The 54,260-nt window shown below is 59.1% G+C and carries 65 protein-coding genes and 1 pseudogene (2 of these 66 cut by a window edge); 9 read left to right on the top strand and 57 right to left on the bottom strand.

All coding sequences use genetic code 11. The features are described from left to right. The 4 genes in view from ACIGJB_RS33270 to ACIGJB_RS33255 are tightly spaced (at most 52 nt apart) and all read right to left on the bottom strand, a layout consistent with a single transcriptional unit that may run on beyond the window. Positions 1–573, bottom strand: partial view of a hypothetical protein gene (locus tag ACIGJB_RS33270; RefSeq protein WP_232292905.1) — the 5' portion only. It extends 24 nt beyond the left edge of the window; only the first 573 of its 597 coding nucleotides appear in the window; its start codon is at positions 571–573; its stop codon lies beyond the left edge, outside the window. 52 nt (positions 574–625) lie between these two features. Further along, on the bottom strand, positions 626–889 hold the full coding sequence (locus tag ACIGJB_RS33265) for a hypothetical protein (protein ID WP_007180432.1): 264 nt from the start codon (positions 887–889) through the stop codon (positions 626–628). After that, a complete protein-coding gene (locus ACIGJB_RS33260; RefSeq protein ID WP_156903410.1) occupies positions 886–1,248 on the bottom strand; it encodes a hypothetical protein in 363 nt (120 codons plus the stop codon). The genes ACIGJB_RS33265 and ACIGJB_RS33260 overlap by 4 nt, the downstream gene beginning before the upstream one ends. Continuing rightward, a complete protein-coding gene (locus ACIGJB_RS33255) occupies positions 1,245–4,271 on the bottom strand; it encodes a Tn3 family transposase (RefSeq protein ID WP_007181927.1) in 3,027 nt (1,008 codons plus the stop codon). The genes ACIGJB_RS33260 and ACIGJB_RS33255 overlap by 4 nt, the downstream gene beginning before the upstream one ends. Positions 4,272–4,414: 143 nt before the next feature. On the opposite strand from ACIGJB_RS33255, the gene ACIGJB_RS33250 reads away from it, so the two are divergent. Next, positions 4,415–6,106 (top strand): site-specific integrase, encoded by a 1,692-nt coding sequence (locus ACIGJB_RS33250; RefSeq protein WP_007180429.1) that lies wholly within the window; start codon positions 4,415–4,417, stop codon positions 6,104–6,106. Positions 6,107–6,188: 82 nt separating this feature from the next. Here the strand turns inward: ACIGJB_RS33250 and ACIGJB_RS33245 are convergent. The 8 genes and pseudogenes from ACIGJB_RS33245 to ACIGJB_RS33210 all read right to left on the bottom strand — a co-directional run. Further along, positions 6,189–6,926 (bottom strand): annotated as a pseudogene (locus ACIGJB_RS33245) (ArsB/NhaD family transporter); the annotation flags it as partial. Further along, positions 6,926–7,183, bottom strand: coding sequence for a CBS domain-containing protein (locus ACIGJB_RS33240; RefSeq protein ID WP_483735226.1), 258 nt, complete (start codon positions 7,181–7,183; stop codon positions 6,926–6,928). The gene ACIGJB_RS33240 and the pseudogene ACIGJB_RS33245, both read right to left, overlap by 1 nt. 18 nt (positions 7,184–7,201) lie before the next feature. Next, positions 7,202–7,411: a CBS domain-containing protein gene (locus ACIGJB_RS33235; protein WP_483735225.1), complete on the bottom strand. Its 210-nt coding sequence runs from the start codon at positions 7,409–7,411 to the stop codon at positions 7,202–7,204. Then, positions 7,408–8,820, bottom strand: coding sequence for an FAD-dependent oxidoreductase (locus ACIGJB_RS33230; RefSeq protein ID WP_483735224.1), 1,413 nt, complete (start codon positions 8,818–8,820; stop codon positions 7,408–7,410). The genes ACIGJB_RS33235 and ACIGJB_RS33230 overlap by 4 nt, the downstream gene beginning before the upstream one ends. After that, on the bottom strand, positions 8,817–10,619 hold the full coding sequence (arsA, locus tag ACIGJB_RS33225; RefSeq protein WP_003799986.1) for an arsenical pump-driving ATPase: 1,803 nt from the start codon (positions 10,617–10,619) through the stop codon (positions 8,817–8,819). Before arsA ends, ACIGJB_RS33230 begins: the two co-directional genes overlap by 4 nt. Before the next feature lie 40 nt (positions 10,620–10,659). Beyond that, complete coding sequence (arsD, locus tag ACIGJB_RS33220) at positions 10,660–11,025, bottom strand: arsenite efflux transporter metallochaperone ArsD (RefSeq protein ID WP_003799984.1); 366 nt, start codon at positions 11,023–11,025, stop codon at positions 10,660–10,662. A gap of 40 nt (positions 11,026–11,065) precedes the next feature. Further along, on the bottom strand, positions 11,066–11,545 hold the full coding sequence (locus ACIGJB_RS33215) for an arsenate reductase ArsC (protein ID WP_012387025.1): 480 nt from the start codon (positions 11,543–11,545) through the stop codon (positions 11,066–11,068). After that, positions 11,542–11,919: an ArsR/SmtB family transcription factor gene (locus ACIGJB_RS33210; RefSeq protein ID WP_003799982.1), complete on the bottom strand. Its 378-nt coding sequence runs from the start codon at positions 11,917–11,919 to the stop codon at positions 11,542–11,544. The genes ACIGJB_RS33215 and ACIGJB_RS33210 overlap by 4 nt, the downstream gene beginning before the upstream one ends. A 186-nt stretch (positions 11,920–12,105) precedes the next feature. On the opposite strand from ACIGJB_RS33210, the gene ACIGJB_RS33205 reads away from it, so the two are divergent. Beyond that, complete coding sequence (locus ACIGJB_RS33205) at positions 12,106–12,669, top strand: recombinase family protein (RefSeq protein ID WP_003799980.1); 564 nt, start codon at positions 12,106–12,108, stop codon at positions 12,667–12,669. 55 nt (positions 12,670–12,724) lie between these two features. Here ACIGJB_RS33205 and ACIGJB_RS33200 read toward each other — a convergent pair whose 3' ends face one another. The 6 genes from ACIGJB_RS33200 to ACIGJB_RS33175 all read right to left on the bottom strand — a co-directional run bounded on the left by ACIGJB_RS33200 (position 12,725) and on the right by ACIGJB_RS33175 (position 18,041). Beyond that, on the bottom strand, positions 12,725–12,940 hold the full coding sequence (locus ACIGJB_RS33200; RefSeq protein WP_483735223.1) for a hypothetical protein: 216 nt from the start codon (positions 12,938–12,940) through the stop codon (positions 12,725–12,727). Between the two features lie 174 nt (positions 12,941–13,114). Continuing rightward, positions 13,115–13,816, bottom strand: a complete 702-nt coding sequence (locus ACIGJB_RS33195) for an ankyrin repeat domain-containing protein (protein WP_483735222.1) — start codon at positions 13,814–13,816, stop codon at positions 13,115–13,117. An 83-nt stretch (positions 13,817–13,899) separates the two neighbouring features. Further along, entirely contained in the window at positions 13,900–15,204 is a 1,305-nt protein-coding gene (locus ACIGJB_RS33190; RefSeq protein WP_483735221.1) for a hypothetical protein, read from the bottom strand. An 11-nt stretch (positions 15,205–15,215) separates the two neighbouring features. Then, positions 15,216–15,728, bottom strand: a complete 513-nt coding sequence (locus ACIGJB_RS33185; RefSeq protein WP_483735220.1) for a hypothetical protein — start codon at positions 15,726–15,728, stop codon at positions 15,216–15,218. A gap of 36 nt (positions 15,729–15,764) precedes the next feature. Further along, positions 15,765–17,540: a DNA cytosine methyltransferase gene (locus tag ACIGJB_RS33180; RefSeq protein ID WP_483735219.1), complete on the bottom strand. Its 1,776-nt coding sequence runs from the start codon at positions 17,538–17,540 to the stop codon at positions 15,765–15,767. A gap of 12 nt (positions 17,541–17,552) precedes the next feature. Next, complete coding sequence (locus ACIGJB_RS33175) at positions 17,553–18,041, bottom strand: hypothetical protein (protein ID WP_483735218.1); 489 nt, start codon at positions 18,039–18,041, stop codon at positions 17,553–17,555. A gap of 1,074 nt (positions 18,042–19,115) precedes the next feature. On the opposite strand from ACIGJB_RS33175, the gene ACIGJB_RS33170 reads away from it, so the two are divergent. Genes ACIGJB_RS33170 through ACIGJB_RS33155 form a run of 4 tightly spaced genes read left to right on the top strand, consistent with a single transcriptional unit; the run spans position 19,116 to position 21,099 of the window. After that, positions 19,116–19,517, top strand: a complete 402-nt coding sequence (locus tag ACIGJB_RS33170; RefSeq protein WP_483735217.1) for a hypothetical protein — start codon at positions 19,116–19,118, stop codon at positions 19,515–19,517. A gap of 11 nt (positions 19,518–19,528) precedes the next feature. After that, complete coding sequence (locus ACIGJB_RS33165) at positions 19,529–20,026, top strand: hypothetical protein (RefSeq protein ID WP_483735216.1); 498 nt, start codon at positions 19,529–19,531, stop codon at positions 20,024–20,026. A 3-nt stretch (positions 20,027–20,029) separates the two neighbouring features. Beyond that, a complete protein-coding gene (locus ACIGJB_RS33160; RefSeq protein WP_483735215.1) occupies positions 20,030–20,764 on the top strand; it encodes a hypothetical protein in 735 nt (244 codons plus the stop codon). A gap of 2 nt (positions 20,765–20,766) precedes the next feature. Then, positions 20,767–21,099, top strand: coding sequence for a hypothetical protein (locus tag ACIGJB_RS33155; RefSeq protein WP_483735214.1), 333 nt, complete (start codon positions 20,767–20,769; stop codon positions 21,097–21,099). Positions 21,100–21,237: 138 nt separating this feature from the next. Here the strand turns inward: ACIGJB_RS33155 and ACIGJB_RS33150 are convergent, their stop codons facing one another. From ACIGJB_RS33150 to ACIGJB_RS33040, 23 genes are all read right to left on the bottom strand, one after another. Further along, positions 21,238–21,798 (bottom strand): hypothetical protein, encoded by a 561-nt coding sequence (locus tag ACIGJB_RS33150; protein ID WP_483735213.1) that lies wholly within the window; start codon positions 21,796–21,798, stop codon positions 21,238–21,240. An 18-nt stretch (positions 21,799–21,816) separates the two neighbouring features. Next, positions 21,817–22,134, bottom strand: coding sequence for a hypothetical protein (locus ACIGJB_RS33145; RefSeq protein ID WP_483735212.1), 318 nt, complete (start codon positions 22,132–22,134; stop codon positions 21,817–21,819). 16 nt (positions 22,135–22,150) lie between these two features. After that, entirely contained in the window at positions 22,151–22,465 is a 315-nt protein-coding gene (locus ACIGJB_RS33140) for a hypothetical protein (RefSeq protein ID WP_483735211.1), read from the bottom strand. Between the two features lie 13 nt (positions 22,466–22,478). Continuing rightward, entirely contained in the window at positions 22,479–23,006 is a 528-nt protein-coding gene (locus ACIGJB_RS33135; protein WP_483735210.1) for a DNA-deoxyinosine glycosylase, read from the bottom strand. Between the two features lie 233 nt (positions 23,007–23,239). After that, positions 23,240–23,473, bottom strand: coding sequence for a hypothetical protein (locus tag ACIGJB_RS33130; RefSeq protein ID WP_483735209.1), 234 nt, complete (start codon positions 23,471–23,473; stop codon positions 23,240–23,242). A 15-nt stretch (positions 23,474–23,488) separates the two neighbouring features. Further along, positions 23,489–23,716 (bottom strand): hypothetical protein, encoded by a 228-nt coding sequence (locus ACIGJB_RS33125; protein ID WP_483735208.1) that lies wholly within the window; start codon positions 23,714–23,716, stop codon positions 23,489–23,491. A gap of 649 nt (positions 23,717–24,365) precedes the next feature. Continuing rightward, complete coding sequence (locus tag ACIGJB_RS33120; RefSeq protein ID WP_483735207.1) at positions 24,366–24,851, bottom strand: hypothetical protein; 486 nt, start codon at positions 24,849–24,851, stop codon at positions 24,366–24,368. Positions 24,852–24,863: 12 nt separating this feature from the next. Next, entirely contained in the window at positions 24,864–25,040 is a 177-nt protein-coding gene (locus tag ACIGJB_RS33115; RefSeq protein ID WP_483735206.1) for a hypothetical protein, read from the bottom strand. Positions 25,041–25,050: 10 nt separating this feature from the next. Then, positions 25,051–25,281, bottom strand: a complete 231-nt coding sequence (locus ACIGJB_RS33110; RefSeq protein WP_483735205.1) for a hypothetical protein — start codon at positions 25,279–25,281, stop codon at positions 25,051–25,053. A gap of 21 nt (positions 25,282–25,302) precedes the next feature. Beyond that, on the bottom strand, positions 25,303–25,449 hold the full coding sequence (locus ACIGJB_RS33105; RefSeq protein ID WP_483735204.1) for a hypothetical protein: 147 nt from the start codon (positions 25,447–25,449) through the stop codon (positions 25,303–25,305). A gap of 283 nt (positions 25,450–25,732) precedes the next feature. Continuing rightward, positions 25,733–26,035, bottom strand: coding sequence for a hypothetical protein (locus tag ACIGJB_RS33100; protein WP_483735203.1), 303 nt, complete (start codon positions 26,033–26,035; stop codon positions 25,733–25,735). Positions 26,036–26,192: 157 nt separating this feature from the next. After that, positions 26,193–26,648, bottom strand: coding sequence for a hypothetical protein (locus tag ACIGJB_RS33095; protein ID WP_483735202.1), 456 nt, complete (start codon positions 26,646–26,648; stop codon positions 26,193–26,195). A 3-nt stretch (positions 26,649–26,651) separates the two neighbouring features. Next, the gene (traW, locus tag ACIGJB_RS33090) at positions 26,652–27,863 is read right to left on the bottom strand and encodes a conjugal transfer protein TraW (protein WP_483735201.1); all 1,212 of its coding nucleotides are present in this window, start codon (positions 27,861–27,863) and stop codon (positions 26,652–26,654) included. Continuing rightward, positions 27,860–28,351, bottom strand: a complete 492-nt coding sequence (locus tag ACIGJB_RS33085; RefSeq protein WP_483735200.1) for a hypothetical protein — start codon at positions 28,349–28,351, stop codon at positions 27,860–27,862. Before ACIGJB_RS33085 ends, traW begins: the two co-directional genes overlap by 4 nt. A gap of 1 nt (position 28,352) precedes the next feature. Then, positions 28,353–28,844: a hypothetical protein gene (locus ACIGJB_RS33080; protein ID WP_483735199.1), complete on the bottom strand. Its 492-nt coding sequence runs from the start codon at positions 28,842–28,844 to the stop codon at positions 28,353–28,355. 24 nt (positions 28,845–28,868) lie between these two features. Beyond that, positions 28,869–29,279 carry a hypothetical protein gene (locus ACIGJB_RS33075; RefSeq protein WP_483735198.1) on the bottom strand — a complete coding sequence of 137 codons (411 nt, stop codon included), beginning with the start codon at positions 29,277–29,279 and terminating at the stop codon, positions 28,869–28,871. 48 nt (positions 29,280–29,327) lie between these two features. Next, complete coding sequence (locus tag ACIGJB_RS33070; RefSeq protein WP_483735197.1) at positions 29,328–30,095, bottom strand: hypothetical protein; 768 nt, start codon at positions 30,093–30,095, stop codon at positions 29,328–29,330. Next, positions 30,082–30,264: a hypothetical protein gene (locus tag ACIGJB_RS33065; protein WP_483735196.1), complete on the bottom strand. Its 183-nt coding sequence runs from the start codon at positions 30,262–30,264 to the stop codon at positions 30,082–30,084. The genes ACIGJB_RS33070 and ACIGJB_RS33065 overlap by 14 nt, the downstream gene beginning before the upstream one ends. Before the next feature lie 13 nt (positions 30,265–30,277). Then, positions 30,278–35,011, bottom strand: coding sequence for an LPD1 domain-containing protein (locus ACIGJB_RS33060; protein ID WP_483735329.1), 4,734 nt, complete (start codon positions 35,009–35,011; stop codon positions 30,278–30,280). 3 nt (positions 35,012–35,014) lie between these two features. After that, entirely contained in the window at positions 35,015–35,242 is a 228-nt protein-coding gene (locus tag ACIGJB_RS33055; protein WP_483735328.1) for a hypothetical protein, read from the bottom strand. Between the two features lie 14 nt (positions 35,243–35,256). After that, the gene (locus tag ACIGJB_RS33050) at positions 35,257–35,685 is read right to left on the bottom strand and encodes a hypothetical protein (protein ID WP_483735327.1); all 429 of its coding nucleotides are present in this window, start codon (positions 35,683–35,685) and stop codon (positions 35,257–35,259) included. Beyond that, positions 35,673–36,308 (bottom strand): DNA topoisomerase, encoded by a 636-nt coding sequence (locus ACIGJB_RS33045; protein WP_483735326.1) that lies wholly within the window; start codon positions 36,306–36,308, stop codon positions 35,673–35,675. The genes ACIGJB_RS33050 and ACIGJB_RS33045 overlap by 13 nt, the downstream gene beginning before the upstream one ends. Positions 36,309–36,320: 12 nt before the next feature. After that, a complete protein-coding gene (locus ACIGJB_RS33040; RefSeq protein ID WP_483735325.1) occupies positions 36,321–36,839 on the bottom strand; it encodes a hypothetical protein in 519 nt (172 codons plus the stop codon). Between the two features lie 554 nt (positions 36,840–37,393). Between ACIGJB_RS33040 and ACIGJB_RS33035 the strand changes: the two genes are divergently transcribed. Next, positions 37,394–37,834: a hypothetical protein gene (locus tag ACIGJB_RS33035; RefSeq protein WP_483735324.1), complete on the top strand. Its 441-nt coding sequence runs from the start codon at positions 37,394–37,396 to the stop codon at positions 37,832–37,834. A gap of 245 nt (positions 37,835–38,079) precedes the next feature. On the opposite strand, the gene ACIGJB_RS33030 is transcribed toward ACIGJB_RS33035, so the two are convergent. Then, a complete protein-coding gene (locus ACIGJB_RS33030; protein ID WP_483735323.1) occupies positions 38,080–38,766 on the bottom strand; it encodes a hypothetical protein in 687 nt (228 codons plus the stop codon). An 11-nt stretch (positions 38,767–38,777) separates the two neighbouring features. Then, positions 38,778–39,092, bottom strand: coding sequence for a hypothetical protein (locus ACIGJB_RS33025; RefSeq protein ID WP_483735322.1), 315 nt, complete (start codon positions 39,090–39,092; stop codon positions 38,778–38,780). Between the two features lie 206 nt (positions 39,093–39,298). Between ACIGJB_RS33025 and ACIGJB_RS33020 the strand changes: the two genes are divergently transcribed. Both ACIGJB_RS33020 and ACIGJB_RS33015 read left to right on the top strand, forming a co-directional pair. After that, on the top strand, positions 39,299–39,943 hold the full coding sequence (locus ACIGJB_RS33020; RefSeq protein ID WP_483735321.1) for an ATP-dependent DNA ligase: 645 nt from the start codon (positions 39,299–39,301) through the stop codon (positions 39,941–39,943). Between the two features lie 86 nt (positions 39,944–40,029). Then, entirely contained in the window at positions 40,030–41,160 is a 1,131-nt protein-coding gene (locus ACIGJB_RS33015; RefSeq protein ID WP_483735320.1) for a DUF3800 domain-containing protein, read from the top strand. A 798-nt stretch (positions 41,161–41,958) separates the two neighbouring features. Here the strand turns inward: ACIGJB_RS33015 and ACIGJB_RS33010 are convergent. The 14 genes from ACIGJB_RS33010 to ACIGJB_RS32945 all read right to left on the bottom strand — a co-directional run. Then, positions 41,959–42,177 carry a hypothetical protein gene (locus ACIGJB_RS33010; RefSeq protein ID WP_483735319.1) on the bottom strand — a complete coding sequence of 73 codons (219 nt, stop codon included), beginning with the start codon at positions 42,175–42,177 and terminating at the stop codon, positions 41,959–41,961. A gap of 41 nt (positions 42,178–42,218) precedes the next feature. Continuing rightward, positions 42,219–43,616, bottom strand: a complete 1,398-nt coding sequence (locus ACIGJB_RS33005) for a helicase HerA-like domain-containing protein (RefSeq protein WP_483735318.1) — start codon at positions 43,614–43,616, stop codon at positions 42,219–42,221. A 9-nt stretch (positions 43,617–43,625) separates the two neighbouring features. After that, entirely contained in the window at positions 43,626–43,868 is a 243-nt protein-coding gene (locus tag ACIGJB_RS33000; protein ID WP_483735317.1) for a hypothetical protein, read from the bottom strand. 26 nt (positions 43,869–43,894) lie between these two features. Next, the gene (locus ACIGJB_RS32995) at positions 43,895–44,566 is read right to left on the bottom strand and encodes a bactofilin family protein (RefSeq protein ID WP_483735316.1); all 672 of its coding nucleotides are present in this window, start codon (positions 44,564–44,566) and stop codon (positions 43,895–43,897) included. Positions 44,567–44,576: 10 nt separating this feature from the next. Continuing rightward, positions 44,577–45,272, bottom strand: a complete 696-nt coding sequence (locus tag ACIGJB_RS32990) for a hypothetical protein (RefSeq protein WP_483735315.1) — start codon at positions 45,270–45,272, stop codon at positions 44,577–44,579. A gap of 18 nt (positions 45,273–45,290) precedes the next feature. Further along, positions 45,291–45,581 (bottom strand): HU family DNA-binding protein, encoded by a 291-nt coding sequence (locus ACIGJB_RS32985; protein ID WP_483735314.1) that lies wholly within the window; start codon positions 45,579–45,581, stop codon positions 45,291–45,293. A gap of 126 nt (positions 45,582–45,707) precedes the next feature. Then, entirely contained in the window at positions 45,708–46,316 is a 609-nt protein-coding gene (locus ACIGJB_RS32980) for a hypothetical protein (protein WP_483735313.1), read from the bottom strand. Positions 46,317–46,336: 20 nt separating this feature from the next. Next, positions 46,337–46,852, bottom strand: a complete 516-nt coding sequence (locus ACIGJB_RS32975) for a hypothetical protein (protein ID WP_483735312.1) — start codon at positions 46,850–46,852, stop codon at positions 46,337–46,339. 4 nt (positions 46,853–46,856) lie between these two features. Further along, entirely contained in the window at positions 46,857–48,041 is a 1,185-nt protein-coding gene (locus ACIGJB_RS32970; RefSeq protein ID WP_483735311.1) for a hypothetical protein, read from the bottom strand. 197 nt (positions 48,042–48,238) lie between these two features. Next, positions 48,239–48,646: a YcbK family protein gene (locus ACIGJB_RS32965; RefSeq protein WP_483735310.1), complete on the bottom strand. Its 408-nt coding sequence runs from the start codon at positions 48,644–48,646 to the stop codon at positions 48,239–48,241. Positions 48,647–48,783: 137 nt separating this feature from the next. Next, positions 48,784–51,648, bottom strand: coding sequence for a type IV secretory system conjugative DNA transfer family protein (locus tag ACIGJB_RS32960; RefSeq protein WP_483735309.1), 2,865 nt, complete (start codon positions 51,646–51,648; stop codon positions 48,784–48,786). Between the two features lie 42 nt (positions 51,649–51,690). Further along, positions 51,691–52,695, bottom strand: a complete 1,005-nt coding sequence (locus ACIGJB_RS32955) for a thioredoxin fold domain-containing protein (RefSeq protein WP_483735308.1) — start codon at positions 52,693–52,695, stop codon at positions 51,691–51,693. Between the two features lie 9 nt (positions 52,696–52,704). Then, complete coding sequence (locus ACIGJB_RS32950; RefSeq protein WP_483735307.1) at positions 52,705–53,817, bottom strand: secretion/conjugation apparatus DotM-related subunit; 1,113 nt, start codon at positions 53,815–53,817, stop codon at positions 52,705–52,707. Continuing rightward, on the bottom strand, positions 53,799–54,260 hold the 3' portion of the coding sequence (locus ACIGJB_RS32945; protein WP_483735306.1) for a lytic transglycosylase domain-containing protein. The gene runs 24 nt beyond the window's last position; the window shows 462 of its 486 coding nt (coding positions 25–486); its start codon lies off the right edge, out of view; the stop codon is at positions 53,799–53,801. The genes ACIGJB_RS32950 and ACIGJB_RS32945 overlap by 19 nt, the downstream gene beginning before the upstream one ends.

Here is a 54,260-nt window from a genome sequence, read left to right as displayed (position 1 = left end):
ATTGTGGGACAGGTCGAGACAATCTTCGCAGTCCCGGCAAACCCAGTGCAGCATCGGCCCGACCGGATCTGGATGGTCGCTGAACGTTGTCAGCGCCGCGTCGTACTGAGCATCGGACGTGCTCGAGCGCAGTATCCGCTCGAGATTAGACTCGATGCTGTCCAGGCTGCATTCACCGATGCCGGACTTGAACACCGTCACACCGCCTGACGGGTTGACCGCGAAGAAGAAAAACGCCTTCGTGTCGACCATGTGCGACAGGATTGTCCTGGCGATGAAGTTGCTCGGATTGATCAGCGCATTGAAGATGCGGTAGCCGTAAAACTCTAAGCCGAAGTGTACGACCTCGAAGTCGTCGGTGCCGCGTATCGAGTGGCCAAAGTTGAAACCGCTGCGTGTTACGTCGTTCGGAATGTCATCCACCGGCCGCAGTGCCAGGCAAGCATAGTGCGTCTGGCCCTCGGCCACGAGTCCCATCGCAAAGCAGGGCGCGCGCTCGGCCAGCAAGGCCTCGACAAAATTCCGGTTCATGCGGAGCGTTGGCAGCATCGGGCATCCTTCATCGTGAATCAAATCAACATTTGCCGACCTGGCTGTGCGGTGCGTCGACGTCGAACATCAAAGGCTATACATCGTCGAGCTCGAACAGCGCGCGATCGGCGGGCCGCGACAGATAATCGTCCATCATCGCGCGGAAATCGGCTTCATCCCACTCGCCGCGATCGACACGCCGCAGCAACGCCTCGCCGGCCAGCATGATCTTTCGCTCGCGATCCGCGCGCGTTTGCTTGACCTGCTGGCGCTGCGCCTTAGCTGCCGCTTTGCGGGCTGTTTTCAGCTCCTGCAGCTTTTCGTCTGTCGCATCGAGACGACGTTTCAGCATGTTCATTCTGGCGTCCTGTTCGAAGAAGCGGTTTGCGCGGGAAACCGGCGCGCCGGCGTGCGCCGGTTCGTTACATTCGCGCCGTACTGTCGCGCCCAGGTGCGTACCGAGGGAGCGATATCGACTAACGTCGGCGGCATGTTCGGCAACACATCCATCGTCCAGCCACCCAGCCGCTTTGGCGCAATATACGCCGGTCGCCAGCTGCCGTCGGCCAGGATATCGATCACGAACAGCGACGTGCCGACGCTCAGTCGCCAGGTGTTGACCACGGCTGGGGGTAAAGGATTACCTGGTTGTGGCATCGTATTCCACCGTAACAGGAATAAGGGATTCCAAGCCAGAACCGCCGAAAATTCGATCACTCCAATTCGAGCCCTGCAATGAGCGCGTCCAGGTCGATTTTGTTGTCGCTTTGAAAAGTGTAGTGCCCGTTCAAAAGGATATGCCGCCAGGCTGCCGGTGATATCTGCGTAAGCCGCGCCAGCGCCTTGGCGTTGCCACTGGCCTCCCATTTCGTCAGTAGATGCGACAGAATCGCCGAGTTGTAAAAAATGATGACGTTGGCGATCAGCCGGGCGCACTGGTTGCTGATCTCGATTTCGATGTCGGTGCGGCCGGTCAATTCCTTCTTGCCGCCGACCTGGGCGATGGTCGAACGAAGCTGATGGTAAGACTCGAGGCGGTTTTGGGAGCGATGCACGTTTCGCTCGAGCTGCGGGTCGCGCAGGTAACGCAACGTGTAGATGGTACGAATGAGCTTATCGAACTCAAAAATCGCGCGACGTGTCGGGTTTTCCTGCGAGTACGTACATAGTTTGCGGATCAGCGAGCCCTGCGTGATCTCTTTGAGGCCCAGCGTGGCGACGATCTGATCGATATTTGTCTTCTCACTGGTGATGAGCTGCCGATCGATTTGTCCGATCGGCTGAATCAGGCATTTCTCGTACAGCGCCGGGTCGTCGATACAATACAATTCCTGCAACTGGTCATCGAGGTTTGTGAAGCGAGGCTCGAAGCGCAACCCGAACCAATACAGGATAGCGAAGTTGGCTTTGTTGATGCTGTGCATGTCGCCGGTGATCGCAGTCGGCACTATATCCGACGTGTTGCGATACCAGATGTCGAACACGTGATGCGCCTCGTACTCGTGCGCGCCGATTAGGTAGCCGTTCAACGGGACATGATTGCACAGCAGCGTGTAGGCGACGACGCCTTTGCCTCGTCCGAAGTATTTGCGCGAGTAACGCGCCTTCACGGTCGGTCGCTCGACGCCGAATTTCTGCCCATCGACGGCGCTGTACAGCGCATCGAGATCGAACGAGTAGTACGGGAAGATCGGCAGCGCGGCGATGGCGTTGCTGATGCAGTCGTTGGCCGCATGCAGCGTCGCCTGACGCAGATACTGCTGGTAGGTGCTATCCAGAACGTGGTACGGAATGTCGCTGGTGCGCGCCATGACATGGTTGCCATGGTTCATTGCCTGAGCGATGATAACCGCCATCAGGCTATCGGCGTCCGCTACCTTCTTCGCGTAGCGCGGCTGCAATGGCGTCAGCGCCGACAGGAACTGGCACTGGCCGTTGACGAAGCGGAACACGTCGGCAACATCGCAGAATGGCAGTTGCTCGTAGAATGCCTGCTCACGCACCTTCTGGTTCTCGGTTTTCGGTTTGCGCCAAATCAGCTTCTGCGTATCCTTGTCGTATTCCAGGTGCGTAAGCTTGCCCTGTTTCAGCTCTCGGTTGAAGGCCAGCCATTGTGCATGCAACTCGGCCGCTAACGCATCGAGTTGGGCATCGATTGGCTGCTGCAGGAACGGGATCTCCATCTGCGCCAGCGCGTCGGCCTTCTCGTTCATCGAAACAAGCTCGTCGGAGAAGTGACGATGTTGCAGACTGTCGTCGAGATAGATCTCTCCCGACTGGAAGCGCTTCCGGATCTGGCGGTACAACCAGAATTCGTAGCGATCGGCGTGCAAACCGGTCGGCTGACCATCAGCGCCGAAGATCAGCAGGTACGGTCGCAGGCGCTTCGGCAGCGTGGCCGCGGGACATTCGGCGAGCGGTCGTTGTGACAGGCGCTGCTGTTTGGCGAAGGCCCCCTTGACCCAAGCCAGCGCCGCGAGCCACGGGTTGTCTGGGGAGGTGCCGACGAAGTCGAGCTCGACGTACAAGGGGCGCAGGTGACGGCGAATACGTTTGGCTAGGCCGTCCACCGCCAACCAGTGTAGTGCCAGTTGACTCAGCGGCTTGACCGTCATGCGTTGCGCCGTGTTTTGTAGCACATCTTTGGCCATGATTTTATAGGCGCGCTGACGCACCTCGCCGAACGGCGTCGGATCGGCTACGCTGTCGTCCACATAGAGCGACAACAGGCGGCCGATCTGCGGCGTTTCCCGATGGCGTTTTACTTGCTCGGCGATGAGTGACTGTTTCGCGCCCGCGCTGCTTTCTTCCTCGAGCTGCTTCATGTGGAAGGCCATCGCATCGACCAGGTTGTCGGTGAGCTGTCGGAAGCGCACCCAGGCGTAACACAGCAGGTAGAGCTGCGCCTGATCCGCCTTCAGGTTGCGCAGGTCGTGGACGGTATAGAAGTTCGCCAGGCTTGCGTAGTACAGCACGTTCTGCTGCGAGATATCCAGCCGGGGCAGCAGCGTCCTGGCGATTTCGTGCAACGGCTGCAGCGTGCCGCGCTTTTCGCGTTCGCGGACCATCTGACGCCAGCCGAAATTCTTGGCATCCTGTTTCAGCGCCGCCAGTTTCGACAGAGTATCATCGCGCACCAGAAGTTGGTCTAGCGCGGTTTGGGTCAATTCGTCCAATACGCCGGTGAGCAGGTCGCCCAGCCGCCGACGTTCGACGGACAGGGCTTCGCTGACTAGCTCTTGCAAGGTCGTGTAGCCGGGCCGGATCATCTTGTGCTCATTGAGCCACACGATGAGCTCGGCGGCGACGAATCCCGGTGTCACGTCGCGACGTACGATCTGCGCGGCCTGCTGCATGAGTTGCGGCAGGAAGGCGGCCACCCACGGTCGATAGCCGTACAGTTCAGCGATCTGTTCGCGCTGGGCGTAGTACTCGTGCCGGGTGATCGGCTTGCGTTCGAACGGCTCGCCGTGGAAATAGCGGCTCAACACGAAATCGTAATCGTCCTCAACCTCGTCCCAATCGAAGCGGAAGAAGGCGTGCTTGGACTTGAAGTAGCCAATCTGCAAGATGCAATAGACCTGCGCGGGTATGGAGGGCCGGCTACTGGCGAGCGCCAGTTCGGATTCGGTCAATGCCAGGTATTCCAGCCGCTGCGCATCGTCGAAATCAGGCAGGCCATACAGGGCTTCCTGTTCGGCGTCGGAAAAGACGCTGAGCAGCTTATTCTTGTTGATCATCGACCATCCTCTCCACGCAACGTCAGATCCTTCAATTTTGTGATATCACGACATGGGGTACGACAGAAATATTGAACTCCCGCATTCTACAGAGATAAGCTTTATTATCTCTGTGGCATTGTTTCCATATTAAACTCGATGACATGAAAACGCGCCCCACGAGCCCGTCCGCCGCCGACATCCCGACCGACTTTCCTGATGCTGATGCACTGGCAGCGCTGCGTGCCTGGTACGAGGGCGCATCCTCGCGTGAGGCGGCACACCGGTACATGCAAGATCGGCTCAGCCACAGCCAGTCAGCCCGCGGCGTCATCGGCCAGATCCGCCGGCAACTGGCACTTTATGCCCGTAACCGACAGCGGGCAGATCTGGCCACGCTGTTCGAATGCCCGGCCCAAAAGCGTATGCATCATGCGCGCGCCACCACGCAGGCTGTCGAGCTACTGCGCATCATGCCTGCGCCAGCTCCGCAGATCGGCGACGACATTGCGCACTGGCTGCCGAATCGCGCTGCCCGCACCCTGCACGCGGCCGGCATCCGGACCCTGGCCGATCTCACGGTACGGATTCCGCGTCGCCGGCAGTGGTGGACCGTCATTCCGGGTCTCGGGCCGGCCAGTGCAAGAAGGATCGAGGCCTTCTTTGCCGCGTACCCGGCGCTCACGGAGCGGGCCCGCGCACTGATCATCGCGGATCGGCAGTCAGTCGTGACGCCTTGGGAGCAACTACGGCTACCGCACGAGATCGACGGATCCGCCGGCGCCTTCCGCGCACCGGTGTCGGCCTGCATCCTCGGCGTCGACAACGATTACGACGCTATCCAGGCATGGCTCGCGTTGCACGAATCCCCGGCCACGCAGCGGGCCTACCGCAAGGAAGCCGAACGGCTGATTCTCTGGGGCATCGTTGCTCGCGGCAAGGCGCTGTCTTCGCTGACCACCCGGGATGCCACCGACTACAGGGCGTTTCTGCGCAGACCTACACCGCGAGAACGCTGGGTCGGGCCACCGCGGCCGCGCACATCAACGGACTGGCGCCCGTTTGTCGACAACCTCTCGGCCCGTTCGATTGCGCATGCGCTTGCCGTGCTCAGCGCCATGTTCCGCTGGCTGGTCGAGCAGCGCTACGTCGTGGCCAACCCATTCTCCGGCATCAAGGTACGCGGCAGCAAGCGCGCCATGGCTCTTGAAACCTCGCACGCTTTCACCGAAGGAGAATGGATGCTGACGCGCACCATCGCCAACGGGCTCGAGTGGTCGTACGGCTGGCAGGCGCCCGCTGCGCAACGGTTGCGGTTCATGCTGGATTTCGGCTACGCAACGGGACTGCGGATCAGCGAACTGGCTGACGCCACACTGCGCAGCATCGAAGTCGACGCAGCCGGTGATCACTGGCTGCACGTGGTCGGCAAGGGCGGCAAGCCAGCCCGCGTTACCCTGACACCCCTAGCGCGCACAGCGCTGGACCGATATCTGCAGGAGCGGGGGCTTCCTGTCAGCCGTGCTCACTGGAATCCGACCACGTCCCTGATTGGCAGCCTTGACGACGCCGATGCCGGCATCAAGCCCTTGCGGCTGTGGGAAGTCATGCGCCGGTTTTTTCGGCTCGTCGCGCAGATTATCAAGAACGACCATCCGGTGCTGGCTGAAAAGCTGCATCGGGCCTCTCCGCACTGGATGCGGCACACCCATGCGACCCACGCGATCGCCAGAGGGGTTGAGCTGAGCGCCGTACGAGATAACCTGCGTCACGCGTCGATTTCGACCACGTCGATTTACTTGCATACCGACGATGTAAAGCGGGCACGGCAGTTCGGGCAGGCATTTACCGACTGAGTTACTCGCTCGGCACGTCAGGCAACAAACCGATTGACGTTCACAATGTGGAATGACGGAATTTTCTGGGGTTCCGGCGTAGAACCCCGACATGTTCCAGCCCGAAAAAGCCAACCAGCAGCAGCGCCAATACCCACCAACCGGCCTTGAAGGTGGCGCTGTCAAGAATCGCCTCACGCGGGTTTTTTAGTTGCATAACATCGTAGTCTTTCGGGATGTCGCGGCGAAAGAACCACATCAACATCGCCAGGGTGGCAGCGACGGCGACGATGTTGACCGGCACCATGATGGCGGCATACTCGGTGAAGCCGATCTTGAAGAAATCGGCTGAGACGATGTTGACCAGGTTGGAGACGACCAGTGGCAGGCTGGCGGTATCGGCAATAAAGCCAGCCGCCATCACGAAGGCCAGCGTCGCCGCTGGACTGAACCTGAGCGCCAGCAGCATCGCCATTACGATCGGTGTCAGGATCAGCGCCGCGCCGTCGTTGGCGAACAGTGCCGCCACGGCCGCGCCCAGCAGCACGAAAAAGGCGAACAGCCTGCGTCCGTTACCGTTACCCCAGCGTGCCACATGTAGCGCCGCCCACTCAAAAAAACCGGCTTCATCAAGCAGCAGGCTGATGATGATGACGGCGATGAAGGTGATGGTGGCATTCCAGACGATACCCCAAACCGTTGGAATATCACCCAGATGCACCACGCCGGCTAGCAGTGCCAGTGCGGCGCCCAGCAGGGCACTCCAGCCCACACCCAAACCTTTCGGCTGCCAGATGACCAGTACGATGGTGGCGATAAAAATTAAAAAAGCGGTCAACATTAGCTCAGTCCTTGCTCATGGGGTTGAAGATATCCGCGGTTGCTGGCCAGTCGCTTGATCAAATCGAAGCGCGAGATGATGCCGATCAGCCGCTCGTTTTCGATGACGGGCAGAGACTTGATGTTGTGATCCGCGAGCAGACGCGCGGCCACGGTGACATGGTCTTCGGGCGCCACGGTAAGGACTTCCCGCGTCATGACCTGCGCGGCCGTGCGGCCCTCGGTCTTGTCCGTCTCGGGTGTGCGCCGGCGAAACACAGAGCGGTAGAAGTTCTCCTACCAGACCGATTCGCGCGGCTCCAACCGCTCGTCGGCGGCGCGATGGACCAAATCACCCTCGGTCACGATGCCGAGCAGACGTCCCTCAGTATCGGTGACCGGAACGCCGTTGATGCGGTGTTCAATCAAGATGCGGGCGATTTCCGCCACAGCCGTCTCGGGCGCGATTTGTATCGGGTTTGGGGTCATCAGGTCGCGAACTTTCATGGTGTGCTCCTTCCTAAAATTTGTGGGTCGATGGGCGGTGAACAACTTGCCACTTCGTTTTTCATCACGCTCGTCCAGGCCTGCGCGCCCATCTGCACCGCGTCCCACGGGCTGCCGAAGGGCGGTGTGTAGCTGAGATCGAGATCGTTCAAGTCTTCGACGCCCATGCCGTGGAACAGTGCCGTTGCGAACACGTCGATGCGTTTCGACACCTCCGAGCGCCAGGGGCCGAGGATCTGCGCGCCCAGGAGCCGGCCAGTCCGGCGATCACCGGTCACCCGGACGCGGAGCTTCTGCGCTCCAGGGTAGTAGGCCTTGTGATCCCAGGTTTCAGTCTCGATGGTGACGGGATCAAAGTCGGCCGTGCGCGCCTCGGCTTCGCGCAAGCCCGTCCGTGCGATTGCCAACTCGAACACTTTCACGGTTTGGGTGCCGACCGAGCCCGCGAACAGACGCTCCCCGCCTACCGCGTTCTCGCCGGCCACACGGCCCTGTTTGTGCGCGGTCGTCCCGAGTGGCAGGTACGCTGGCCGCTGGAGTATCCGATGCCAGGTCTCGGCGCAGTCGCCGGCGGCCCAAATGCCGGGTAGCGTGGTTTCCATGCGCTGCGTGACGCGGATGGCGCCAGAGGGCCCCAGCGCAATCCCCGCAGCGGCGGCTAGGGTGGTGTCGGGTCGCGCGCCGGTGGCGACCAGCACCAGATCGGCAGAGGCGGTAAACCCGCCCGAACCCGATACCGTGAGACCACGCCGGTTATCGGCGGCTTCGATTCGTTCCACGGTGCAACCGACCACGACGCGCACGCCATGCCGTGACAGCTCCTCCCCGATCAGCCTACCGAACGACGGATCGACGCTTGGGAACACGGGATCGGTATGGCTTACGAGTGTGACATCGATCCCTCGATGCCGCAGCGCGTCGGCCATCTCCACGCCGATGTAGCCAGCGCCAATAATGATGGCCGAGCGTGTCTCGCCGCCCATGAGACGGCTATGGACAGCGAAGCCATCTCCCATGGTGTGCAGGAGATAAACGCCGGGGAGATCGAGGCCGGGCAACCCTTGGGGACGGACTGGGACGGCACCGGTCGCGATGACCAGGTGGTCATAGCGCAACGTCTTCACACTGCCGTTCGCCCCGCGCACGACATCGACCGTCTTGGCCGCTGGATGAACCGATACGGCCCGATGGTTCGTCAGGATTTCGATTCCGTCGAACGCGGTGCGATGGGCAAGCTGCCGGTGATCCGGCGTCTCGCCGCTGAGGTAAAAGGGCAGGCCGCAGATGCTGTAATTCGGGTACTCGTCGGCCAGTAGAACCGATACCTTGGTTTGGGGATCGAGCTCGTGAGCCCGCAGCGCCGCGCTGATGCCCGCATCGCTGCCGCCGATGATGAGCAGACGCGTCATAGCGCCACCTTTTGATGTTTCGCGCCGCCAAGGCCGAACCCGTTCCGCGGCTCGACCAAGGCTAGCAAGGGTTCGATGCCAATCGGTTCTTCCGCCTGCATCGGCACCAGGGCGACGCGTTTGGTGTAGCGGGTGCGAACCGCCTCGATCTGGGTCAGCTCAAACGCGGCCCGCCGCTTCAGCAAGGGTGACGCGGTTGGTGCGGCGGACAGGCTGTTGTTGATCAGCCAGGCCCACGGCTCAATGCCAGCGCGGCGCAGGTCTTCCTGTAAATTGGCTGCTTCCAGCACCGGCGTGGTTTCCGCCAAGGTCACAATCATCACCTTGGTGCGCGCCGGGTCCTGCAACTGCATCATCGGCGTGGTGTAGCGCACGTTCGACTCGGCGTGACGGGCCACTTCGCGGTGATAAGCCCCGGTGGCGTCGAGCAGTAGCAGGGTGTGGCCGGTTGGTGCGGTGTCCATCACCACGAACTTTTTACCGGCCTCGCGGATGACGCGCGAGAACGCCTGGAACACCGCGATTTCTTCGGTGCAGGGCGAGCGCAAGTCTTCTTCCAGCATGGCACGGCCTTCGGCATCGAGATCCTTGCCTTTGGTGACCAGCACATGCTGGCGATAACGTTCGGTCTCCGCCTGGGGGTCGATGCGGCTGACTTCCAGGTTGTCCAGCGAACCGGCCAGCGTGTCGGTCAGGTGTGCGGCGGGGTCAGAGGTTGTCAGATGCACGGGCAGGCCGCGTTCGGCCAGCGCCACCGCCACCGCAGCCGCCAGGGTGGTTTTGCCGACGCCGCCCTTGCCCATCATCATGATCAGGCCATGGCCCGTTTCAGCGATCTCATCAACCAGCGTCGACAACGGCGGAAGGTCAACGGGTTTGGCAGGCGCACCGGCGACGACGGGCGCAGCCTCGTCTCGATCGGAGAAGAGGCTGCTCAGCGCCTCGACACCGACCAGGTTGAATGCCTTGAGCGGCAGTTGATCGAGGGGCAGGTCGCGCAGCACGGCGGGCATGTTGGCGATGGCCTCCTGTTCACGGCGATGGATGGCAGCGGCCAGCGCGTCGTGAACGGCTTCGCTTTCCGGCAGCACACCGTTGATGACCAGGTTCTGCCTGGACAGGCCGATGGCGGCCAGTTCCTCGTGCGTGCGTGCGACCTCGTCCAGCGTGGTTTTCTGCGCGCGGGCGACCAATATCAGGCGCGTGCGCTCAGGGTCGGACAGCGCCTTGACCGCTTCAGCGTAACGCTGGCGTTGCTTTTCAAGACCTGCCAGCGGTCCCAGGCAGGACGCTCCTTCCGGATTCTTCTCGATGAAGCCGCTCCACGCGCCCGGAAGTTGCAGCAGACGGATGGTATGACCGGTCGGCGCCGTGTCGAAGATGATGTGATCGTAGTCGGCAATCAGTGTCGCATCGGTCAGCAACGCGGTGAACTCGTCGAAGGCCGCGATTTCGGTGGTGCAGGCTCCGGAGAGCTGTTCTTCGATACCTTTGACCACGTCGTCTGGCAGAGCGCCGCGCACCGGGCCAACGATGCGTTCGCGGTATTGCTGCGCTGCCTGCTGTGGGTCGATTTCCAGGGCTGATAGCCCCGCTACGGTGGAAATGGTGGTGATTTTGTTGCCGATTTCCTGGCTGAATACCTGACCGACGTTGGACGCCGGATCAGTGCTGACCAGCAGTATTTTCTTGCCCTGCCCGGCCAGATGAATGGCGGTGGCGCAGGACAGCGAGGTCTTGCCGACGCCGCCTTTGCCAGTAAAAAACAGGAAAGCGGGTGGGTTTTGTAGAAAAAGCATGATGAAGTCCTTTTAAATAATGAACCAATGATGAACGGGGTCAGCAGGTGCGGCTGCCGCCACCGCAGCAGCCGCCAGACGGGGTTTTCATGGACGGCGCAGCCGCCAACCCAGCCCAGCGGACCAGCTCATCGCGGGTGGGGTAACGCCCTGCGAGGGCCACTTCACCATCGACCAGGATCAGTGGCAGCGCATCCTGACCGGAGCGCTGCAAAAAACCTTTTACGGTCGCATTTTCGGCAAACATCTGTGGCTGCTGCGCCAGGTTGTAGCGTTCGATGTGCGCGCCGTTCTGCTTCGCCCAATCAACATCAGCAGCAAAAGTCACCAAGGCTTGGTCAACCTCCACGCCGCAGACGCCGGTGCTGCAACACAGCGATGGGTCAAACACTTCGATCTTCTTCATTTAAACTCTCCATCAAGTATTCAAATATAAGTCAAAAAAACTACGCCGAAAGCACCCCAATCCGATCCAGTTCCGCCTTCAAGCGTGTCCGGTCGTGCGCAAGTTGCGCCAACGGCAGCGCGTGGAAGGCTTCGATGCGACGCCGCAAGATACGGTAGGCCGTCGTGAACGCGGCTTCGATTTCCGCTTCGGTCCCTGTGGCATGAGCGGGATCGTCAACACCCCAATGCGCACGCAGTACCGAGCCAAGATACGCCGGACAGGTTTCCCCAGCAGCATTCGAGCACACGGTGATGACCACATCCGGAGCCAGCGGCAGGTTGTCCCACGATTTACTGTGCAGTCCGTTCGTGTCGATACCTTCACGCGCCAAGAGCGCCAGGGAACGCGGATGGACGGTCCCGGTCGGCTGACTTCCCGCACTCATCGCTTTCCATCCTGTCGGAGCCAAGTGGTTAAAGGTCGCTTCCGCCAATATAGAACGGCAGGAGTTACCGGTACAAAGAAACAGGATATTCATGTTATCGCTTTCGTTGGAGTGGGTGACAGGGCGGGCAACAGTTCCTTGGCGCAGTTCGAGGCAGCAACCATTTCTACGCATTTAGCGGGACTGCCAGTGCAACACTCATCCGTGAGGTACGCGATCAGATCCAACATCAACGGGATGTCCGCTCGGTAACGCTGGAAACGGCCCTCTTGCTCAACCGTCACCAGGCGAGCTTGTGACAACGCCTTCAGGTGAAAGGAGAGGTTGGCCGGCGGTATATCCAGCGCGTTAGCAATCGCGCCTGCCACCATGCCGTCCGGCCCCTTCTTGACCAACAGCCTGAACACGTCCAAGCGCAGGCCCGATGAGAGGGATTCGAAAATTGATGTTGCGGCTTGCTTTTCCATATTTAAATAATACTACAACCATCAAAATGATGCAAGTGCGTTGACCTGTCTGCTTAGACTATGCCCTAACCGGACGTCAGGACAGCCTACCCAGAAACGTCCGGATAGACTCCATCGCTTAATTTATTGACACAAGCTGCGCAAGGTCATAGATTTATTCCTGACACTTTTCTGTTTGGGGGCATCTTGCAAGGTCAACGTATCGGCTACGTCCGGGTCAGCAGCTTCGACCAAAACCCGGAGCGGCAACTGGAACAGGTCGAAGTCGGAAAGGTATTCACCGACAAGGCATCGGGCAAGGACACCCAGCGCCCGGAACTTGACTCGCTGCTGGCCTTCGTGCGCGAAGGAGATACGGTGGTGGTGCACAGCATGGATCGCTTGGCCCGCAACCTCGATGACCTGCGCCGCCTTGTGCAAAAGCTGACCAGGCGCGGTGTGCGCATCGAGTTCGTCAAAGAATGCCTGACCTTCACCGGTGAGGATTCGCCGATGGCGAACTTGATGTTGTCGGTCATGGGCGCGTTCGCCGAGTTCGAGCGAGCATTGATCCGCGAACGGCAGAGGGAAGGCATCGCGCTCGCCAAACAGCGCGGAGCTTACAGGGGCCGCAAGAAAGCGCTTTCGCCCGAACGCGCCGCTGAACTTCTGCAACGCGTCAAGGCCGGCGAACAAAAGGCAAAGCTGGCCCGTGAATTTGGCATCAGCCGCGAAACGTTGTACCAGTACCTGCGCGAAATTGGAGCTTAACGTGCTTAATTTTCCGTTTTCTGAGACGACCCCCATACGTGCGACAACCGAAATTTCAATCTCTGGATCCAGAGTGTGAATCCGCGTCCTTGTCTTCGGGAAACGTCACTGCTTGCGACGCTGAGAAGCCGAGACCGGGCGCGTACACAACGCTGATTCCACCGCGTAGCGTGGCGCCGTTGTTAATTGCCACCTGTACCGAATCCTCAAGCGACCGGACCGCCGTTGCCGCCCGATCGGTGACGTTGGACGTCAGGACTTTGTATTTCATATCGGACCTCAAAGGAACCAGGATAGGCGCAACAGCGCGCCGTATATACAAGACTGCGTCAGTCGTCTTGAAGCCGGAGTGTCACCTGGCCGCGCATTCTTATGCCAAAAAAGCAGCTGAGGATGCGCCATAAAATTGCGTGGATGCGAGGGAGGTCTTCATTCTCGCTCCAGGTCACATGCGAAGTGATGGCCGTTGGGAATCGGTAGCCCGTTCGGTAGTGGCCGAGCCCGAGCGAAAGCGCGCTAGCGCCGAACTGGTCAGTGCTGCTGCGCGTTCCTTCAACCAAGCGTCGGCTGACTTCGCGAAGCCAAAGGTCCGCTTGATGAGATCGGAAGGCGTCACGCCACTCTTGCTTTCTACATCCGGGTCCGCACCGGCCATCACCAGGGCCTTCGAGTTTGTGATGCTTCGGCTTGCCGCAAAGTGCAATGGCGTGTGGCCATACGCGTCTCGAGCATCGATCTCGGCGCCGTAGTCGATCAACGCCTGAAGGACCTCATGGTTGTCATTCAAGGCAGCCTTGTGGAGTGCCGTTGCACCCTTGGAAAGGCCCGGATACTCCTTTTCCATCTTCGCCATCACCGTAGCCCCCGCCTCGATCAACATGTGCACACTCTTCGCGTCCTTTGCCATGTGCAGTAGCGGCATCCCGTCCACTATAGCGCGCACGCTCGCCCCCTTGTCAATGAGGTGCTGCGCCAGCACGTGGTCCTGATTCAGGATGGCATAGGCCAGGATCGGCGTACCCCGCCACAGGGAGCTTTTTACATTTGCGTCAAAGCCGCCCTTCTCCATCAAACGCAGGATCTCGTCCCGATCACCCTCGATGGCCGCTTCAAACAGTCTGTCTTTCGTGGTCTTGAACATCTTCATCCTTCAGCTCAGTAAGTGCAGGTCTATGAGTTGGTTACAGCGAGACGGCGACCACTTGGCCGCCATGTCGGTACTCGAAATGCTCATGAATGACGCACGCGTGATGCCAGACGCTGCTCCGTCAGTTCTTCTGCTGCGCTGGCCTGGACCGCATTCCATGCCGCAGGGAAGGCCTCCGGGAATGCTGCAAGCGCGTCAAGGCTGTACCACGCCTCATCGAACTCCCCGGATTCGATCTCTTCAGGCGATATGCTTACGTCATAGGCGGCCTCGCCAGTCACCAGGAGGATCTCGGCATATCCGCTAGCCCATGTGAAGTCGCTCGACCCTTTACGGAACTCAATCAAGATCGAGTCCCCGACAAGCGCATTCGCGCCGGCTGTGTCCGCGAAGGCGTCGAGCGGGACGCTGGGGTACTCCTGATACGCACACCAATACTCTCCGTCATCGGCAATGCGGACGAACGGCATAGGGATCGCCGCGGACCGTGCTGACGCGGGGGCGTTGCTATTCCACCAATCGCTCAAGATGCGTAGCGCGGGATGCTGCTCGCACCAACCCCGCACCCCGACACCACCTGATGCGAACTCACTCCCCTTTCCGAAGGGAAGAGTTCGCGCCAATTCGACTGCCTGCAGGAAGACGTGAGCTGGCATCGCCATTGCGGCGTTCGCACGATGCACCTCGTTGCCTGTCGCGAAGGTTGCCACATGACGGACCTCATGTGATTGCATGGTTTCGAACTCGTGGATGCTCCACAGATCCGAGATTTTGACCGCGGGCAACGAGATAGGCTCTGTGATTGTTACCCGGCTAGTACCTTGATCAAAGGATACGACCGCCGTGGTGCCAGAGTCCCGGCGTGCCACGGAAAGCTGCTTCGGCTCCAGGATCGAGTACGGGGAGCGCTCGACCGGGGCGATCTTGCTCTTAAACACGCGCCCCCAGCACGCTGGATCCATGGTATAGGTACGACCGTCGCCTGGCAGCAGGGAAATGTCGAAGCGATGTTCCACCTCAACTGGCTCCTCGTAAAGCGATTCAGATGCGAAACGCCACGTAAAGCATAGATCCAGTCGATCCCTACCCTCCGGAATCGGTACGATCCAGCCATACCGGATCTCGGGGCTCCCGCCGACAAAGTAGTTGGTGTTCGGTAGAGGTTGCCGGACAAGGACCGTCCCGTCAGCAATATCGGGGATGGCCTCGGATGAAACCGAAAGGTGCACATCTTCGAGCACAACCGGGTTGTAAGTTCCGACTGGCCGCAGGAACAGTGGCAGGACATGAAGCACCCTTCGATCAACGTCTTGCTCCGGGACCACGCTGCCATCTGCCGCGACCAGTTTGTGGGTTCCATCCTCCTGCATTGCCATGGCGTAGCGCATAACTCCCCCCTTTACATGCGCGGGCGCAGAGTCGTGGAGGGCGAAGCGGCATTGGACCTGTCCGCCTCATTGCGAGCATCCAAGGCAGTGCGCGCGAACTGCTCAAACCAGGCAGTAACGAGGGCCTCATTGAGTGCATCGATTGGCACTTGCACTTTCAGCTTACCTGCATCGCAATAGACGACGTCGCTCATGGACGATACGATCATCTCAACGACATTCGCATCCCTTACGGGATGGTGATCCACTGGCTGCTCTCCAGCCCTCGGCACAAAGCGGATGGAAGCTATCGCGCGATCCGACACAGTGTTTTCGTGATACTCGTTCCAGAAAGATAGTTGCGTCATCTGTTCGGCCTGCTCACGCATGACACGATATACCCCTGCTTCGGCAAACCGGGAGCGGACTTGCTCAACGCGCTCCTGCTTTTCCCCCTCGTACCGCCTTGCGGCGGCTTCCACAGCTGCCTTTACATCGCGTTCCTTGGCTTCAATGTCATCCACTACGTTCTTGAATACAGACACTGCTAAATCCTCCCAGATTGGGTTAGAGAAAGGGCATCAGGTCATGCGTGCCCGTGGGCGAGGTGTTACTACCTGGTCGTCAACCGGTGTCGCGTAGTCGGAGGGAAGGGAGCCCTCCACGGCTCGGAACCGCGCAAGTGCACTGGATGCAGCGTTGGCGAGTTCCGCGCGCTCGACAAGCGCAGTACCGTCGCGGTATTGCACCTCCACAATGCTGCCAAGTGCAGGACGCTCGCGAAAGGCCAGTGCGTCGTGCAAGACGCCAACGCCGTCGCGCGTCTGCTGCACAAGCACGCCATCGCCCATCGCGACAATCTGTCCAACATACTTGCCTTCATGCTCGTCGGCGCAAGACAACTCCGCAACAACATGGGCTGCGAGGTCTGCAGCTTCCTGGCTGATGGCGAGCGCTTCCTTGAGCGCAACTGATCGGTTCGCCATCGGGATCTCTGCGCGACCCATTAGACGATTCACTGCGTTGCCAACGTGGTGGCCGACGTCCACAAACTTGTCATAAACCACGGACTGTCCAAGCATTTCGTGCTGGAGGGCAATAGACGCATCGCCAAGCAGATGTTCTGGTGCCCCCTTCATGCGAGCATGTTCAACCGGCGTGAAGAGCCTCATCAGTTCCGGATTCACTGGATGGCGCAGCTTCCAGTCCGTCGACCTTATTTTGGCGTAGCCCTTGGTGATGGTCCCGACATTCTCGGCATCCTCGGTGGCGATTTGCATCTTGAAGTTTGAGCCCTTGCCTTGGTCTCGCTCTTGCTTCTCAACCAAGTATTCAAACTTCTGCCAACGCGGGTCATCGAGCGGAACATCCTCAAGAATGTCTTTGAGCTTTCGCTCGCGGGGGTCGGGGGGCATCAACTGATCAAAGTCGAAATCGATGCCTTGCGTGACCGCAACCATGCACCAGCGCTCGCGGTTCTCCAAGGCCCCCCACTCCTTGCCGCTCATGATGCGCTCGTGGGTCGTGTACCCCAGTTCGCGCAATTGCGTGCGCAGAATGCTCGCGCTGGCCGATGTCGCATAGAGGGGAACGCACTCGAATACACAGATGGCCGGAGCCGCCTTATTGAGCAGAATCAGCGTCGGCACTACCAGGTGGCCCACCTCCGGATGGTCCTCTGGTTGTCCCAGGCCGCGCTTGGCTCGGCCCGCACGACTCGCGCCGGAGCACGGAATGCCGACTTCGAAAATCTCGACCTGAGGCACTTGCGCAAGCCCGCGCTCGTCAAATGCAAGCTCCTGCATTGGCGCGGCCAGCGGGATGGTGTCTTGCGTCCACGCATCGTTATAGGCGGAAGCGTGCTCAAGCAACTCTGGCCGGATCTCGTTGGCGAATTTGACCTCTGACGCAATGCCTGCGCGCTTGAGACCTTCGTGAATGGCGTGGGACATGATTCCGCCGCCGTGCGAGCTGCTCCCGATGCGCAGAGGCTGACGCTCTTCCAGCCGCTGACGAACCCGTTGAAAGCGCTCCACCTTCTTCAGTTCGCTAGCCAGCGGAAGGACGTAGATCGCCCCATCCTTGATCACAACGCGCACCGCGGCCATGCCGTCGAATGCCGCGAGCAGCTCGCGCGAGTTCAGATCGATCACGGGCAACGTTCGACTGCGCACCTTCTTCGGGCTGACAACGCGAGACCCGTCAGGGTTAAGAGTGAGGACAAGGGTGCGTCCCTTCACCTCTACCTCATAGCTCTGTCCGGGCTCGAAGCCGGCGCGCTCCAATTCCAGACCTTGAAACCATACGCGCGGCTTTCCGCGATTGGAGCCAACGCTCTTGATGAAGTAGCCATCCATCTGAGACCTCAATCAATGAATAATCTTTCCGCCTGCGCCATCTACAGGATGCGTGGCATACCGAAACAATGCCGCCTCCATCCGTGCGGAACTAGATGTACCTGTCCAAACCTTGCGTGGCATGTGTTTGGTGATCTCGCGCAAGGCCGCGCAGAACTCTTCCTCAGAGTCGAAGATCCTCTGGTCCACCGCACCAATGCCCGCGGCGTGACCCGCAGCGAGCACTGCCGCTTTGGCTGGCCAGAAGTCTGGAGTGAGTGGGTAGGCATCGCCGTCTGAGCAGTCGTACGCGGTGCATGCAGCGATGAAGTCTGCGGCGGCGACTGATTCGACGAAGAGCAAGCGGCGGGCGGACGCTGGGCCTACGCCGCCATTCCACGCCTCTGGCCCGTAGAAAACGTCGGGCTTCGTGGAATTCGCATCGCAAACATCCTGTTCGAGGCTGTTGGATCCGTCGGTCAGGAAATAGCCCGCTCCGAGATCTACATACTTTGTACTCATGATTGACTGGTCTCCGATATCTTGGCAGTCGGAGTGATGTCGTGTGGCCTCTCGGGCCGGTCAGTTACCAAGCTTCGGCGCCCCAGCCAGCCATGTATTATTTCCGAGGCATTGAGCATCGGTAAGCAGGCAAACAGATAGGCCGGTGACGAGCGGCTGGCTTGAGCGGAAGCTGCCGCGATCACCGCAGAGCCATATCGGTGAAGCACCAGGCGAGCGAAATCGTGCAGCGGGTATCCCGCAATATCGGCCGCGGTCTGCAGTTGCTGTAGATCTGTCGGATGCATTGGGAGCGGCAGCGTCGTAGGCTGGTCGCCACCCTTTCGAGGGGATTGCAATGACATTTTGGGAGCCTTCGATGGGAGCGCCGTTAGCCACAATGTTGTAAAAGCAAGTCGCGCTGGGTTCTGTGGACCTGGACTACGATCTGCTTTGCCCCCGCGCCGGCCAAAAAGCGCGTTGGGTGCCGGCCTTTGAGCACGGACACGATGAGGCCTCTGCCACGGTCGAGCACGCGCAAGAGGGATGGGGCGGAACGGAGACGTTCGGCTATCTTGACGTGGGGGGCCAATACGGCACCACGCGCCGGGTTCAACAGACTCTGGACTTCGCGGCGCTTGCCAGTCGGCCACTGCCCAACAGGAGCCAGATACTCGCCGTTGCGCTCCCAGCAATCGATTAGCCGGTCCGTCTGGACCTGGACAACGGGCCACTCGACCGTATCCGGCATGCCAGGCCGGAAAAGAACACGATCAAACGGTCGATGGGCGCTGTGCAAAGTCACTTCCCACAGCAAGGGTTCAATCTGACACACCATGGCGATTCTCCGCCTCTAAGGTCAAACAGCGGGCGTACCGCTGCCGGTACGCACCAGATAAAAAAAAACCCCAAAGCGGAGGGAAGCTCGGTGCTTTGGGGTGGTGACGGGTGGCAACAACCGTTGCTCGGGATGCGCAACGGCAGAGTCAGGGGAGCCACCGAAGTCGGGGAATATCGCCCACCATGCTTCCCGCTGGTCAGGCTATAATTCCGTATAGAGGTAACGATACATATTTATTGTACTGGAGTCAACAAATGCGCCTTTACTTCCGGGACCCGATGATTCAGGACGTTGTGCAGGCAGTTCTCGCCCACAACCCGGCCCTCACCCCCCGCCTCACGGCCTTTGTGTACGCCGACACCGTGGCTACCAAGGTTGAGGCGCGTACTGACATGGTTGCCAGGTTGATGGATGCCGTTGCAACGTGCCTGCTGCTTGCAAAGACCGTCATCGAAGGTGATGAAAGCAAGCTGGTGGAGAAATTCAACACCCTTCTCACCCCGATTCGGGGGAACGCCACCCTGGCGGAACTCGGCCTGTCGGTCGTGTCGCTGGAAGAGGCCACCACGAATGACGTGTTCCGTGACGCCAGCCATATTTCAGATGCTCTGTTCAATGAGCGCGTGGCACGGATCAAGGCACTTCTCACCCACTGACGGGAGCTAACATGAGCGCATTGCAGAGACTACAGCAGCGAATTCTAGCCAACGGGGAATCGCTGACTCGTGAATTCTCCATGACGCCGAAGGCCTTGCGCCTTCACGACTCCCTCAAGCGCGAAGCCTATATCCGCCTGGGAATGGCAGCGGTCGGCGGTGCGCTGGTGTTGAACACGGGGATTGCGTCGTATGACCCCAGCAAACTCTACATCGGCGATGCACACCACAACGTCCTGGTGCAACGCAATGTCTACGACAAGCACCGAGAGTTGCTCGAGGCGCGGGAGAGTCTCAGGGAAATCAAGGGCCAGATGGTAGCCGCCCAGAGCACGAACGAGTTGGAGTCCTTGAGTAAGGATCTGCGCCAGGCAAAGATGCGTGTGCAGGCACTGGATCTCGACTTCAAGCTCCTGACCAAGGACCTCTCGCCAGAAGAGTTCCAGCGCTATGCGGTCGAAGGTGATTCGCCGCTTGTCGTGAACCGAGCACCGAAGCTCCGCGGCTAGGCAATGCTGACACCTCGCTCCATCCACCTTCAGAGCAACGATGCAGGCCAGCTAGCCTGCATCGTTTCATCGACAACGCCGGTTGAGCGGTATATCGGTGTCATGCGTGCGCTGCAGGAGCGCACGGGCTGTCCGCCACGCCGGGTCCTGTTCAACAGCTTCCCGCTCCTGGTGACTACAGATGCTGGGCGTCTATCCGCTTCGCGCGTGTCCGGGGCACCGCAATCGCAACGCGTTGCCCACGAGCCGATCATTGTTGATGACGTTCATCTTGCTCTTTTCCTGCAACGAGGCGATCACGTCATGCTTCAGGTGGCAGAGGGTGAGGACTACTGCCGAAAGTACGTCGCGGTGGCGGCGGATCTCGGAGCACGCTTGATCGTGTCCGATAACCCCATTGCGACACCGTCTGAGTACGAATTCCCCCGCGATTTTGACGCTGCTCGTCTCCTGGCTATCGCCAAGGACCGTGAACTGAGTCAGGTCGAGCAATTCTTCGCCGCAATGACGATGCCGAACATCTGGCGGGCGCACGGAGGTGGCCCCGTACCCGCACTACTTGCGCCGACACTCATGGACGCAAAGGAGTGCGAAAGGTTTGCACGCGAGTTCGTGCAACCGGAGAAGAAACTTGCAGTGCTGGGACAGGTATCGCCTGAATGGAACACTGTGCTGGCCGGGGAATCCGCTTCTCCACCCGTCACCGACCAGTTGCCATCCCGACGCCCGAGGTTCTGATCATGACGCGGACAACGTCGATCCACGGCTTTCGCAAAGAGATCGGGCGCTCCCTCATCACTCACCTTGCCGACCTCCCGCCTGTCGTTCTTCACTCAAGGGAGGTCACCAGCTCGGATGCATCAGCCGCAGAGATCTATCGCGTTGGCGACAGCCACTTCATTTGGGTGTCAGTCTATGCGAGCCAACTATCAACAAGCGGCTATGTGGCTGTCGTCACCCGCGCCAGGCGTTCCACAAGTCCTCTGTGCAAAGAGGTGGCGCTGTGCATGAATCCAGATGACGTCGGCGCAGCGTTTGCCGCGGAGCTGCGAAGAATCAAAGAAACCGTCTGACTATCCAGACGGCACAAGTAGTACCGCGGCGACGACTAGGGATTTTCCTATCGACTAAGTTTTAGCGTACTCAATGAAGGTCAGGCACTTCAAATGCCAAGTCCCCGTCCATGACCAGCTTGCGGTGCTGCTATACCCTTATCGCGCTGGGCAAAGGAGCCTCAGCAGGCGCGCTCCGTTCCCTTCCGGTGGAACGTACTTCCATTCGCTTGGCTTGTCGCTGAGGCCGCTCTTGTTTCCGCTCCGAACGTAAATGCTCAGTTCCCTCAACCTCCGCTGCGGGCAGTCAAGTTCGTAAAAGATGTTGGACTGCGGTTGCAAGCCGGCGATGTCCGCCGTTACTTCATACTGGGTAGCCACCATGCGATCGTCAGCACTGCCGGCTTCGACCGACGCGATGGGCGGTGAGTAGCCCTGCACTAACTTCTGTGCAGTGTCTTCAAGAATTTTCCCACCGAAGTCCTTTTTAATATCGACCCTGTCGAGATCTTGCTTAAGCAGGCACTTGGTCCACACTTTCACGCGGCCGTCCGGCGCGCTCGTCAGCCCGTTTGCATCGTAGAAGCAAATCTGCCGCTTCCCATACGAAGCACTGCCATAGAGCCTCCAATCGACGCTCGGAGCTTGCGCAGAAGCCGCGCCCATAGCGACCCACAGTCCCACGACCGCGAAGGCGAGTTTCGCAACCAGCTTCAGCATTTGATCTCCTTTTCCGAGTCAATCCGGGTCGCACAGCGCCCAAGTAAATGAATGGTGCCCACCGGGACGTATCATGCACACATGCTTGCCGTTCGCCGGATAGCGCCAGATGATCTCCCCACGCACGCGCAGGCCTGTATCCTCCCGTTCGCCGTAAGCATCGAAGTCCTCAAGTTTCGGGCCGCTGTCCTCGAAGGCGTTAGCGCGGACGTGATCGGCATGCTCGGGGTAGCGAGCCGCAAGCGCTTCGATAAAAGGGGCTATGAACGAGACCCACTCATCCCGACTAAAGCTGAGGTCTGAGCACGGCACGCCAAAAAAGGGGTCTTGCTTCATGTCCTTTCCAGTGGATTCAAAGGCCCGGGGGCAGTCTGTCGCTGGGGCCTGAGATACTATCGATACTGAGGATTTTTCCGCCTCGCACGCATGTCTCGTCAGTGCGCTTCCCTTGGCAGTAGGTCAGCAAGAATTGCTGCAGTGGCATCCGCTGTCCACTCGGCAACTTGATCATTCTGGCCTTCTGCTCGGGGAAGTGAAACCCACCCTCTACGCGGGCCGGCTTAGTTACGATAACTTCGCCATGAATGTCCACGTTTGGCACGTCCTGGGCGAATGCGATAGCCGGCAGAAACGCCAGTACACCAAGCAATAAGGTCTTCAACTTCATATCCTTTTTCGTCCTAAGCCACTGCATTTGCACCGAGCAGAAAATCTCGCCATTCTGCGACCTTCTCCGCCAGCGGCTTAACGTGAAGGCCTGGCGTTGGACTTGTCGACGGCAGTACGACACATCTAAGCTCCGCCATTGGTACACCTGGCTGGGAGACAACATGGCGCCTGAACAACGTTTGCGCCTTCGTCCCGTTGAATGCAACTGCCCTCAACCGCGGATAGCGCCCAAACAGATTGGCAAAGTCGTTTGCGATCTCGTTCTTGATCGCCGAGTCCAAGCTCCCTTTACGGTTTGCGCTGCGCAACACGTCCCAGACCGCGACGCCGTGACGAAGAAGGAAATCGATTCGGCGCTCATACTCGTCTTGGACGTTTTCCAAGTAGACCTTCCCCAAGATCTGCCACAATTGGTTGCCGCCGTGCGCATAGTAATGCTGTAGCCGCAGTGATTCATCTCCGGGCATCGTGCCAAGTATCAGATGCGTGCAGTTGGCATCGACTATCGGTGCAAGCCCTTCCTTTGGCGTCGCGCTCATAGTGGAGGCCTTTCTTTTCCGTGGCTTACTGGGCTGGCTTCCAGCCCATGTCTTGGCTGCAGACGACCGTCGAGCCGTCTGCGGTTTTGCTCACTCCCTGGGACGCGATGCAGGGCGCACCTTCTTTCGCCGACGGCTTATGGGTCAGGCCGTGCCAGCCAATCGCGCCCATCGCCAGGGCGATTACGAGCACTAGAAATCTTGAGGCATTCATATTGGTGTTCTCCCTTCCTCTAGATAGGATCGTTCGGTAGCCACATCAGCGCGCCGTCGCGCTCATTGCCGGCGATAGTCGTCCAGCTCCGGCCCTGCTCACCAACCGCCACGCAGCCAGGCTGCCAGCGCTCGGGATTGCGCAATTCGTTCACCCAACCCTGAGCCTTGCCCTCAAACAGAACCACTACACCGCCCCTGCCAACGTATCCCCGTTCCTCGCGCCAACGGCGGGCTTCATCGATCAGGTTCATCGCGCTTTTTCCGACTTACTTCTGTCCAAAGATCCGGCGCGCCCGGGCAAACAGCGGAATGCCGGTAAGAGCCAGCACCACGCCGACAATGACGGGATGCTCAGTCGAAGTCGCGAACAGGCACGTCGTGAATCCGGTCTGAGCCATCAGGTACGGGACACCCAGTGCCAAAACTAACAGCATGACAATGACGAAGATCCCTGGCACCAGGTGGGCCAGCACGTCTCGTGTGGTTTTGCTCACTGCAGTTTCTCCACCGGCTTCCGGCCGATTGCGGGCCGCGTAGTGCGCCGGGGCTTTTCCCGATGCAAAGATCACGGTACATTTATCGAAGTGCGCTAATCAAAGCGATGTCTGCTGCGTCCCGTGCAACCGCGGCCTTGGCATTCGCCAAATCCTCGCCGACCCAGTTGCCAGCCGCTATCCGCTCCTCCAAGGAAGCGATTGCAGCCTCCTTTGTTCTAATGAGGTCATTTCTTTCGGGTATACGAAACTCAGAAGGTCCTAAAGTCGCCACCCTGCTGGCGGCGAATATCTGATCAAAGTCGAGATCGCCAACGGATGTGAGTATGTCAATCTCTGGCGCACTCGGGCTGGGAATCACAAACCGCTTACCCGGCTCCCCCAGACGATCCTTCAAAGAGTCCGCGCTTTCTCCGATGAGCCCATAGAGTACAGCGTGAACCTGATCCGGTGCGAAGCCTGTGTGGCTGACCCATACGTCAAGGTCGTGGGATCGCCTCGTAATCCCTAGCGCCTGCATAGCCCTACCTCCGATTACCAAATATCGCGCGCCGGCACGGTTCATGGCGCGGACGAAGCGGGCTTGGTTTTCCGTTATGGAACTACTCGGCATCTTCTTCATCTTCGTGCGCGGTCTTTTTCCCCTGGATTAAACGGCGACAGGTGAGGCGGAAACTTCGGCTTGTGCGTGAGCAGAGGCGCTTGAACCTAGGACGTGGAAGTCAAAATAGACTTCATCGAGCCCAAGCGAGCGCCACTGATCCACGCCCGCCGAGATCGCTTCGACGGCGGAGACCCCGCGTCCGTCACTGAGCATGCTCCAGAAACGATCTGCGCTAAGCCACGTCGTTAGCAGCGGCTCGCCAGCGTCCGTCTCGGCAACACATTGCAAGTGTTCAAAGAATTCACTGGCCCAGTTCGACTCACCAATGAGCCACTCCAAGAACTGCGCTGACTGGGCAACATCGAAGCGGGCCTCCTCCACTCGGTCTGCAAGACGCAGGAACCCCGGGTTGAGTGTCTGCTGCGCAAGATCCATCACAAGGTCGTGCAGCGGTTCCTGAGTCATCTTCGACAGATCACGAGTCACACTGCCGTCGATAGACATCGGCCTAGCCGGATCGATTCTGTACATATTGCGCTATTCCTATTCGTGATCCTTCAGGTCGGCCAGCGACGCTTCCAGCGTCTCAGCGGCGTCGGCGTGCATCCCTGCGGCAAGGTCATCCAGTGCAATGCCAGACGGCATTCTGCGAGACTCTGCCGCGTCCCGAAGGACGTTGATCGCGATCCGAAGTGAATCTGCTACTGTCAGTGCGGGCATGGCTTTTCCGTTACCAGCCGGGGCAATTCCGAGCGACCCGTGAAGCGGTGCTCGGTTCGGCGAACTTGTAGGGTAGGCCTTGCCTGTCGAGATATGCCTGAATGTCCGGCCATTGCAAGTCGGAAAGCAGCACCTCAAATACCCCAGGGGCCGTAGGCGAAGGACCGCCCGCACCAATCATGTTCGACAGCGGATACGTGCTTGCGTCCTTCGCGAGCAGCTCCAGTGCGACGTACGTCATTCCCAAATCCTCCCTTTTTTCCTAGCGATTACATCCAGGCGTACCGAGCGTGCGCCTCGGCACGCTGATTCGCACCGCGAACTCATCGCGCGTCATCGCAAGCTGCGCCATTGCCTGCCGCAAAAATTCCTGCTGCGGAAGCTCGGAAAGACTCTTTTCTGCTGCCATTTGTCCAATCTATATCGTCGCGATAATGCCGACTTATATATCCCCAGCGGGGACAAAGGTCAAGCTGCCTAGACGTTCGCGGACAGCGCCTCTGGCAGCTCTCGCCGCGACACTTCCAAGTAGGGAGCGACGTGATCCAGCTCTGATGTCCCAATAGGAGCTGGACGGTTTCAATGGAGTGGCCTTGTGCAAGAAGCCGGCTGGCAAAGGATCGGCGACCAGAGTGGCGTCCTCGGAAAAACCGGAACGGCGCAGTTGGCGATGTCTGGGGCGCTTGTGCCCACTAGCAGTCTGTGCCGATGATCAACGCCGCCCACGCACGTGCGTTCCACCAGCATTCCTTCCAATAGCTGCCGTCGCCTACGCAATCCCGCGAGCCCTCCGCCCAATAGAGAAGCGTCTTGGCGTCGTCGCTCATTCCCAGACTTCCTGTGTCACCGTTCTGGTGCGCAACGGACCAGGATTCCGGCACTACCGAGAGCAGGCGAACGCCCGCGGCATCTGTATTAGAGAGAGCCGACACCGCGGACGCAATATCCGGATGACCCACGACCACGGTGCCCATTCGCGTGGCGACTTCCGCCATGGGAACCGCTCGTGCGCCTCTGGCTGCGCGGAGCATCGCTGTCTTTTGCTCGTCGTTACTGATCATCGTCCTTCCCTTAGAGTGATCCGAACCAGTATGGGGAGTGGAGGGGACCAGCGCAAACCGAAAGTTTGCGCGTCTCTGGACAGGGGAGTGATTACATGCGAGGCGCTGGCGCTGCCTTTGCCGTTTGCTTCCAGAAAGTTTCCAGGCGGCTGATCTTGTCCTTGGCCGTCTGGCAGAATGGGCCGTAGTCACCGGGCGAGTGCGATTCCAGACGCTGGAGGTCATTGCGCATTTGCTCGATGCCTGCCCCGAACTCATCCTTGACCTTCCGGAGAACACCCTTGAGGGCGTCGCCGGTCTCGTGGTTCACCACCCCCCCTGCTCTGGCTGAATCCTGCGCCTCGTTCAAAGCGCGGTAGCTTTCCACAAACGCCTTCGTGAGCGCTTTGATTGAATCATTAGCAGGTCGCGCCCCAGACAGCGACACGGACACCTCCTGATCAAAGCGTGCGGCTGCACGGGCAATCGCTTCGACGCCATCGGCCATCCGTCCTGAACGGAACGCGGCCAGGGCGGCTTCCGCGCTACGGGCCTCTACCTGTTGCATGGATTACCTCGCGTTAGTGCTCTGAACACGCAGAAGCTGCGCCTCAATGGCCGGGCGAAGTTCCTTGCGCGTCTCGGAAGCTAGTAGCAGGCCAATGTTGATGCTGAGCTTCTCAAGCTGTCGCAGCGACTGGTACTGGAGGTCGATGGCGAATGCCTGCATGATGGCTTGCTCTCGTTGGATCCGTTCGGGGGAAGCGGTGGCAAGCGTTACTGCCCAGTACGGATTGCGCGCACGCCGGCCAGCCTCGAATTCAGTCATCTCCGCCCAGCTCATGGTGCCGCTCTTCGCTTGCCGTGAGGCCGTCGCGTCGAAATATTTAGCGGCATCATCTGCCTTCCGCACCGCGTCAACGTACCGGGCGCTTCCGGGAAACGGAACGCGGGAGGCGATTGCATCGAACTGCACCCGCTCGGCACCGCTAATGTTCGCCTGGTACATTTTCTGCAATGCGATATAGAGCTTGCCTTGTTCGGTTCCAGCCTCCGTTTTTGTGATGTTCTGAGGAGGATGCGGATCGATGGATAGGCGCGAATAGGCGCGCGCAGCCTCCTCCTGATCCGACGTGAAGGAAAGTTCAGGGTCCTTCCCAGGCATACCCGCCCCGGTCAGAATTGACTCGATATTGGCATCGGCATCAGGCATGGATGACGGGTTGCAACCTGGATAGCCCAAGCGGGCTTCCAACGCACTGCAATACTTGGTCGTGTGGATGGAGTGCGTCTGCCGGCGCGTCGCTTCTGGCGAGGGGACGGGGTCGTTCAGGGCCTTGGCGAGGACCGGATTGCTGACGTTCGCTGTGCCCCCACCTCGCTTGTAGCTGGACGATTTGCTACCCGAAGCGGTATGTGCCTGACTCGCATAGTTGGCCCCTGAATTGGAGCAGGGATCAATGGGTAACTCCGTTTCCCGCTCAACTCGTTCCTTCTCAGCGCGCCTCTGCACCTCGACACTCATTTCGCGCTGCTGGTTGCCAGTCTGGACAACCGCATCGGCCACCTTGGAACCCACATTGCTGAGGTTGGTGTTGATGGCTTCGAGGGCCGTACGCAGCGCGGTTGACATGCCGTTGACAGACGTCGTAATGGCCGTAGTGATGCTGGTCTGTGCCACCTGTACTGCGCTGACTACACAGCCATCACATGCATAGGCGCTAGCCGGTGAAGAGACTGCCGCCGCGGCTGCCGCCGCCAGGAATGGTAGTGTTCGCTTCACTGGAAGAACCTCTTCAGGCGGTCGGTGATGGAGTTGCTAACCGTATTCGCAGTCGGTTGCGTCGGCACGAGCGGCGGCGTGGACGGGAACTGGGTGGCAATGTCTGGCAGGGACGGTGTTTGCTGTCCGCCGAGGACCGATGAGCCAGCGTTCTGCGCAGCGTTCAACGCCTGCTGATAATTCTTCTTTGCCTTGTCGACCAGACCCTCGCAAACGCTCTTTCGCACCTGCTGGAAAGCTGATGTCATGGCCGACGACGTGGTCCACTGGGTCGGCATGCTCGGAAAGTTGTTGAGGCAGGCGCTCATGAGGCTGTTCAGGTTCACCAGTTCCTGAAAGCGATTGTCGATCCCGTTCATGCGGCGGTCGTACTCGGCCTGGCGCTTGGTCGACATGGCATTAGCGATGTCGCAGGACTGTGCCACCGCTTGCAGCGGCACGGACAGCACGGCAAAACAGAGAACGGTTGTGGAGATTTCGCGCCGCACGTTAGACTCCCGGACGGATGCCCATTCGGGTACCAGCTTCGTCATCATCCGTCGGGCGGTGGTCGAGCGACGCGCGATTTTCCAGCGTTGCCACGCGCTTTTCTAGCCGAAGCACATACATCGCATTGGTCAGATTCGGAGAGCCCGCCTCCCCTGCAATGTAGGCAAACGCGCGGAGGTGGCGCATGTCCGTGGGATTGTCGGTGATCCCCTCCAGGTCGTAGCACGGATCCTGCAACCATCCGGCGACTTCCTCACGGTGCCGGTAGACAACCGATTCGATCGCGTGAAGGTTGATATCGGCCTTTGCCTGCCGCTCAATCGAATCGGCGATTTCAGCGAGGGAGAGTTCGGTCTCCATGTCCATGCCGCCCGTGCGGGTGAGCTGGGTGCTGGCGAGCGCCATCAGGCGCGTAGCGCTATCAGCCAGATCTACCGAGAAAGCGCTTGCCAGGGTGCGCAGGCGGGTCAGTGGGTGATCGGTCGAGTTCATTCAGTAGATTCCCTGTGGAAGGTGTCAGAACCGCGCTGGTTGCCAGTCGGATCGGCCGCGCTGGTCATGCGGCAGCATTGAATACGCGAACATCGGATACAGTTCGACGGTCTTTCCCTTTTCGGGCGAGAAGAGCAAATCTGCCGCATGTGACAGCAGGAGAAGGACCGGTTGTGGCGAATCTTCCGCGATCTCGACCCGCTGCCCGAGCAGGCTGTGTTCCGTTTTCACGAACGTGGCTGGCAATGGCTGCGAGAACACGTGCTCACTGAGCCGGCTTGCCTGCTCAACGATCAACGGGAGAAAGCCGGAATGGTGGAATACCTCACTGTGACCGACTTCTACCCCATTAAGGACAAAAGAACAGTCGAGCATCCGTTCGTAATAGGCTGCCAGCGCGCGATGGTGCTCCACTGGAATACGGAAGATGTCCATGATAGAAACCTGAATTGCGTATGATAGCTATTATACGTACGTTTTCGGTCAACGAAATCGGGGGCGTGCTACCGTGTCCGGTGCCTTCCATCCCAATGTGGACACGGGTTCTGCAGCTAGCGCCGCGATCCGCGTCAGACGGTCGACCATCTTTTGAGCTTGCCCGCGATTACCGTAATCAATCAGCCAGTGATGGGTGCCGTCGTCCTGTTGGGCGTAGACGCCAAAGAAGACGCCATTTTCGTCGTCACCGGCGGCTGGCTCGACATACCCATCGCGCTCGACGCACGCCTGCAACTGAAGGTTTCCATTCCAGTTGCCTGGCAGGGAAATCATCATGTGGCGCTCAGAGAGTTTTTCCAGTTCGGCGTAGGCTCGCTCCTTGTCAGAGTCGACCGCGTTACGGCAAAGCTGCACGGCGGTCGCGATCTCCAGGTCGATGGTCTTCCCGTCGCTTGGAGTCCCCGCCATAATCGCTGCTCCGCGATCTCGCTCGGCCATCGCCTTCAGCCGGGTTAGGAGCCCCGTCGGATCCGCGTTCAACGCAAGCCGAACCGCCTCCTCCTCGACACCCAGCGCCTCGCAGCACATGCTGAATGGTATCGGAGCGGTTGTGTCGTATTCGCCTGCGACCCAACGCCGCGCCGTCTCGCGTGTGAGACGGGCCTCGTGTGCTCCCCGGCTCGTATCCGTGTACTCCGGAGGCTTACGCGCGAGATCCATCGCGGTGACCTCAATCATCTCAAGGGCGATGGAGCGAAAGATTCGGGCAGATGCACTCAGCTTCTCGGCGCGTTCGAACTCAGCCTTCGACATGAGCCATCCCTCCCCTTAGCTTGCGCAGGATGCTTTGACGCTCAAGGTCCTCCACGCTGCCCTCGACCAGCTTCGGCGGAGCTTTGTCGGTCAGGTATCGACTAGCGAATGCCGACCACTCGGCTTCGCTCAGCGCATGCTTTGCGTTGCTCAGGAACTCAATCACCATTCCATGTATCCCTTTACGCCACGCGCAACCGCGGTGCAGTTGCCTGGGCGTCTTGTGGTTGCAAATCGTCCGCAAACTTGGCCTTCACAAGTTCGACGCACGCGGCCATGGCCTTGTTGGTACCGGTGCGGTCCTCCCCGAGCGGGTAGGCCGAGTGAACGCGATGCTCATGCAGAGCCTCTTCCGTCCCGTGCACCAGGTAATCGTCGCGCCATCCGTTCTCGGCGAGTTGATCCTGCACGTACGCCTCAAAGGCACGCGCGGTCAACTCATGCATGACGCTCCAATACTGATCGGACTTCTTGGCGTCAAAGTGCTTCGCGTCAGAAGCGTACTTGGTATAGGTCCGCTTCCTGGCATGCTCCGATGCATTGCGCAAGCTCTCATCCTGTACAAGCTCAAATGCGTCAAGATAGTCAGCGACGTAGGTAGACAGACGGCGGACATGGAAGTCGTGACGCTTTCTCTGATCGCTCGTCAACGGGGCCGTGGGAGTGTCTGCGAGCGACTGCTGCAGGGGGTGAGTGGCCGACCGTGAGATCCTCTGTCCGTTCAATGCCTCTGCACGTACCTGTTCGACCATCCGACGTGCCTGCTCACGGACGGCATCGATCTGCTCATCTGGCCTGATGTGGCCAAGAACTTCCGTCAGCGCAGAAAGCAGCTTCCGCTCATGACCCATCATGTCGGTTGTCACCTGTTGGAGCACCTCGCTTTTGCTCCATGGCCGCACGCCGATGGCGTTCGCGAGATCAAGGATCGGCTTCATATCCTGTACGCTGCCAGGCAAGCGCCAGTCCTCGCCGTAGACCTCGAATTTCTCCTTTCCGCCGCGCCTCTCCCGATAGCGTTTTACGACCAGGTCGGTAGCGAAGTAGAGGTGACTGACATCCCGCCGCGCCATCGAATCGCCGAGGGCTTCTTTCATCCTCTCGCCGACAAAATCATCCAGCGCATGCCACCATTCGTGTGCGAGGGAGCCTGCCCCGCGCAGCCTGGTCAAGTTGATGACTTTACGCGTGCACTCGTAATGCGCGTTCCACCGACCGGCCCCGCGGGACCCGAACGCTACGGCGAGGGTGCCTCCCAGACTCAGAGCCCGTTTGGGGACACCGAGTACGCGACTGAGGCTTGCGAAGGCGTCATAGGCACGATTGAGAACGTCTTGCCGCTCCGTGTCCGGTAGCCAGTTGCCGAACTCGCAACCGCGGAACCCGAAATCGTTGAGCAGATCATCGGCGGTAATGTCCCGTGCGTCTCGCTCTTCAGGCAACCCATCGCGAATGACCTTTGCCAGATGGGGCCGTGCGAGCGCCGCCTTGTCCGGATCGTCGCTGCTCCGATTTTCGCGCGTCTGTTTCTGGCGCTCCACGGTGCGCTGCTTGAGAGTAGCCAGCAAATCATAGAAGCCGTCCGAATCAAGATCGCTGGCACGGATGTATTCACCGTTCACAAGGAACGACCGCCCTCGGTAGGCCTGCTGGGCGCGGCGATAGCCCGCCTCGGGATCGTAAAAATAGTTGCTCACGTAGTACCAGGACCGATTCATGCTGCCGTCCAGCACATCGCTGTAGCGGTCCTCCATCCCCGTGCGCTTCCCGTAACTCGAGTGGGAGATCTCCAGAATGCCAGCTTCTGCCAGCTTGTTGGCGAATGATGCGACGTCGTCGTACGTCTTGCATGTCGCCATGACCTCCTGCAGCTTGCCGACTAGCTCGACGTATGGCTCAATGAGCGCTGGCTTGCCAGGCCTCTGAGGAAACTCACGGCGAAGATACTGAAGGAACAGCGCCACGCGAGAGTCCACACCCGCCTGGCGATAGTCTTCGATAGTTCGTGACGGCCAGACGTTGTCCTTAGTGACAAGCTCCGCCTTCTCGCGGTCGTTCATCTCCGCAAGATCATCAATGCGCAACGCCGATCTATAGAAATCCTTGCGTGCCCCGCCGATCTTCTCACCGGCATCTTCGATGCGTTCGCGCGTGCGTTCCGGATTCTTTGCTCCGCGGGCACGGCGCACGGTGTCTTCACGCGTTGCGTCATGATCTGCCTCAATGGACGCGCCACTGAGAACCTTTTCGATGCGCGCAGCGCGCTCTCCGGTTTGCAGGTCGGGGGTGAGGATCTTGCTGCGCAAGATGTTGGCGTCTGCCGACACCTCGATGTCAGCGTCGACACCAGCTTCGATGATTTGCTCCAGACGGGGATTCAAGCGCCTGTCGGCGAGTGCACCGAGAATATGGATAGCTTTCGGCTTGCTTTCGCGGAGGAAGGAGACGAACTCGTCCGGTGAGATGGCGGCTGCGTTCGAAGGGATGCCGACAATGAACTGATCGTTGCCCAGAATCTCTACAACCCGCGCATAGGCTTCAGACAGGGTTAGATCTCCACGCTGCAGAGGGATGACGGGGCGGGACACCTGGAACTGGGTTTCCACCTTGATCCAGTCACGGTACTTCTCGACCAGCTGGAGCGAAGCGGCCTGGTCGCCCACGACGTCAGGCATCACCAACATCGGGGCTGTGATCTTCTCTTCGGCGACGTTGGCCTCGGCAATGTACTGCTGCAACTGCCCATACTTCGCGAGGACGGCATCAAAGTCCATCGGGCGTACGTCACCGCTTTTGAGGCCTCGCTTGAACAAACCGAACGCACCCGAGTCCACGAAGACCTCAGCGCGCATGTTCACAATGCGATCCGCGAGTTCTCGCATTGCAGTATCCGACAATTCTCCGACGTCCACGCCGATACCATGCTCTGCCCGTGCGGCAGGGTGAAAATCCTTGGCTCTGGACATGCCGGATGCGAAACGGTGGACTCGCCCGCGAAGCCGCTCGACCTGGACGTCGTCGGCCTCGGCTTCGGATTCGCCGTCATCGTGCGATAGGGGGGCTTGCATTGCGCGCTGCACGAAGTCCCGCACTTGGCGAGTTGCTTCCGCGGAGTATGCCCCCTCCCACTCTTCAGCCCACTCTTCTCCGGCCAGACGTCGAACCTGAACTGCGCCATTCTGCTCCAGAGATGCGTGTACTTCATGCCCGCTTCCAAGATCGACCGACCACACGCGCGGATCCAGTCCATCCAGCCCAAGGCCAAGGTTCCGCATTGCAATGCCGAACTGCCGCACGCGTTCAGCCGGCTCCGCAGCGGATAGATAGTCCAAAACGAACTCACGCTTCTCGGTGTCGGTACCGCACCCGTCGAAGGCCTCAGCGTTTCCGATTGTTTCAACGACGTAGGCACGGAGGTCATCGATGCTCGCAGTGCGTGGATCGATGACCTCTGCTGCAATGTCTTCGCTCTGCTGAGACTCAGGCTGAGCGTCTGTCTGTGCTACCGCTTCGAATGCCGCGCGATGTGTCGCCTTGATAGCCTCATCGGCGCTCTCGGGATTGTCGTAAGTGCCGCTGGCATACTCTCCGTCGAAGAAGCGCCTTATCCCATACCGTGTCTTCGCACTATGGAGCGGACTGTAGACATGAAGTTGGATTTCTGTTTTGGCGTTGAAGTCCCCGCTGTGCCATACAGAGCCATCGCCGTTTGATCGCGTCATGCCGTTGGCCTCGCCGAGGGACTTTGCGCTGGCGAGCCTGGCCTGGTACTGCGCATCGCGCGCAGCGATGCGCACTCTATTCAGTGCGGTGCCGATACGCTGCAGGATCTCAGTAGTCGGATGGCCCTCTCGGGTTCCGCGCGCCGGCTGTCGCCCTTCGATCAGGCGCTTCGCGCTGGCAAGCACGGCATCGCTGGTTTCGGATGTGATCACATCGGTTTGCGCCGCCAGTGCATCCAGATGCGCGGCCAGTTGTGCATGGCGAGTTACAGAGGGGGCGCGTCGTTCGATGGCTCTCCAACCCTTTACCCACTCGCGAAGCGTCGTCCAGCGGACGTTGGTGCCAGGCGTCTTGCGTGAACTCGCCTTCTGATCTGATTCTGCTTGGGCAGCGCCGCCTTGCGCCTGCTCATCTCGGGCATCGTCTGCGTCGCTTTGCTCCAACACATTCGCTTCACCGACCAGCGCTTCGAGCCGCGTCAGAATAGACCGGATATGCCCGGACTTGAAGTTCAGCGCGCCGCGCAGGGCGGCAACAGCATCGCCGGAAAACGCGACCACGATGTCATAGTTGGACAGGGCGTGGATACCCTTGGTACGAAGCTCGTCATACCGTGCCAACTCGGTGGCCAGATCTTTCCGAGCCTGCTCCAACTTGCCGTTGACTGCGTCGAGGCGGGCCGGAGCGGATGCAGGCAGCTTCTCCGCTGCAAGAAAGCGCTCCTTGTCTTCACTTGGCGTGGACAGGGCAGTCAACACCTTCCCCGTAGGGAAGGTGTTAATGACTCTGCTCACCGTCTCTGGGTCCGTACGCTCTCGGATTCGCCGCCCCTGCTCTTCCATTGACGGCTGCGCGCCCGCCCCAGTGGATGTCGCAAGCGCATCAAGTTGCGCCTCCGCGTCGGTTAGATCCAGATCCTCGTATCCGATCAGGATGTCGGCCGCGTCGATGTCCTTGATGTCGCGCGTGGGGTCGAATCCGGGGAACCATGCCTTGAGGTCAACGACCTTGAAAGACGCAGAATTGCCAATCCACAGTCCATCGCCCAGGTTCTCGAAACCGTGCTTCGACAGATCACTCCTGACATAATCCCGCACGACGAGTCTGTTTCGCCCGTCAGGTGGACAATCCGCGGCGATTTGCATCTGCGCACCGTCGTAGCGGCCAAGATCGATCCAGCGACGCACAGTCACGACTCACCCCCTCATGCCGAGGCCGCGCAGACGCTGCGTGGCCGTCTGTTGGTCGATGTTTCGCAGCTTGTCGTCAACGACGCGCGATACGCTTTCGAAATAGTCCGCAGCCTTGCGGAGGTTCTCGCGGCTGGGGGTGACGCCGATCTGCGCGTAGCGCGACAAACGGACCAGCGTGCTGCCAGCCGCTTGCATCTTGCGCATCAGCTCAGTGTTTTCGTCCAATGCCATGGTATTGCTCAGTTTCAGGTGGTAAGCGCTTCGTGGAGATCTGCTTCCGTACTGGGGTCCACGACGAACGTCTCCTCGTCCAGGATCATCCGGTCATCGTGGACAAGCAGTTCGCTGCTGCTTCGGAAGCATGTCCGCAAGACCCGTATTACGAGGTCCTGCGTGTAGGGTTCGCCAGTCAGGGTCTTCGTTGCCGAGCCGGGATCCAAGCGGAATTCCGGGAACAGCACGCCATACAACCCCAGGTAGCAACTGAATTCGATCCGGTCACCGACGAGTTTGAGATCCGCGACCGGGTTTTCGCCGCGCGTGCCCTGAAACTCGATCATGCCGATGGCGCCTCGCGCCAATTGGACAAGACTCGGCGCACGCTCCCCGGAGAAATCCGAGACGAGCGCGAGGAAACTCACTTTCGATGCGTTATCCATCATCAATCGATCCATTTCGTGTGTTTGCAGGCCGGGTAGTTTCCACAGCTCACCAGTTGTTTTCCTGATGCCAGTCGGCGACCAACCATCTTGCCCTTCTTGCACTCCGGACACTGCTCCCCGTGACCAGGCAAACTCTCATCTACTTGCGCGCGGGGCTTCTCTTCTGCGGTGGGACCGAGCTTGTCGATATCGAACTTCACTGATTTCAAGGCATCGACCAGGGAGACACACATCTTTCGGATCATCAACCGGAACTGGTCGGGCGGCATCTTGCCTTCCTCAATTAGACCCAGTGCCATTTCCCATTTCGCGGTGGTCACCGGATCTGCCAGTTCTCGCGGTAGCTTCTGGATCAACTCCAGTCCCAACTCGGTTGGGTGGAATCGACCTTTGATGACCTTGACGTATCCGCGCTTCTTGAGGGTCTCAATGATCGCGTCACGCGTCCGGTCGGTGCCAATTCCCTTTGTGTCCAGCAAGATCCGGCGATCTGCCTCGTCGGTCACGAAGCGGTGAATATTGGTCATCGCCGTAATCAGCGTGCCCTCGTTGTAGCGCTCTGGAGGCTTTGTCTCCGCTGGCCGCAAGCGGGCGACGCCTCCAGAGAGCCTTTGACCGACTACGTACGACGACATGTACCCCGTCCTTTATGGAAGGTAGTTTTGGTGTTCCAGATCGCTGTACTCTTCGTCGCCATCGCGGGACGGGCGGGCGACGCGAGGCTGATCGAAGCCCAGGCGCTGATGGAACTCCGCATCGCAGGCATCCGTCACCCACACGGCGACGGGCTCAGCCCCTTCAACGCGCTCCCCGTTCTCCTGAACCGCGTTGAAGAGCACCGTATCGAAGTACACGTCATCACCGTCGCCACGGTGGTTAACGACATTGCCGAAGGCCACGGTTCGATGGGAGATCTCGCCGCTGCGCTGGTCGATGTGCGTGTAGTTCAACGAGATCACCTTGCCGCCCGAGTCATCCCGGCGATTGTTGATGAAGCCCGTCACAGGGATTCGCCCATTGCCCAGCAGGTCAATGAAGCCCTTGAATGCCGCACGACCAGTAGTCGCCTTGAAGAACACGGCGCGCTCGAAATACTTGTCGCCCACCTTCTGGACATTGCGAAGCACCGGCTCCTGCGGGGCCGATGGGTGGTTCGTAAAGGACATAGGGTTCTCCCGTAGTGGAAAAGCGCTTAACTGCGTCAGACTCGCGTAAAATACATTTGATTACGTAGTATTACAACGATACGCAATCTCCCCTATGCAGTCTAGCGACTATGAAGCCGACTGTCCAGTTTCCGCTTGACATGAGCGCCTAGTGCTTAGCACTAGGCAGTGGCCTGGGGACCGTACATTCCTATTCGGAGATATCCATGTCGGATGACTTGAATGACTTGAAGCCCCTCCCGCAAGGAACCGCCCCTTGCTGGGTGACCGTGCGGTACGCCAGCACGGAGGCGGACCCATATGGCGAGGCTGCCCGTCTGGCTCGCATCCGAGAACTGCGCATTGGGGCCTCCCCTACGTCCACTGCGGACGAAAAGGAACGCGCTCAAGCACATCGGAGGGACGCGGAGCATGCCGCAAATCAGCGTGAAGAATATGTACGAGACTTGCGAGAGAAACTGCGAGAAAAGTCCGCGCGCCTACAGGATCTAAGATTGGGCGGGCCGGACGGTTCCGACGCGGACTTGCAGAATTGGCACAACAGCAGGAGGCAGTTGGGCGACGAGGTCCGCGAACTGAGTAGCGAGTATCAAGCGCTCACGTGGCCATCGGATGACGCAACGACGGACGCAGCTCGGCGCTTGGCTGCAATGGTTGACCTGGCTACAGGCGTCGTTTCGCTACTTCCGCTCGAAGCGGAAGAACTGCAGCGAATCCTTGAGTTCCACGTCTACGGCATGACAGGCACCTTCGCCCTCAGAGATGGCCCGTGGGACGTCGATTTGACAGGTTTTGAGACACGGTTCCGAACTTCTCAGTCAGGTGTTGAGAGTCCTGTCGAAATTCGTGTCGATCTCGGGCAAATGGGGGACATCTGGGAAGAGGCTGCGTGGAAGCGATGGCAGGAAATGGCGGCTGAGATTGGCACATCGCACGTCCTTGCTAGCCAGGACGCATCTCACATGATAGATACGTCGCGCCCGCGAATGCGCTGAGGGCCGTTAAATGCATTCTGGACGCTTCGGGTGCCGGAATCGCGCGCCGGTCAACGAAGGGGCAGATGATATGTTCCAGTAGTCTATCCCTGCAGCGCGAACCCGACGACGCGATGCAAGCTGCATGGAGAGCGAGAATGCGAGGTAAGCGATACGCGCCTCTTTCGCAGCTCGGTACCGGGCCACCGCGATTCCCGCGGGCAGCGCCACGCAGCAGACGGCCAGGAGTGTCGTAATCATCGTGCTCACTTCGTTCCTCTCACCACCTTGTTGATTGTAGCTGCGGTGTGAGCTTGCGCACCAAGGCCAGACAACGCGCGGACCAATCGGCCGTTCCCGCCTACACTCGCAGCGATGAAGGCTTTTACGGCGTGCCTGCTTAGTGATGCTTCGCGCTCGCAACCAAGATCGGCAGAATATGCCCCTGTCGAATCGGAAAGCACGGGCATTCGCCGACGCGTTGCGGCACGTCTAAGCGCCAGCCTGTCGTCGTCGTGAAGTGCAGCCATATAGGGCTTTTCACCGTTCAACGTCGAATCAAGGAACCAGACGAACGCGTCGAAAAATCCCCATCGATCCCGCCTGACGTAGAGAACATGGGCTTGCGCGTAGCAAACGTCCTCCGGAGGCCGCTGCCGTTCAACAATTGTCATACGGCTGCGTCTCGCAAAGGCACTAGGTGTCATTGCCCGGACGACGATGGGACTCCCACGCCTGTGATCGCAGATCTCCGCCGCCTCTATCCTCGCAATATGGCCGCCGGGAGATCTCAACTCGCATCGCCCATCATCGAGCACGCGCTGAAAGAACCAGAAAGGAAGCTCTGCCCTCGCGTCTTCAACGCCGCAAGACTCTCTGATCTCCCGAGGACAATTGATCTGCAGCCGGTCAAGTGGAGCGAAGCCAAGAAGTTTCGATAGCGTCAGCATCATGGCTCTCTGCGTCAGATCTGAGTTTCGAACCCGCAGTTCGACGGGATGAGCGTCACGAGCGTGTCCATCAGCGAGTAGTCCGGGTACGACTCCAAAGCGCTGCGAGTGAAGTATCCCAATGCTTCCTCTGGGGTGCGCGCAGCGACGATGCTGTGAACGAGCTTCACCGTTGTGTTACTGCCTTCGCTCTTGCGCAGAGTACCGGAGACTATGTAGCGCAAGCCTTGTACCGTGCGCCATTCGTGCGCGGCGGGTTGGATAGAGGCGTCAGCAGCGTGTGCCATCTGGGCAAATAGGGAAATCAGTACGATAGCAACGTAGCGCATCACAATTGCCCCTCATTTCCGCGAGAAGACGAGAGGTCTTGTGGTTGGTCAATGCAGAACATCTTGTAGGGCGCATACCCCCTACGTCAAACCGAAATTGCCGCACCGTGTCGGCGCTGCGGCAGGCCAACGCAATATCGTCATTTCCTGCCCGATCTTGACCCCCTATGACGTGGGGCCTATTTTGGGAGTAGTGTCAGACCTCAATGATCTCTGCAATGCCAGGCAAAGCTACCCCGCCTCTCGCCGCCATCACTCCAATGCAGCCGGTCTTGCGAAGAGTTCTCCCGACACAAGGCGCATGGCATTGGCAACTCAAATACGATGGAATGCGAGTGCTCGCCGCCAGCAAACCTGCGGCGCTCCGTACGAAGAACGGTGCAGATGCGACACGGTGGTTTCCGGAAATCGTTGCTGGCCTGGCGTGTCTTCCGCCTGGCCCTCACATCCTTGATGGAGAGGCCTGCGTCTTGAACGAGATGGGCATTAGCGAGTTCGAAGCACTGCTTCAGCGCTCCAGACACAGGCGCTGGTATCCAGGCGCGTCGCCAGTGGTGTACTGCGTCTTTGACCTGCTGTGGACGAGCGGGAAAGATCTCCGAGGCCTTGCGATTGAGAAACGCATGGATGCGCTTCGACGCCTGCTCGCCCCTCCGCCACCCGGATTCCTCCTCGTAGACTGGGACAGCGATGGTCAATGGCTTTACCAATGCGCAGTCGCGTTGCAACTTGAGGGAATCGTAGGAAAGCGCGCTGGAAGCGCGTATGTTGGTGGAAGCTCGCCGGAATGGATAAAGATTAAGACGCCGAGCGGTGCCAGATTGCGTGGATTCAGCTCGTCCAGTCGCTAGAGAGCACCCACGCAGGCCCCAAGCTATGCGCGCCAGCTTTGCACGGATAAAGTGTCGGTATCTTGGCGACTACAGGTGCATGTGATATGGCTGACGAAGACGCAATCCCAACGGACCACCCCATCCCCCAGCAAGCCAACGAGGCCGCAGAGCTGGACGCTGAAGAGCAGAAGCGTCTGAAGCGCGAGCTGGAGAAGAAGAAGCTGCTGTCCGCACTCGCCGGCGCGGACTTTTCTGACCAGCGCACGCGCGTCGCCATGATTCTCAACCTCTACCCCGCCGCGCGAAATAGTGATGTGGTTCTCGCGTTGAAGTATTGGGAGATGTTCAACGCTGACGTCTACAACGCAAACGGCATCCTTCCTGCCGACTTCTTCAAACTGGAGCGGATGCCGATCTTGACGCGCGCTCGCGCGAAGATCCAGAACGAGTATGGCCTTTTCCAGGCCGATGAAGTTGTCAGAAAGCGGCGTAAGAACCGCGAGGAGGAGATGTTTGCCGCTGTGGTCAACGATGTGCCGCCGAGACCCAGTCTCACTGTCTTCGCCGACGAGACCGGGAAAACCGCTGCCTATGTCATCGTCGGGGCCGTTTGGGTGCTCAATGGTCGTTCCGTTTGGGACATAACAAGCGCGATTGAGAAATGGCAGAAGACCTCGCCATGGGCCAACAGGGAGGTGCACTTCACCCGCTTTGGCCGGAATGATATGGAGACTCTGAGAGAGTACCTCGGCGTGGTAGAGGCGCACCGAGAGTTTCTCAGCTTCAAGCTGATCGCGTTCGAACGTGCTCGCACGAGACGATCAATCGAAGAGGTGGTCGCGAAGTTGCATGAACACATGCTCATGCAAGGCCTGCGGCATGAGGTCGACAACCACCGTGTTGCCCTCCCGCGCGACATTAGCATCACACTCGATGAGGAACAGTCCTTGGACGGGATCGCCCTGGCCGAGATGAAGGCAACGCTTATCGCAAACTTCCAACGCGATTTCCCTGACCAGGTAACGGTCTCCGAGGTACAAACCATCTCCTCGCGCAAAAGCCCGCTCGTGCAACTCGCAGACCTCGTCGCTGGCGCGGCGAACCGACGGCTGAATCCGCAGGCCGAGCGGAATTACAAGGATGAAATGGCCGATATCGTCATGGATCGCCTCGGCCTAGTCCTCCAGCAAGATGCGGTGCCTGGGCTCGATGCGGCGGCAATGTTCGTCCTCTAATATTGCCGCTGAGGCGTCGGTGTGGCGAGCTGTGTCACTCGCACCGGTCAGTCCGGCAGTGTCGGTCCTCGTGCCGGCGACGCCTCCCTCCCCCTAGGTGGCCACGAAGATTATTCATATGCCCCAGAATACAGTTCGCTCGGCGCGCGCCATTGGCTTTCTGCTCATTACTTCACTGTGTAGTTGGGCCCATGCCGATCCGCGTGTGGACGCATGGAGGCAGACCGAACTCACCGATCAATTCATGCGGTCGATTACAAAGGCCCAATGCATGTCCAAGACTATCGCGTCGATGAAATCTGGATGCTCGTCGGATAAATGTCTGAAGACCCTGGCGGGGATCACTGGCGACTGCCTCGATTCGGCGGTCGGTGACACCGCCTCTTTCTGCGCTTCCTACGACCGAGAGTACATCCGCAGTTATTGCGCCACGAATGAGTTGGACGCCAGAAAGTGCCTCGTTCTACACGTCGGCAAAGACGTCGAGTGCAAAGGCCAGTAGGCCTACGCAGTGGCGTATGCGGCGCACATATCGCTGTGGTCGTGTATGCACTCGCCGTCCAGGTCGGGGCCTGCGGTGGCGTCTCGGGAATCCATCGTCAGGCCTCGATCATGGTGAATGTTCCTGTAATTTGGTCCAACCTGTAGTGAATCCACTCCACCAGTCAACCGCTTTGTCCCAAACCGAGTATGACTCGCCGTAATGCGCTGCCGCCTCCGCGCTGTAGCACACGCTTTGACACGCCGCTTCTGTCGCCTTCATCAGTCGCCATGACAACATGGGGAAGTCCCTTTTTTCTACGCGCCCCGCAAAATTGACCGCTTCGCAGCGCGCAGCTCGCGCTTGTTCGGATGCGGATTCTCATCCCGCCAGACTCGGAAGTCGGCAGCGGCCCGCATCGACTTGGAGGCCACTTGCTCGAAGTGCGCGAGGTCGCCTTCGCTTGCTGGCAGTTGATCGCGAATCGTCATGGCGAGGGTGAGGGCAACCAACACGCACAGGCCGGCAATCTCCATTCGCCTGCAGATGCGTTTGATTGCTTCCCAGGTGCACCCCTTCATTTGTTCGCCCCCGCGAGTTCAACGTTGAAGAATCGCGCGTTGGTCTTGCCCGTCTGGTCCATGTAGACCGCCATCGATTTCCACGGCGTGATGTACTTTAGGACACTGTCTTCGATGTTCAGCTTCGAGCATGATGACTTCCAGTAGAAGCTATCGATACCCAAGAGAACCTTTGTGCCGACCGTGGTCAGCACCCCTTCCGGGAAATCAGACGGGGTCTGCGCGAGCGCCCACAAGGCGACGCCAAATTTCCGAAGCTGCTTTGCGATACGGTTGTAGATGCTGTCCGGATTGTCATCGAACAACGTAGGCGCTTCGTCGGCTACGATGATCTCGCGCACTTCGCCGCGAGGCAGTTTTCCAGCGAGCCGCCTGCGGCGCGCGATGACCTCGGCACGCACCATGCAGAACAGTGTCCGCTCTTCGTCGGAGAGTGCAGTGAGGTCGTAAGCCCAAACCTTCGCGTCGGGATCGAACTGCGGGGGATTGGCGTTGAAGATGCCTTTCGCTTCAAAGTTCTTGAGGCGGTCGATCACGCTCTTTAGCGTTTCCTTGGACTCGTACTTGATGAGGTTGTCGAACTCCAGGCCCGTCTCAATCGACGCGATGTACTCGTCCACCTTCTCCTTGAACTTGGCCGCTGCGGTTTCGAACTCCTTCTGTGCGCGCTCCTTGTCTTCGGTATCGAATGCCTTCTCTTTCTTTGTGAGCGACTTCTGCATCTTCTGCGCTGCACTGTTCATCTGCTCAAGCGCACCTACCGCCTTGAAACCCGACTCGTGGCCGTTGAGGCCACCATACATGGCCTTCAAGCGGCGCTCAGCGAATCCGATGGCATCGCGCAGCGTGGGGTAGTAACGTTTGAGATCCCCAAAGCGACGATCCCTCCAGATCTCGTCGCGCATTGCCTCGGTCATCTCCTCCCGCTGCCACGTCTCGGGGCGCTCTTCTTGAATGCCGAAGAAGGCATAGAGGTCAACAAGCAGATTGCGCAGAGTCGCCTCTTGGCGATCCATTAGCTTTCTGGACGTCTTGTTGATGGTGGTGATTAGGAAGGTAATCTGCCGGTTCACCCCGCCCGATCTCACATCCGGATCGAGAACCAGTGGGTTGTATCCGTACCTGGTCAGGCCGGAGAATTCCATGCGGGATTCGCCGGGTATCTCAATATCCCCGTGTACGTCGAAGATATGAAATCGCTCGAATGTGTGGTCCGCAGTATTGGTGACCTGCTTAATCCAGTCCATCAAGCGCGTCGTCTTGCCGGTACCGGACTTCCCTGCGACCATGAGGTGCGCGTTGATGATGTTGGCGGGGTCCCAATACACAGGGACCTCCTTACCCTCCTTCTTCTTGAGGTACTCGTTGTACCCCATGAGGATGCGCATTGACATGGATACTCTCTACTGGCTGACAGGACGTTTCGCGGCTAGGTATTTTGCGCCGCGAATGAGGATGGAAAGGATCGTTGTGCAGACCGCCGACGACAAAGCGATGAGAGCGACCGCTACGAACGTAGGTTCAGCATGCGACAAGAGGCGTGCTGCGACATACTCGGCCAGGGTGCAAAGCGTCAATGGGTGATAGGCGTTGCAGGCCACCAGCAACAGCAGGGTCGTGGCGTAGACTGCGAAGATGATCCGCATCGCTCGCAGTCCGACAAGCATGGTGTTCACGCTGCGCGGAGCGGTTGAACTTGCGCGGACGCGGCAGGTGCTGCATCTGAACGAGGCGCTGTGGCCTCAATCCGTGCGTTCGGCCCCAGGTCAATCGCGATCTCTGCGCCCGCTGCGTCGTCGTTCACGACGTTCGGAATCTTGCGATTTAGGCAACCGTAGACCGCAGCACCCTCGGCCATGCTAAGGGTGCCGTAGGTGATATTGCCGCGCACTACGGCTGTCTCGGTCAGTACAAGGCGCTCTGCTTCGATATCGCCTTCAATGTTGCCAGCGATGATAGCTGCCTTGGAGTGAATCGATCCGTGCATGCTTGCACGCTGACCGAGGACTACCTGGTTGTCGCCGTGCACAAGGACATCGCCGCGGACGATGCCTTGAAATACAACGCTGTCGGAAATCTCAACATTACCAACGATGGTGGCGCTCTCGGGGATCATCGTATGGACGATCTCGCCATCACCAAAAGGCAGGGACACCTTCTGCGGCCCCTCCACTGTAGCGACCGCGGTGCCGGAAGGCCCCGTTGGCTTGCGCACACCAGGTGACGCTGGCGCTGGCTTGCGTGGCACGGCGTGCGATTCCTGCAGCGATTTCATTTGCAGTGGAGCGCTCTTTCGTACGAGGCCTGTACTGACAAGGATACGAGTAATGAAATTCTGACTCATGATGACTGCCTCAGTTTGTCACGGTGACAATGCGTTTATCGGTGACAACGGTGCGCGATTCAGGGTCCACCGCGATCAATACTTCGCCGCTCGGCAACTTGCTCCCGACGCGCAAGGCCTCACCGCCAATGCTCACGGACCCTTTGCCAAAGGCGCTGATTCCGCTCTTTTCAGGGGTAACGAATTCGATTGGCAACGCGCTCACGTCAATCCGTATGGACTTGGCGGCTTCAATGTTCTTGCGCACCATGTGGCTCGCCGCCACCGCTTCTTCCTTCGGCTTGGCGGGCACATTCTTCGGGATCGCCGCGATGAGTGCATCGAGGTCCTGCAGCGCTTTTTCAGCGTCGGCCAGGCGCTTACCTTGTTCATCGAATGCGGCCTTCCATGCGACTTGCAGCGCGCTGTTCATTTGCGCACTGCGCTCCGCTTTGGCCGCGATTTCGTGCTTGGGGTCAGGCTGAGAGGCTGTGGGCTGGACGGCTGGCTGTATCGGCTGCTTCTCAGTGAGATGGTTGGCAGTGGCCAAGGTCGGTGCCGGCTGGCTAGGGCTCGCAAAGTTGGAGCGAAGCAGCGGTCGGCACTGGTATGCCAACAGTCCGGCCAGCGCCAGCGCTACAAGCCAGATGCATGTTTTTGCCTTTGCGGTCAGCTCATACCGCTCCTGTTGTTCTGCGGCGCGCGACGCCGACGTTCCACTGTTCATGTCCTGACCTCGTTTCCCTTATTCGTTGTCGTTCACAGCCCGCTGCAGCGCATCCCGGAGCGCCTTCATTGGCTTGATGCGCACCGCCATGCTGGCCTCCACTTTCACTTCCTGCCCAGTGCGGGGGTTCCTTGCAACGCGCGCCGCGCGTTGCACCACAGAAAACGAGCAAAGGTTGGGGAGGTTTGCGTAGCCCTTGCCAACAATTTCGGCCCGGATCCGCTCAATGACAGCGTCGAATGCCGCGCCAGCGCGCTGCTTGCCTGCGCCGGTTTGCTCGGCAATCACCTTCACAAGCTCTTCCTTCATTGCTGCTCCAGTTGCGTATCGCTATATTGATACGTAGTTTTCAGGAGGAATAATGGCAAGACTTTGCCTGAGAGTCAAGAAATCGACCGAAAGGCTGTGGCAAGCCCCCAAATCGGGGGCCCGGCCTCACAGAACGACTTCAATGTCCGGGTGCAGGCGCGCCGCGGCGCTCTTGATCTTGGGATAGTTCGACGGCAGTGACGTGGCCGTCAGTGGCGTTGGATGGAATGCAGTGATGACTGGGTGCGTGACAAGGTGCAGATGCTTATATGCAGGCTCGCGAAGCAAGCGCGGCAGATACTCCGGACGGCGGGCTACGAAGTCTGTCACCTTCGTGAAATCGTATCCTGGAGCGGTCCCGCTCGAGCTATCGGCTGAGATCCACTTCTTCCACTTTTCACCAATCCACTCGATTACGTCCTTGCTGCTTCGGTTCAGGTTCAGCAGATCGACACCGGGCAAGTCCTCAGGCTTGAGGACCTTCGGATAGAGAGGTAGATCCAATTCAACAAAGAGATCCACCACAATCATTTCCAGGCGCTTCTCGTCGGCGTACTTGCGAGCGTGCATCATGCCAAGCAGGCCTTGCTGCCCCGACAGGCCGGTTATGAATCCTGGGATCTTGTTCGCAAGTGGCATCGTGAACTCACGAATTCGAATCTCGGCAGGGATCTCCTTGGGCTTAAAGAAGAGCACCACAGCGACGTCAATCCCCGGCCCCTTTTTTGTAATCATGCCATCTCCCGAAATAGCACTTAGTCGTTCTTACGCCAGGTCGCCCGTTTGAACGGGTCTGGTATCCCCAAGCGATCCGCAATCTCCAGCGCGAAGTCCTTTAGCAAGGATCTCTTCCGCTTGCCCGTTGCGTTGAGCCGGCTGTAGGCCTCCATTAGCCGCTCTACGGGCTTGCTGTAGTTCCCTTCGCCTGCAAGCCATCGATACACCGCAGCGGGCTCGCGGCCTACAATCAAGGCGAATTCCTTTTTGTCGGAGGGATTCTCCGGATCGAAACCCAGTTCCTCCATGAAGCTGCGAATGTCGAGAGCACGCATGCTCGGCATGACTTCCGGGTGCGCTTCGTAAAGACAGAGGAGCTGACAGACTGCCTTGTCTTCGATTGGATCCTTTGGGCGGGACCGCATCTCGGTAAACTTGGCGCGCTGCAGCCCTAGCTGCTCGCACGCCGCGCTTACCGTCAGTCCATGTTTGAGCCGCCACTTCTCAATCTCATTGTTCAGTAGCGGTTGGGATCTCTGATCTGCTTTCGTCATTGCTCTATGGCGTCGGTTTCGGGCGATTCGCGCTCGACATCCCGAAGGATGAGAGGTCATCACCGCTCATTTCCATTTCGAATTCCATCGGTTCAGGTTCTACCACCACCGCATGCTCGACTGCGGCCTCCTCCACTCGCTTGCGATCCACCTCGCCCAGGTGCCCCGCCTTCACGAGCTTCTCCAACGCTGCATCAAGAGTTTCCGGTGAGGTTCCCTTGAACGTGTCGCGGGTACGATACGTAGACAACGACACGACATTTTCTGCTGTTTCCTTGTCGGACGATGGGGCCAACTCCATGCCAGTCAGGAAGCCACTTCCGACTTCGTACTTCTCAAGCAAGGTGGCAAGTTCATTCTTGTCATACACCCCTGCGTTCAACGCGGTAGCACAGATCTGCCCTCGCGCTTTCGCCAGGCTTGCCAGCAAGCCTTCCAGGCGGTCCAGCTCACTCACAAATCGGTTTAGCTCCCCATTGGGGTCTGCAATGGCCGAAATGGCTCGACCTCCGGCACGAACATCACTGACAAACAACGCGTACGCCTCGTCTTCGGACAGTTCGAACCGCTCAGCATAGGGGGCCAACTGCGAGTTCAAATTCCCGCGCAGTTCACCAAGCAATTGCTCTACCTGTCGCGTTTCCTCGCAATTGTTCTGCAGTAGTACGCGCAGAGGTGCCGCCGATTGGGCAAGCTCGGGGGTCGCCAGTGCAGCTTTCAGCGACCGCGGTAGATGCTCTCCCACCGACGAATCAACCAGCCCATTCACAGTCGACGCGACCCGGTCAAGCACGCCAGGCGGAACACCCTGCAACGTAATGCTGTCGTCCGTTTCCTGCAGGTCCGGGCCTTCCGATTCGCGAGGCGCTCCACGCGCAATCGATGCTGCAGCTTGCGCGGCATCAGCGGGACCATGCTCGCCGGCCTCGCTGCCCGCAGCAGTTCGCCCAAAGCCAAAGAAGCGCGCAATTCTTGCCAGCAGTGCTTTAATCTGCTGGATCAAGTGCATCAACGACAACTCCTCTGCCGCCGTATCCTTGACAGGGGAACCGGCAACACGATCGCGAAGTGCATTTTTGCTTACAACCAGCTTACCGTCGTTCACGTTAGCCACATCAGGGCGCAACGGTAACACATTGGCACGCGCCAGGGCCGGGTTTTCGCCTTGTGCTGCAACGCTTGAGGTCATATCACTTACTCCAGCGCGATTCTGTATCGCTAAGATTATACGGGTAGGAATAGCGCCTTGAACTCACCTATATGACGGAGTCAAAGCGACAGACTCGTGGTGTTTATGCCACTTTTTTCGATTTAGATCACATTTCGCAGACTATTGTCTGAATATGGATACATGATCGATGTCATATGTTGCGTATTAGGCTCTTATCACTTATTCCCAGCCCTCCCCCGCCAAGTGCGGATTCCCCCGACGTCGTTGTGAACAAAGTCGTCGGCGTTGTAAAAGCCAACGCCTCCTTGTTGTGCCAAGAAGGCGAGGCGACCCAGGTATTCCGCTGAGATCTCCTTTGTGCTGAAGTCCACGGCGCGAAAAACGCCTGCATCATCCGGGAGATGCTGGGAGTTCTGTTTTCCCCCCTCGCGGGAGTTGGTCGACTTTGTTCGGCAGCCAGAATGGATCTGAAACGGCATGACATAGCCGTAGGCGGCGAGCCAGGCCTGCTGCCACGCCAGTAGCTGCAGGAGACGTGGATGCGGCGTGCCCTCAAACTTGGCCTGAACATCGCGGAGAAGGTAGGTCACGTAGCGATACCCCTGCTCCGTCGCGTAGTCCACTCTTGCCTCGTTGCGTCCTCTGCGTAGCCACAAGACGCTGGGTATAGCTATCTCTTGCGCGAAAACCTGCCGTACACCCACGCATGGCGCAATCGCCGTGGCAAGGGACATCGCTTTCAGGAAGTCACGTCGGAGCATCACCGCGCCTTGCTCGCTGATTTCTCAATACTCGCCTGCATGCTGGCGAACATGCTGTCGATATCGCTTTCGCTCATGCTATCTACCGGCTGGTTCCATTTGAGTTGGGTCGAGATCTCCTTCTCAGTCTCTTGCACCGATTGCTCGGGGCTTTCACTTCCCAGAGCAGCCTCGATCTTGAGAAGTGTTTCTGCTGTTTGCTGAGTAAAGCCAATCACGATTTCCGACGTAGGAGCTTCATTGACCGAAGGAACCACCTCCTGCGCCTCCACCAGATCGCGCTGGTCAGGCACCACGCGGTCCTCAACGGCCAGTCGCGCCGAGGTGGATTCCGCTCGCTCTTGCGCGCTGGCACTGGCCTGCTCCGTGTATTGGCTCAGCCAAACGTTCAAGCCGCCGTCGGCCTGATCATCGGCTATGGGGAGACTCGATACTGGCGACGTCTGCTTGGGCGCAAGCGTGCCCGTTTGCGCGGAAGGAAGCGTGTCGTAGTCTTCCGGAATAGCCGTCGCTGCCTTTTCGTCCAGCTTCGAGAGCGTGGAGACAGGGCGAGGCGCTTCCGCGAACTCGCGGACCAGCTCGGCAAATGAGTTGTGAACCTTTTCCTCAAGCGGCGGGTTGTGATACGCCTGCGAACGCTCATTCGCATCGATTGGCTTATCCGCAACTGGAACTGCCGGAGACTCCGCAGCAAAATCGACGCCATCGTATGAGTGGTCCACATCCGGGGGCGGCCCGTCGAGCGTCTCCGGATCGACCTCGATGCCGTGCCAGAACCGGCCCTCGCCGTCAGCCTGCGCAGACTTCATTGCCGCGACCGCGGCCACGTAGTACGCAATACCGCGATTGACCGGGGCCTCGTTTGGATTGTTGGACTCAATCGACTGCCAGGTAGTCAGAACAGCGTTGAGTATCGGATCTTCCGTTCGAAGGTAAATACGAGCGCGCCCTTCCCGGACGCGCTTTTCGATCTCGCGAATCGTCGTGAATCGCCGGTCGGTCTCATTGAACGGTTTGACCTTATCCTGCAAGTCGTTAAACGATGGTCGGTCGACCTGCAGGAACCGATTGATTCGGAATGGCAGCTTCGTCTTCTTGATGGAATGGAACCACGTAAAACTGCGTGCGCGAGTGACCTGATCCTTGAAGATCAAGATCCCTTCCATCTCCTTTAGTGCCTTCAGTTCCTGAAGTTCGATTCGGTCCCGTCGTTGAATCGAGCCAGTAAGCGCCCGGTTGTAATTTGTGGGCATGAAGTTGCTGACGTTGCCCTCAAAGGAACCTGTCTCCACAGTGATCGACTCACCAGCAACCTTCTTGAAGATATCAAGTGTCTTATCCGGGTCCTCCAGAGCTAGGGTGTACTTGATCTTCGTGTTGGCGATCATGGAGTCGACTTCCTCCTTGTTCTCGCCCTTCGCCATCGCAGCCACATCCTGACCGGCCGCAATCATCATGAAGCCGAGACTCCGCGCCTGGGCGAACATCAACGCGATGCCTTCCGCGAAGTAGTACCCCAGCTCATCCATGGTGATGATGTACGGAGCCGGGGAGTTTGTCGCCTTCGTGTCGATGATCTCGGCGTAGGTGCCTTCCAGCCGGTGCCCGAGGTTCATCGCCATCATCAGGCGGATGGACGAGACCACGAGCTTGCCGAGATTCGCTGCTTCCTGCGCGGATTTCTCCAGGGTCGGAATCATGACAACGAGGACGCGCCGATTCAGCAGCACGTCCATCATGTCCACTTCCGAATACTTGTCCTTGAAGATGTATCCGTAGGTGTCCATCAGCATAGACAACGTGCGTGCGTACTGACCCGTGAGGTAGCCGTGCTGATCGTAGACGCCCTGGTCCCACTTATCCGGCTTGTCGGCGAGATCCGCCCGGAAGCCTGGCAACCCCGTTTCTAGGTACGCCTTGATGGGCAGGAACGCATACTCCGGAATCTCCCCTTTTTTTCCTTTTAGATACAGCTTGACCAGATTGGGAAGCGCGAGGTATTCCCGAATCACACCAATGGACAGCGTGATGTTGCCGACCGCGCGCTCATAACACAGCGTCCGCAGTACGGCATCCATCATGTTGACGGCCTTCTGTTGCCACTGAGCACCGTCGCCGCTCGCCTTTGGCAACATCGATGATGACAACTGAGATAGAAAATCGGGACCACCCTCGTAGTAGGGATTCATCCCGTTTGAACTCTTCTCCGTCGTCTTCTTACGCTTATACGGATCCGCCCCGCCCGTCATAAAGTTCAGGACGAGGTAGTCATCTTCCCGGCCAACGCGGCGACACAGGGACCACACCGCGGCGTGAAGACTGGAGTCGGCCTTTCCGTCCGAATAGAAGAAGCCGGAACCCCAGGCGAGCGCATTGAAGCAGATCGACAGTAGCGTAACTGTCTTGCCCGACCCGGTGGTCCCCATCAGGAGCATGTGAGTCCGGGCATCGGAATTGGTTACCCAGAGTTCCTTGAGATGCTCTGCACGATCCTTCGAGCGCTGGTTGCCGAGGTAGAGAATGCCGTCGGCGCTCTGCCTGACAATCTTCTCCGTCGTTCCGTCTTCGTTTGGCTTGGCCGTTTCGAGCGTCGGATCGATGCCGCCAAGATGCTTCGGCATGCGCATTGGCAACTCGAATCGTTGCCACGAGAACCATACGCGAACACCCACCATCAGAATGGTGATAGGGAGCCAGAGGAATGCCAGCACAACAGCGCAGACCGCCGCGCCAATCTGGAATTTGGCATAGTTGGGCGGATGCTTGAGCCAATCCCCGAACCGCTGGGTCAGGGTCCGGGGGTCAAGCGTGATATCACCCTGCTTGAGTTCTCTCCGCGGGCTTACGCTGTACTGGTTACTCACTCTTTGTCTGCCGAATTAGTTGAGAGTCATCGCCCCAAGAACTCACTTCCCGCCACCAGCGATGAAGGTCCTCATCTGCTCGACGGTGCCGCCACCCTCCATCAGACGGCCATCAGGTGCCATCAACGTCGGGGTCTTACTGACGCCGATCATCTCTGCAACACCCATGTTGCTCTTCACTGCGGCGCGGCCACGGTCACACCATCCATGCGTCGGCGTCGTCCCATCCGCCAGCGCGTTGCGCCACCCAGCGGCAGTCTCAGCCTGATCCTTGCTACATAGGATCTGCGCAGCAAGGACCTCCGAACCGTCCTTGTAGGCCAAGGGCACAATGAATACGGGACGCTCTTTGGATAGGGACTCGAGAGCAGGCTCCGCCGCACGGCACGCGGGACACTTTGGGTCGGAGAACACCACAAGAGGCTCCAGCTTTTGTGCCTCCGCCGAGTCGGGCAGAAGTCGAACGGGCGCGGTTCCCTCAATCACCAATTGCTGGCTGAAATGTGTTGGCAGCAACGGAAACTGCTGCGTCGGGGGTTGTGGAGCCGTCTGGCTATTGGCGACTCGCGTAACCTCCGAGAGGATTGCCGCGGAAAGCTCCGGCGAGCCCTTGCCGTTCAATGCGGTGACAACCGGCCCATACAGACTGAGAACCAGCAAGGGGAATGCTACGTACCATCCGAGTGCGCGCACCGTCGAGCGCAAGCGACGCCACAGGGCCTGACGCCTGACGACGCAACGGATCGTCTTCGCAGCGTGCTCGGCCTCCCCTTCGGTCTCAAAGCGCTCCACAATCCGAACGCGCTCCCCCTCGCCGTCCTCGGTTACGAAAACCAATGCATAGGGAGCGCTTGGAGTGCTCTCTCCTGCTTCCGGCGCGCTCGCCTGGCTCACACTGATTGCATTCAGTGAGGCCTGGCTGTCAGTCGAGAAGCGCAACCGGGAGAGCGCCCGAATATGCCCCGTCTTCATAAATGCACAGAGCACCGCTCCATCGTGCTCCATCTGCACGATGTCCTTTTCGGCTCGCTCAAATGAGATCTTCATGTTGGATTCCTATTGCCTTCTGAGAAGAGAGAATTCGTGGTTGTCTGTCGATGCTGCGATGACGCCCGTGTCATCTAGGTACTTGACGAGTCCTTTGATAGCGTCTTCCACGTGAGGGGCGACAAGAACGCAGCCGTTCTCCCAGGCCACCTCCTCTGCCTGCATGTGGTTGAAGACCCCCGCGGACTCCATGAACGGAGCCTTGCGTCCCGCGGTATTCAAGGGGTACCAGAGCGCGCGGTCATATGGCTTGAGCCAGATGAACTCTGCGGATGCGAGAATCCCCGACTCACGCGCGGCGATCAGCAACCCCATCAGCAGCGTGCGGGTGTACCGATGCTTCTGCAGCCACGTCTTGGCCTGCTGACTCCCAACACAGCGCTTGAACGCTGCATCTGCAAGCGTGAAATCTGGCCTTGAGCGGGGATTGCTCGCGCTGTAATTGAGCGCATCAATGAGTTTCCGCGAGGCCTCCGCATCTTTGAAGAACGCCCGCAATCCAAAGATCGCAAACAATGCGCGCTGAGCTGGACTCAACTGACTGAACTTTTCCAGTGGCTTTCCGAGTTGCGCAACCAGCAGCTCCCGCGTTCGCCCAAGATCCAACTCGCCGCCGACGATGAGGCCATGCTCGGCCACCCACTCTTCCGGGTGCACAGAGGATGCCCACTCTGGCGGATTCTCCCCACCGAGGTCTCGGTGCAGGATCGGTGCAACGGCAGAGAAATTCTGGCTTTGTACCTCCAGCAAGCGCTGGATCGTGTAGACATTCTTGGCCTTCAGCGTTGGATTCTTCATGGCCTTGTGCGCCCACCAGGCTGCAAGAGACACCGGAATGAAGCACCAGAAGTAGCCCACAATGGTTCCGAGCTTGATGATCTCCGGCAACTGAACGACACGCGCGTACTTGAAGTAGGTGATCAGTTCCCCCTGCCGTTCTTTGGCATAGTCGAGCAGCATGGCCCATGGGTAGATCTCGTACCCCTTCCAGATGAGAAGGCGCTGGGCAATCTGCTCATGGCGAGTTTTCCAGCCAAGCCAGAAGACGAATGCCATCACGATTGCACATCCGAGTATCAGCGGGACACTGCTCCGCTGGTTTCTTACCTGCTGATCTGACATCCGAATCTCTCCGCTCGCTGTGCGATGGATACTGCGTAGTTGTAGCCAACGACAGGATCAGGGCTGTGGTAGCGGCCAACACCCTTCCAGAAGTCACCTGCCCGGTTGATCTCGTAGCGCAGCACGTAGCCGGCCCCGCGGATGGATAGGCAAGCGTTATCGGCGAGCTGGTCGGCAGTAATGCCAAAGTTGCGGCTGAAGTAGCGCACCCAGAAATCGTTGTGCTGCATAGCTCCATAGTCACGCGAACCATCGCGGTTCCGATTGACTATGCCCTTGCGCAGGGAGCCAGAGCTTTCCTTGTCATGTACAGCCCGCAGGATGCAGCGTGGTACCGAGTAGGCAATCTCGGTTTCCGCGTAGCAAGCCTCCACGTCCTGCGCGATAGCGTGCTGCGCGATAGGGAGCGCAAGCGAGATTGCGATAGCAGCCTTTCGCAGGCT

The sequence above is a fragment of the Cupriavidus sp. C2SS-8b genome (assembly GCF_057073745.1).
This window is presented reverse-complemented; position numbering and strand designations above follow the sequence as displayed.

What these genes read in the sequence shown, in the direction of transcription:
- ACIGJB_RS33250 (WP_007180429.1), top strand. Translation starts at nt 4,415, where the DNA reads ATGAAAACGCGCCCCACGAGCCCGTCCGCCGCCGACATCCCGACCGAC.
- ACIGJB_RS33020 (WP_483735321.1), top strand. Translation starts at nt 39,299, where the DNA reads ATGATCTCTGCAATGCCAGGCAAAGCTACCCCGCCTCTCGCCGCCATC.
- ACIGJB_RS33000 (WP_483735317.1), bottom strand. Translation starts at nt 43,868, where the DNA reads ATGCGGATCATCTTCGCAGTCTACGCCACGACCCTGCTGTTGCTGGTG.
- ACIGJB_RS33215 (WP_012387025.1), bottom strand. Translation starts at nt 11,545, where the DNA reads ATGAATATCCTGTTTCTTTGTACCGGTAACTCCTGCCGTTCTATATTG.
- ACIGJB_RS33045 (WP_483735326.1), bottom strand. Translation starts at nt 36,308, where the DNA reads ATGTCGTCGTACGTAGTCGGTCAAAGGCTCTCTGGAGGCGTCGCCCGC.
- ACIGJB_RS33165 (WP_483735216.1), top strand. Translation starts at nt 19,529, where the DNA reads ATGAGCGCATTGCAGAGACTACAGCAGCGAATTCTAGCCAACGGGGAA.
- ACIGJB_RS33115 (WP_483735206.1), bottom strand. Translation starts at nt 25,040, where the DNA reads ATGCCCGCACTGACAGTAGCAGATTCACTTCGGATCGCGATCAACGTC.
- ACIGJB_RS32985 (WP_483735314.1), bottom strand. Translation starts at nt 45,581, where the DNA reads ATGAAGGAAGAGCTTGTGAAGGTGATTGCCGAGCAAACCGGCGCAGGC.
- ACIGJB_RS33040 (WP_483735325.1), bottom strand. Translation starts at nt 36,839, where the DNA reads ATGTCCTTTACGAACCACCCATCGGCCCCGCAGGAGCCGGTGCTTCGC.
- ACIGJB_RS33075 (WP_483735198.1), bottom strand. Translation starts at nt 29,279, where the DNA reads ATGGACATCTTCCGTATTCCAGTGGAGCACCATCGCGCGCTGGCAGCC.
- ACIGJB_RS33200 (WP_483735223.1), bottom strand. Translation starts at nt 12,940, where the DNA reads ATGAAATACAAAGTCCTGACGTCCAACGTCACCGATCGGGCGGCAACG.
- ACIGJB_RS33195 (WP_483735222.1), bottom strand. Translation starts at nt 13,816, where the DNA reads ATGAAGATGTTCAAGACCACGAAAGACAGACTGTTTGAAGCGGCCATC.
- ACIGJB_RS33190 (WP_483735221.1), bottom strand. Translation starts at nt 15,204, where the DNA reads ATGCGCTACGCCATGGCAATGCAGGAGGATGGAACCCACAAACTGGTC.
- ACIGJB_RS33145 (WP_483735212.1), bottom strand. Translation starts at nt 22,134, where the DNA reads ATGAAGCAAGACCCCTTTTTTGGCGTGCCGTGCTCAGACCTCAGCTTT.
- ACIGJB_RS33005 (WP_483735318.1), bottom strand. Translation starts at nt 43,616, where the DNA reads ATGTCAATGCGCATCCTCATGGGGTACAACGAGTACCTCAAGAAGAAG.
- ACIGJB_RS33080 (WP_483735199.1), bottom strand. Translation starts at nt 28,844, where the DNA reads ATGAACTCGACCGATCACCCACTGACCCGCCTGCGCACCCTGGCAAGC.
- ACIGJB_RS33230 (WP_483735224.1), bottom strand. Translation starts at nt 8,820, where the DNA reads ATGACGCGTCTGCTCATCATCGGCGGCAGCGATGCGGGCATCAGCGCG.
- arsA (WP_003799986.1), bottom strand. Translation starts at nt 10,619, where the DNA reads ATGCTTTTTCTACAAAACCCACCCGCTTTCCTGTTTTTTACTGGCAAA.
- ACIGJB_RS32950 (WP_483735307.1), bottom strand. Translation starts at nt 53,817, where the DNA reads ATGTCAGATCAGCAGGTAAGAAACCAGCGGAGCAGTGTCCCGCTGATA.
- ACIGJB_RS33100 (WP_483735203.1), bottom strand. Translation starts at nt 26,035, where the DNA reads ATGGCGGAAGTCGCCACGCGAATGGGCACCGTGGTCGTGGGTCATCCG.
- ACIGJB_RS33255 (WP_007181927.1), bottom strand. Translation starts at nt 4,271, where the DNA reads ATGATCAACAAGAATAAGCTGCTCAGCGTCTTTTCCGACGCCGAACAG.
- ACIGJB_RS33110 (WP_483735205.1), bottom strand. Translation starts at nt 25,281, where the DNA reads ATGACGTACGTCGCACTGGAGCTGCTCGCGAAGGACGCAAGCACGTAT.
- ACIGJB_RS33050 (WP_483735327.1), bottom strand. Translation starts at nt 35,685, where the DNA reads ATGGATCGATTGATGATGGATAACGCATCGAAAGTGAGTTTCCTCGCG.
- ACIGJB_RS33055 (WP_483735328.1), bottom strand. Translation starts at nt 35,242, where the DNA reads ATGGCATTGGACGAAAACACTGAGCTGATGCGCAAGATGCAAGCGGCT.
- ACIGJB_RS32970 (WP_483735311.1), bottom strand. Translation starts at nt 48,041, where the DNA reads ATGACCTCAAGCGTTGCAGCACAAGGCGAAAACCCGGCCCTGGCGCGT.
- ACIGJB_RS33030 (WP_483735323.1), bottom strand. Translation starts at nt 38,766, where the DNA reads ATGATGCTGACGCTATCGAAACTTCTTGGCTTCGCTCCACTTGACCGG.
- ACIGJB_RS33140 (WP_483735211.1), bottom strand. Translation starts at nt 22,465, where the DNA reads ATGAAGTTGAAGACCTTATTGCTTGGTGTACTGGCGTTTCTGCCGGCT.
- ACIGJB_RS33065 (WP_483735196.1), bottom strand. Translation starts at nt 30,264, where the DNA reads ATGGTGATTGAGTTCCTGAGCAACGCAAAGCATGCGCTGAGCGAAGCC.
- ACIGJB_RS33095 (WP_483735202.1), bottom strand. Translation starts at nt 26,648, where the DNA reads ATGCAACAGGTAGAGGCCCGTAGCGCGGAAGCCGCCCTGGCCGCGTTC.
- ACIGJB_RS33155 (WP_483735214.1), top strand. Translation starts at nt 20,767, where the DNA reads ATGACGCGGACAACGTCGATCCACGGCTTTCGCAAAGAGATCGGGCGC.
- ACIGJB_RS33010 (WP_483735319.1), bottom strand. Translation starts at nt 42,177, where the DNA reads ATGGAGATTGCCGGCCTGTGCGTGTTGGTTGCCCTCACCCTCGCCATG.
- ACIGJB_RS32980 (WP_483735313.1), bottom strand. Translation starts at nt 46,316, where the DNA reads ATGATTACAAAAAAGGGGCCGGGGATTGACGTCGCTGTGGTGCTCTTC.
- ACIGJB_RS33135 (WP_483735210.1), bottom strand. Translation starts at nt 23,006, where the DNA reads ATGAGCGCGACGCCAAAGGAAGGGCTTGCACCGATAGTCGATGCCAAC.
- ACIGJB_RS32995 (WP_483735316.1), bottom strand. Translation starts at nt 44,566, where the DNA reads ATGAGTCAGAATTTCATTACTCGTATCCTTGTCAGTACAGGCCTCGTA.
- ACIGJB_RS33070 (WP_483735197.1), bottom strand. Translation starts at nt 30,095, where the DNA reads ATGTCGAAGGCTGAGTTCGAACGCGCCGAGAAGCTGAGTGCATCTGCC.
- ACIGJB_RS33210 (WP_003799982.1), bottom strand. Translation starts at nt 11,919, where the DNA reads ATGGAAAAGCAAGCCGCAACATCAATTTTCGAATCCCTCTCATCGGGC.
- ACIGJB_RS32990 (WP_483735315.1), bottom strand. Translation starts at nt 45,272, where the DNA reads ATGAACAGTGGAACGTCGGCGTCGCGCGCCGCAGAACAACAGGAGCGG.
- ACIGJB_RS33105 (WP_483735204.1), bottom strand. Translation starts at nt 25,449, where the DNA reads ATGGCAGCAGAAAAGAGTCTTTCCGAGCTTCCGCAGCAGGAATTTTTG.
- ACIGJB_RS33120 (WP_483735207.1), bottom strand. Translation starts at nt 24,851, where the DNA reads ATGTACAGAATCGATCCGGCTAGGCCGATGTCTATCGACGGCAGTGTG.
- ACIGJB_RS33150 (WP_483735213.1), bottom strand. Translation starts at nt 21,798, where the DNA reads ATGCTGAAGCTGGTTGCGAAACTCGCCTTCGCGGTCGTGGGACTGTGG.
- ACIGJB_RS33180 (WP_483735219.1), bottom strand. Translation starts at nt 17,540, where the DNA reads ATGGATGGCTACTTCATCAAGAGCGTTGGCTCCAATCGCGGAAAGCCG.
- ACIGJB_RS33015 (WP_483735320.1), top strand. Translation starts at nt 40,030, where the DNA reads ATGGCTGACGAAGACGCAATCCCAACGGACCACCCCATCCCCCAGCAA.
- ACIGJB_RS32975 (WP_483735312.1), bottom strand. Translation starts at nt 46,852, where the DNA reads ATGACGAAAGCAGATCAGAGATCCCAACCGCTACTGAACAATGAGATT.
- ACIGJB_RS33160 (WP_483735215.1), top strand. Translation starts at nt 20,030, where the DNA reads ATGCTGACACCTCGCTCCATCCACCTTCAGAGCAACGATGCAGGCCAG.
- ACIGJB_RS33025 (WP_483735322.1), bottom strand. Translation starts at nt 39,092, where the DNA reads ATGCGCTACGTTGCTATCGTACTGATTTCCCTATTTGCCCAGATGGCA.
- ACIGJB_RS33265 (WP_007180432.1), bottom strand. Translation starts at nt 889, where the DNA reads ATGAACATGCTGAAACGTCGTCTCGATGCGACAGACGAAAAGCTGCAG.
- ACIGJB_RS33170 (WP_483735217.1), top strand. Translation starts at nt 19,116, where the DNA reads ATGCGCCTTTACTTCCGGGACCCGATGATTCAGGACGTTGTGCAGGCA.
- arsD (WP_003799984.1), bottom strand. Translation starts at nt 11,025, where the DNA reads ATGAAGAAGATCGAAGTGTTTGACCCATCGCTGTGTTGCAGCACCGGC.
- ACIGJB_RS33175 (WP_483735218.1), bottom strand. Translation starts at nt 18,041, where the DNA reads ATGAGTACAAAGTATGTAGATCTCGGAGCGGGCTATTTCCTGACCGAC.
- ACIGJB_RS33235 (WP_483735225.1), bottom strand. Translation starts at nt 7,411, where the DNA reads ATGAAAGTTCGCGACCTGATGACCCCAAACCCGATACAAATCGCGCCC.
- ACIGJB_RS32955 (WP_483735308.1), bottom strand. Translation starts at nt 52,695, where the DNA reads ATGAAGATCTCATTTGAGCGAGCCGAAAAGGACATCGTGCAGATGGAG.
- ACIGJB_RS33130 (WP_483735209.1), bottom strand. Translation starts at nt 23,473, where the DNA reads ATGAACCTGATCGATGAAGCCCGCCGTTGGCGCGAGGAACGGGGATAC.